Source organism: Streptomyces sp. NPDC004732 (assembly GCF_040609235.1).
GTDB lineage: Bacteria > Actinomycetota > Actinomycetes > Streptomycetales > Streptomycetaceae > Streptomyces.
In genome coordinates this window covers 56,623-111,762 of the sequence record NZ_JBEXJR010000015.1, presented here as the reverse complement: position 1 = coordinate 111,762, position 55,140 = coordinate 56,623, and the positions used below count along the sequence as shown (strand labels likewise).

At 70.8% G+C, this 55,140-nt stretch carries 60 protein-coding genes (1 of these 60 only partly in view); 39 read left to right on the top strand and 21 right to left on the bottom strand.

Annotation, left to right across the window (positions count from 1 at the left end; genetic code table 11):
• From ABZV77_RS35490 to ABZV77_RS35480, 3 genes are all read left to right on the top strand, one after another.
• A protein-coding gene (locus ABZV77_RS35490; RefSeq protein ID WP_356266257.1) for a DUF2786 domain-containing protein crosses the window boundary here: on the top strand, positions 1-214 show its final stretch. The gene continues 962 nt to the left of window position 1, outside the view; the window shows 214 of its 1,176 coding nt (coding positions 963-1,176); its start codon lies beyond the left edge, outside the window; it ends in the stop codon at positions 212-214.
• 99 nt (positions 215-313) lie between these two features.
• The gene (locus ABZV77_RS35485; protein WP_356266256.1) at positions 314-733 is read left to right on the top strand and encodes a hypothetical protein; all 420 of its coding nucleotides are present in this window, start codon (positions 314-316) and stop codon (positions 731-733) included.
• Positions 730-1,851 carry a hypothetical protein gene (locus tag ABZV77_RS35480; RefSeq protein WP_356266254.1) on the top strand — a complete coding sequence of 374 codons (1,122 nt, stop codon included), beginning with the start codon at positions 730-732 and terminating at the stop codon, positions 1,849-1,851. The genes ABZV77_RS35485 and ABZV77_RS35480 overlap by 4 nt, the downstream gene beginning before the upstream one ends.
• Before the next feature lie 28 nt (positions 1,852-1,879).
• Here the strand turns inward: ABZV77_RS35480 and ABZV77_RS35475 are convergent, their stop codons facing one another.
• From ABZV77_RS35475 to ABZV77_RS35465, 3 genes are read right to left on the bottom strand one after another with little or no spacing between them, the layout of a single operon-like run.
• Entirely contained in the window at positions 1,880-2,404 is a 525-nt protein-coding gene (locus tag ABZV77_RS35475; protein ID WP_356266252.1) for a hypothetical protein, read from the bottom strand.
• Positions 2,401-3,930: a HAMP domain-containing sensor histidine kinase gene (locus ABZV77_RS35470; RefSeq protein ID WP_356266250.1), complete on the bottom strand. Its 1,530-nt coding sequence runs from the start codon at positions 3,928-3,930 to the stop codon at positions 2,401-2,403. Before ABZV77_RS35470 ends, ABZV77_RS35475 begins: the two co-directional genes overlap by 4 nt.
• Positions 3,927-4,628: a response regulator transcription factor gene (locus ABZV77_RS35465; protein WP_356266248.1), complete on the bottom strand. Its 702-nt coding sequence runs from the start codon at positions 4,626-4,628 to the stop codon at positions 3,927-3,929. Before ABZV77_RS35465 ends, ABZV77_RS35470 begins: the two co-directional genes overlap by 4 nt.
• A gap of 154 nt (positions 4,629-4,782) precedes the next feature.
• Between ABZV77_RS35465 and ABZV77_RS35460 the strand changes: the two genes are divergently transcribed.
• The 5 genes from ABZV77_RS35460 to ABZV77_RS35440 are packed head-to-tail and all read left to right on the top strand — an operon-like array spanning position 4,783 to position 10,921.
• Entirely contained in the window at positions 4,783-5,490 is a 708-nt protein-coding gene (locus tag ABZV77_RS35460) for a hypothetical protein (RefSeq protein ID WP_356266246.1), read from the top strand.
• Positions 5,490-6,566 carry a peptidoglycan-binding domain-containing protein gene (locus tag ABZV77_RS35455; RefSeq protein ID WP_356266244.1) on the top strand — a complete coding sequence of 359 codons (1,077 nt, stop codon included), beginning with the start codon at positions 5,490-5,492 and terminating at the stop codon, positions 6,564-6,566. Before ABZV77_RS35460 ends, ABZV77_RS35455 begins: the two co-directional genes overlap by 1 nt.
• Complete coding sequence (locus tag ABZV77_RS35450) at positions 6,563-7,303, top strand: ABC transporter ATP-binding protein (protein ID WP_356266242.1); 741 nt, start codon at positions 6,563-6,565, stop codon at positions 7,301-7,303. The genes ABZV77_RS35455 and ABZV77_RS35450 overlap by 4 nt, the downstream gene beginning before the upstream one ends.
• Positions 7,300-8,535, top strand: a complete 1,236-nt coding sequence (locus ABZV77_RS35445; RefSeq protein WP_356266240.1) for an ABC transporter permease — start codon at positions 7,300-7,302, stop codon at positions 8,533-8,535. The genes ABZV77_RS35450 and ABZV77_RS35445 overlap by 4 nt, the downstream gene beginning before the upstream one ends.
• Before the next feature lie 55 nt (positions 8,536-8,590).
• Positions 8,591-10,921, top strand: a complete 2,331-nt coding sequence (locus tag ABZV77_RS35440; protein WP_356266238.1) for an FUSC family protein — start codon at positions 8,591-8,593, stop codon at positions 10,919-10,921.
• Positions 10,922-11,009: 88 nt separating this feature from the next.
• On the opposite strand, the gene ABZV77_RS35435 is transcribed toward ABZV77_RS35440, so the two are convergent.
• The 3 genes from ABZV77_RS35435 to rpmB form a co-directional block, all read right to left on the bottom strand.
• Entirely contained in the window at positions 11,010-11,513 is a 504-nt protein-coding gene (locus ABZV77_RS35435) for a hypothetical protein (RefSeq protein WP_356266237.1), read from the bottom strand.
• 139 nt (positions 11,514-11,652) lie between these two features.
• Positions 11,653-11,958 carry a 30S ribosomal protein S14 gene (gene rpsN / locus ABZV77_RS35430; protein ID WP_356266235.1) on the bottom strand — a complete coding sequence of 102 codons (306 nt, stop codon included), beginning with the start codon at positions 11,956-11,958 and terminating at the stop codon, positions 11,653-11,655.
• Entirely contained in the window at positions 11,958-12,194 is a 237-nt protein-coding gene (rpmB, locus tag ABZV77_RS35425) for a 50S ribosomal protein L28 (protein ID WP_055568530.1), read from the bottom strand. Before rpmB ends, rpsN begins: the two co-directional genes overlap by 1 nt.
• Before the next feature lie 71 nt (positions 12,195-12,265).
• Here rpmB and rpmG point away from each other — a divergent pair, with 71 nt between their 5' ends.
• The 6 genes from rpmG (at position 12,266) to ABZV77_RS35395 (ending at position 14,857) form a co-directional block, all read left to right on the top strand.
• Positions 12,266-12,430, top strand: a complete 165-nt coding sequence (rpmG, locus tag ABZV77_RS35420; protein WP_150170539.1) for a 50S ribosomal protein L33 — start codon at positions 12,266-12,268, stop codon at positions 12,428-12,430.
• Between the two features lie 5 nt (positions 12,431-12,435).
• Entirely contained in the window at positions 12,436-12,693 is a 258-nt protein-coding gene (locus ABZV77_RS35415) for a type B 50S ribosomal protein L31 (RefSeq protein WP_356266232.1), read from the top strand.
• Complete coding sequence (locus ABZV77_RS35410) at positions 12,693-13,862, top strand: GTP-binding protein (RefSeq protein ID WP_356266231.1); 1,170 nt, start codon at positions 12,693-12,695, stop codon at positions 13,860-13,862. Before ABZV77_RS35415 ends, ABZV77_RS35410 begins: the two co-directional genes overlap by 1 nt.
• 39 nt (positions 13,863-13,901) lie before the next feature.
• On the top strand, positions 13,902-14,123 hold the full coding sequence (gene rpsR, locus ABZV77_RS35405; protein ID WP_356266362.1) for a 30S ribosomal protein S18: 222 nt from the start codon (positions 13,902-13,904) through the stop codon (positions 14,121-14,123).
• 166 nt (positions 14,124-14,289) lie between these two features.
• Complete coding sequence (locus ABZV77_RS35400) at positions 14,290-14,490, top strand: hypothetical protein (protein WP_356266227.1); 201 nt, start codon at positions 14,290-14,292, stop codon at positions 14,488-14,490.
• A gap of 127 nt (positions 14,491-14,617) precedes the next feature.
• Positions 14,618-14,857 (top strand): DUF397 domain-containing protein, encoded by a 240-nt coding sequence (locus ABZV77_RS35395; protein WP_208609624.1) that lies wholly within the window; start codon positions 14,618-14,620, stop codon positions 14,855-14,857.
• 55 nt (positions 14,858-14,912) lie between these two features.
• On the opposite strand, the gene ABZV77_RS35390 is transcribed toward ABZV77_RS35395, so the two are convergent.
• Entirely contained in the window at positions 14,913-15,401 is a 489-nt protein-coding gene (locus ABZV77_RS35390) for an ATP-binding protein (RefSeq protein WP_356266225.1), read from the bottom strand.
• A gap of 303 nt (positions 15,402-15,704) precedes the next feature.
• Between ABZV77_RS35390 and ABZV77_RS35385 the strand changes: the two genes are divergently transcribed.
• The 9 genes from ABZV77_RS35385 (at position 15,705) to ABZV77_RS35345 (ending at position 23,197) form a co-directional block, all read left to right on the top strand.
• Positions 15,705-16,568 carry a helix-turn-helix transcriptional regulator gene (locus ABZV77_RS35385; RefSeq protein WP_356266223.1) on the top strand — a complete coding sequence of 288 codons (864 nt, stop codon included), beginning with the start codon at positions 15,705-15,707 and terminating at the stop codon, positions 16,566-16,568.
• Between the two features lie 74 nt (positions 16,569-16,642).
• Positions 16,643-18,100 carry an aldehyde dehydrogenase family protein gene (locus ABZV77_RS35380; protein WP_356266221.1) on the top strand — a complete coding sequence of 486 codons (1,458 nt, stop codon included), beginning with the start codon at positions 16,643-16,645 and terminating at the stop codon, positions 18,098-18,100.
• A gap of 105 nt (positions 18,101-18,205) precedes the next feature.
• Positions 18,206-18,757, top strand: coding sequence for a DinB family protein (locus ABZV77_RS35375; protein ID WP_356266219.1), 552 nt, complete (start codon positions 18,206-18,208; stop codon positions 18,755-18,757).
• Positions 18,758-18,788: 31 nt separating this feature from the next.
• Positions 18,789-19,430: a PadR family transcriptional regulator gene (locus ABZV77_RS35370; RefSeq protein ID WP_356266217.1), complete on the top strand. Its 642-nt coding sequence runs from the start codon at positions 18,789-18,791 to the stop codon at positions 19,428-19,430.
• Positions 19,431-19,509: 79 nt separating this feature from the next.
• Positions 19,510-20,457 carry an ATP-binding cassette domain-containing protein gene (locus ABZV77_RS35365; protein ID WP_356266215.1) on the top strand — a complete coding sequence of 316 codons (948 nt, stop codon included), beginning with the start codon at positions 19,510-19,512 and terminating at the stop codon, positions 20,455-20,457.
• Positions 20,458-20,465: 8 nt separating this feature from the next.
• Entirely contained in the window at positions 20,466-21,245 is a 780-nt protein-coding gene (locus tag ABZV77_RS35360; protein WP_356266360.1) for an ABC transporter permease, read from the top strand.
• 85 nt (positions 21,246-21,330) lie between these two features.
• A complete protein-coding gene (locus ABZV77_RS35355) occupies positions 21,331-22,107 on the top strand; it encodes a MerR family transcriptional regulator (protein WP_356266213.1) in 777 nt (258 codons plus the stop codon).
• 66 nt (positions 22,108-22,173) lie between these two features.
• On the top strand, positions 22,174-22,332 hold the full coding sequence (locus tag ABZV77_RS35350; protein ID WP_356266211.1) for a hypothetical protein: 159 nt from the start codon (positions 22,174-22,176) through the stop codon (positions 22,330-22,332).
• A 169-nt stretch (positions 22,333-22,501) separates the two neighbouring features.
• Positions 22,502-23,197: a VTT domain-containing protein gene (locus ABZV77_RS35345; RefSeq protein ID WP_356266209.1), complete on the top strand. Its 696-nt coding sequence runs from the start codon at positions 22,502-22,504 to the stop codon at positions 23,195-23,197.
• A gap of 17 nt (positions 23,198-23,214) precedes the next feature.
• Here ABZV77_RS35345 and ABZV77_RS35340 read toward each other — a convergent pair whose 3' ends face one another.
• Entirely contained in the window at positions 23,215-24,888 is a 1,674-nt protein-coding gene (locus ABZV77_RS35340) for a threonine/serine exporter family protein (protein ID WP_356266358.1), read from the bottom strand.
• Between the two features lie 118 nt (positions 24,889-25,006).
• Positions 25,007-25,498, bottom strand: a complete 492-nt coding sequence (locus ABZV77_RS35335) for an inorganic diphosphatase (RefSeq protein WP_055568469.1) — start codon at positions 25,496-25,498, stop codon at positions 25,007-25,009.
• 133 nt (positions 25,499-25,631) lie between these two features.
• On the opposite strand from ABZV77_RS35335, the gene dacB reads away from it, so the two are divergent.
• The 7 genes from dacB (at position 25,632) to ABZV77_RS35300 (ending at position 34,539) form a co-directional block, all read left to right on the top strand.
• Complete coding sequence (gene dacB / locus ABZV77_RS35330) at positions 25,632-27,122, top strand: D-alanyl-D-alanine carboxypeptidase/D-alanyl-D-alanine-endopeptidase (RefSeq protein WP_356266356.1); 1,491 nt, start codon at positions 25,632-25,634, stop codon at positions 27,120-27,122.
• 377 nt (positions 27,123-27,499) lie between these two features.
• Positions 27,500-28,624 carry a zinc-dependent metalloprotease gene (locus ABZV77_RS35325; RefSeq protein ID WP_356266207.1) on the top strand — a complete coding sequence of 375 codons (1,125 nt, stop codon included), beginning with the start codon at positions 27,500-27,502 and terminating at the stop codon, positions 28,622-28,624.
• A gap of 234 nt (positions 28,625-28,858) precedes the next feature.
• Positions 28,859-29,896 (top strand): tRNA lysidine(34) synthetase TilS, encoded by a 1,038-nt coding sequence (gene tilS / locus ABZV77_RS35320; RefSeq protein ID WP_356266205.1) that lies wholly within the window; start codon positions 28,859-28,861, stop codon positions 29,894-29,896.
• A 54-nt stretch (positions 29,897-29,950) separates the two neighbouring features.
• Positions 29,951-30,511, top strand: a complete 561-nt coding sequence (gene hpt / locus ABZV77_RS35315; protein ID WP_055549829.1) for a hypoxanthine phosphoribosyltransferase — start codon at positions 29,951-29,953, stop codon at positions 30,509-30,511.
• Between the two features lie 185 nt (positions 30,512-30,696).
• On the top strand, positions 30,697-32,721 hold the full coding sequence (gene ftsH, locus ABZV77_RS35310; RefSeq protein ID WP_356266203.1) for an ATP-dependent zinc metalloprotease FtsH: 2,025 nt from the start codon (positions 30,697-30,699) through the stop codon (positions 32,719-32,721).
• 111 nt (positions 32,722-32,832) lie between these two features.
• Positions 32,833-33,438: a GTP cyclohydrolase I FolE gene (gene folE / locus ABZV77_RS35305; protein WP_356266201.1), complete on the top strand. Its 606-nt coding sequence runs from the start codon at positions 32,833-32,835 to the stop codon at positions 33,436-33,438.
• Between the two features lie 96 nt (positions 33,439-33,534).
• On the top strand, positions 33,535-34,539 hold the full coding sequence (locus ABZV77_RS35300; protein WP_356266198.1) for an aldo/keto reductase: 1,005 nt from the start codon (positions 33,535-33,537) through the stop codon (positions 34,537-34,539).
• Positions 34,540-34,673: 134 nt separating this feature from the next.
• On the opposite strand, the gene ABZV77_RS35295 is transcribed toward ABZV77_RS35300, so the two are convergent.
• The 6 genes from ABZV77_RS35295 to ABZV77_RS35270 all read right to left on the bottom strand — a co-directional run bounded on the left by ABZV77_RS35295 (position 34,674) and on the right by ABZV77_RS35270 (position 39,586).
• Complete coding sequence (locus tag ABZV77_RS35295) at positions 34,674-35,159, bottom strand: DUF3180 domain-containing protein (protein ID WP_356266195.1); 486 nt, start codon at positions 35,157-35,159, stop codon at positions 34,674-34,676.
• A gap of 47 nt (positions 35,160-35,206) precedes the next feature.
• Complete coding sequence (gene folK / locus ABZV77_RS35290) at positions 35,207-35,818, bottom strand: 2-amino-4-hydroxy-6-hydroxymethyldihydropteridine diphosphokinase (RefSeq protein WP_356266192.1); 612 nt, start codon at positions 35,816-35,818, stop codon at positions 35,207-35,209.
• Positions 35,815-36,174 carry a dihydroneopterin aldolase gene (gene folB, locus ABZV77_RS35285; protein WP_356266189.1) on the bottom strand — a complete coding sequence of 120 codons (360 nt, stop codon included), beginning with the start codon at positions 36,172-36,174 and terminating at the stop codon, positions 35,815-35,817. The genes folK and folB overlap by 4 nt, the downstream gene beginning before the upstream one ends.
• Positions 36,175-36,329: 155 nt before the next feature.
• Entirely contained in the window at positions 36,330-36,866 is a 537-nt protein-coding gene (locus tag ABZV77_RS35280; protein WP_356266186.1) for a nuclear transport factor 2 family protein, read from the bottom strand.
• Positions 36,863-37,735, bottom strand: a complete 873-nt coding sequence (gene folP, locus ABZV77_RS35275; RefSeq protein WP_356266184.1) for a dihydropteroate synthase — start codon at positions 37,733-37,735, stop codon at positions 36,863-36,865. The genes ABZV77_RS35280 and folP overlap by 4 nt, the downstream gene beginning before the upstream one ends.
• A gap of 30 nt (positions 37,736-37,765) precedes the next feature.
• Positions 37,766-39,586 (bottom strand): phosphatidylglycerol lysyltransferase domain-containing protein, encoded by a 1,821-nt coding sequence (locus tag ABZV77_RS35270; protein ID WP_356266181.1) that lies wholly within the window; start codon positions 39,584-39,586, stop codon positions 37,766-37,768.
• A 248-nt stretch (positions 39,587-39,834) separates the two neighbouring features.
• On the opposite strand from ABZV77_RS35270, the gene ABZV77_RS35265 reads away from it, so the two are divergent.
• Positions 39,835-40,953 (top strand): alpha/beta hydrolase-fold protein, encoded by a 1,119-nt coding sequence (locus ABZV77_RS35265; protein WP_356266178.1) that lies wholly within the window; start codon positions 39,835-39,837, stop codon positions 40,951-40,953.
• 28 nt (positions 40,954-40,981) lie between these two features.
• Here the strand turns inward: ABZV77_RS35265 and ABZV77_RS35260 are convergent, their stop codons facing one another.
• Complete coding sequence (locus tag ABZV77_RS35260) at positions 40,982-42,139, bottom strand: betaine/proline/choline family ABC transporter ATP-binding protein (RefSeq protein WP_356266176.1); 1,158 nt, start codon at positions 42,137-42,139, stop codon at positions 40,982-40,984.
• Positions 42,140-42,297: 158 nt separating this feature from the next.
• On the opposite strand from ABZV77_RS35260, the gene ABZV77_RS35255 reads away from it, so the two are divergent.
• The 4 genes from ABZV77_RS35255 (at position 42,298) to ABZV77_RS35240 (ending at position 46,160) form a co-directional block, all read left to right on the top strand.
• Complete coding sequence (locus ABZV77_RS35255) at positions 42,298-43,026, top strand: ABC transporter permease (protein ID WP_356266174.1); 729 nt, start codon at positions 42,298-42,300, stop codon at positions 43,024-43,026.
• Complete coding sequence (locus ABZV77_RS35250; protein ID WP_356266171.1) at positions 43,023-43,685, top strand: ABC transporter permease; 663 nt, start codon at positions 43,023-43,025, stop codon at positions 43,683-43,685. The genes ABZV77_RS35255 and ABZV77_RS35250 overlap by 4 nt, the downstream gene beginning before the upstream one ends.
• A 103-nt stretch (positions 43,686-43,788) precedes the next feature.
• Positions 43,789-44,760: an ABC transporter substrate-binding protein gene (locus ABZV77_RS35245; protein ID WP_356266169.1), complete on the top strand. Its 972-nt coding sequence runs from the start codon at positions 43,789-43,791 to the stop codon at positions 44,758-44,760.
• Between the two features lie 179 nt (positions 44,761-44,939).
• Positions 44,940-46,160, top strand: a complete 1,221-nt coding sequence (locus ABZV77_RS35240; protein ID WP_356266166.1) for a hypothetical protein — start codon at positions 44,940-44,942, stop codon at positions 46,158-46,160.
• Between the two features lie 96 nt (positions 46,161-46,256).
• Here the strand turns inward: ABZV77_RS35240 and ABZV77_RS35235 are convergent, their stop codons facing one another.
• Both ABZV77_RS35235 and ABZV77_RS35230 read right to left on the bottom strand, forming a co-directional pair.
• On the bottom strand, positions 46,257-47,594 hold the full coding sequence (locus ABZV77_RS35235; protein ID WP_356266163.1) for a PH domain-containing protein: 1,338 nt from the start codon (positions 47,592-47,594) through the stop codon (positions 46,257-46,259).
• Positions 47,591-48,100, bottom strand: coding sequence for a PH domain-containing protein (locus ABZV77_RS35230; RefSeq protein WP_356266160.1), 510 nt, complete (start codon positions 48,098-48,100; stop codon positions 47,591-47,593). The genes ABZV77_RS35235 and ABZV77_RS35230 overlap by 4 nt, the downstream gene beginning before the upstream one ends.
• Before the next feature lie 55 nt (positions 48,101-48,155).
• Between ABZV77_RS35230 and ABZV77_RS35225 the strand changes: the two genes are divergently transcribed.
• Entirely contained in the window at positions 48,156-49,319 is a 1,164-nt protein-coding gene (locus ABZV77_RS35225; RefSeq protein ID WP_356266157.1) for an NADH-quinone oxidoreductase subunit D, read from the top strand.
• A gap of 22 nt (positions 49,320-49,341) precedes the next feature.
• On the opposite strand, the gene ABZV77_RS35220 is transcribed toward ABZV77_RS35225, so the two are convergent.
• The gene (locus tag ABZV77_RS35220; RefSeq protein WP_356266354.1) at positions 49,342-50,361 is read right to left on the bottom strand and encodes an SAM-dependent methyltransferase; all 1,020 of its coding nucleotides are present in this window, start codon (positions 50,359-50,361) and stop codon (positions 49,342-49,344) included.
• A 97-nt stretch (positions 50,362-50,458) separates the two neighbouring features.
• Between ABZV77_RS35220 and ABZV77_RS35215 the strand changes: the two genes are divergently transcribed.
• Entirely contained in the window at positions 50,459-51,661 is a 1,203-nt protein-coding gene (locus ABZV77_RS35215; protein WP_356266154.1) for a sensor histidine kinase, read from the top strand.
• Between the two features lie 51 nt (positions 51,662-51,712).
• On the top strand, positions 51,713-52,387 hold the full coding sequence (locus ABZV77_RS35210; protein ID WP_356266151.1) for a response regulator transcription factor: 675 nt from the start codon (positions 51,713-51,715) through the stop codon (positions 52,385-52,387).
• 10 nt (positions 52,388-52,397) lie between these two features.
• On the opposite strand, the gene ABZV77_RS35205 is transcribed toward ABZV77_RS35210, so the two are convergent.
• Positions 52,398-53,504, bottom strand: a complete 1,107-nt coding sequence (locus ABZV77_RS35205; protein WP_356266148.1) for a DUF5937 family protein — start codon at positions 53,502-53,504, stop codon at positions 52,398-52,400.
• 234 nt (positions 53,505-53,738) lie between these two features.
• On the opposite strand from ABZV77_RS35205, the gene ABZV77_RS35200 reads away from it, so the two are divergent.
• A complete protein-coding gene (locus ABZV77_RS35200) occupies positions 53,739-53,966 on the top strand; it encodes a hypothetical protein (protein WP_356266146.1) in 228 nt (75 codons plus the stop codon).
• Here ABZV77_RS35200 and ABZV77_RS35195 read toward each other — a convergent pair.
• Positions 53,923-55,104 (bottom strand): beta-eliminating lyase-related protein, encoded by a 1,182-nt coding sequence (locus ABZV77_RS35195; protein ID WP_356266143.1) that lies wholly within the window; start codon positions 55,102-55,104, stop codon positions 53,923-53,925. The genes ABZV77_RS35200 and ABZV77_RS35195 overlap by 44 nt on opposite strands.
• Positions 55,105-55,140: the final 36 nt, after the last annotated feature.

The following is a 55,140-nucleotide window of genomic DNA, read 5'->3' as shown; positions in this document are numbered from 1 at the left end:
GGATGCGGCGGGGGAGGCGCGGGACACGGCCGCGCTGCTCCCCGCGCTGGCCGCGCGCGACGTCGCCGTCACCGACCGCGCCGAGCAGATGTTCCCCGAGACGACCACGACGCGGGTGCGGGGCGTGACGGACGCCGAGGGCTGGCACCACGGCACGGCCGCCGCCGACCGCGCCCACGTGACCCCGCGCGGCCGGGGCCCCGCACTGCCCTGAAGGAACACGAGCACCGGCCAACACGCTTCTGCGGAAGGGCAGTTCAACTACCCTGGTACGCACGCCCTGTTGCTGGGCCGGGACCTCGGGGGCCACCGTATGGATCCGTATCTGCTCACTCTGGCGGGCACCGCCGGTACGTCCGTCGTCACCCTTCTGGTGACCGACGGCTGGCAGCAGGCCAAGGACGGCGTGGTGGCGCTCTGGCGCCGCTTCCAGCCGGAGGCGGCCGACGACGTGGACCGCGAGCTGGAGGCTTCGCGCCGCACGGCGTTGGAGGCGGCGGAGGGCGACGGCGGCGGAGTGACCGCCCGCCTGGAGGGCCACTGGTGCGCCAGGGCGATGACGCTTCTTAGCGAACACCCGCAGGCCGCGCAGGAGTTGGAGTCCCTCCTGGCTCGCCTGGCCAGGGAGAACGCCACCCAGCAGGTCGAGGGAGGCATCCACATGCAGGCCCGCGCCACGGGCAACGGCCGCATCTATCAGGCGGCGCGCGACCAGCACATCACCGAGCGGTGACGGAGCGCGAGGAACGACCGGACGATGCCAAGGACGCTGCGCCCGCGCCCCGGGGCAGCGCGTCGGGCCATGGCCAGGTGTACCAGTCCGGCCGGGACCAGCACGTGACCCACGTCCACCTGACGCTGCAGTCCCAGGGCCGGGCCGCGCACGTGGCCAGGGAGCGGGCCGACGTGGTGGTGCAGGTGCTCACCCGTGCCGTGGGCGAGCTGACGGCCCAGTGCGAGGAGTGGAAGCAGCAGGCGCGGCGGGCGAAGGCCGAGGGTAGGGCCGAGGTGCAGGCCGAGTTCGCGCAGCGCGTGCGGGAGGCCGAACTGCGCGTCGTGCAGGCCCAGCGGATGACGCGCGAGGCGGAGGAGGAGCGGATGCGGGCCGAGTCCCTCCTGCGCAAGGCGCAGCAGGAGTTGGCCCAGCAGAAGTTGGCGCGACAGGAGAAGCATGGGGGTGCGGCGGCTGGTGACGATGTTGTGGACGACGTCGCCGGTGTCGCGGGCCGCGGGCGGCAGGAATCGGCGCAGTACGCGCGCCTCTTCGAGCAGGCGGAACACGAGCTGGGAGCGGTACGCAGCGAACTGCGGCAACTGAGCGACCAGATGGGCCACGGAGCCGGGGACCCGGAACCGTTCGTGCTGCCGGGTGATGTGGTGCGGGGGGCCACACCTCGACGGCCTGACTACCCAAGGCCTACGCCCACGCCTCCCCCTATGCCTACCCCTACGCCCCCGCCTCGACGATCCGTGCCCCCGAAGGTCAAGAAGACGCACGGCAGGACGAGCGTCACCATCGGCACGGTGGTGTATCTGGGGGCCGCTCTTCCGCTGGCGGTCGCGGGGTCGGCGCTCAACACGATGTACGCCTCGCGCCCGAAGCCCGCCATCGTATGGATGGCCGCTTTCACGCCGACGGCGGTCGCGCTTGCGGCGATCCTGACGATCCTCATCGTGTTCGCGCTGGCGTTGGTGTTCGACTGGGACAGCGACAGCTACGGGGACGGCCTGGTCGGGCAGGTCCTCCTGGGCACCGCACTGCTGGTGGTGGGGATGGCGCTGGAGCCGGATACCTTCCCCGTCCTCACCCACATCGGCCGCGCCGCCGCGGAGCATCTGGGACCTCTCTGAGTCTCCGGGCGTCCGGCGTCTCCGGGCTCTACTTCAAGAAGTCCGAGCAGACGTAGGGTCCCAACTCCCCGCCCCCCTCCGGGATCACCGTCACCCGCACGTCGTCCGGCCGCGTCCGCCCCCGTTCGTCGAGGACGGCCTGCGCTCGTGCCAGGCTGCACACCAGCTGGCCGGTGCGGTTGCGGTCGTCGAGGGCGGCGGGGTCGAGGGCGAGGTCGGGGGTCCGGACCGTGATCCGGTTGCCCTTTCCCGTGACGTCGAACCGGCCGCTGTCGATCAGCGTGGTGAGTCCCGCCTGTTGTTCCGCCTTCGAGGGGCCCGACATCAACAGCTTGATGACAGCGGCTGGTTCGCGGATCGGCAAGGCGCGGGTCACTCCTTCGAGTCGCCCTGTCTCGGAGACGAAGTAGATCCGCAGGCCCTTGGTGAGCCCGCCCGCCGCCTCGCCCGCGTCCACCACACCGGTGGGCTGCACCCCGCACCCCGCGAGGCCCAGCGCGACGACAGCCAGAGCAAACCCCGTACTTCTTCTACGTAGACGTACGAGAGTCATCGCTCTGCTCCTTCGCCCCGCCGCCACGGCAGCCGCAGCGTGAACACCGCGCCGCCGTCCGGCCTGTTGGCCACTTCGATCGTGCCCCCGTGCAGCCGCGCGTTCTCCAGCGCGATGGCCGTGCCGAGGCCGCTGCCCTCCGACCGCGTCCGCGCGCTGTCCGCCTTGTAGAAGCGGTCGAAGACGTGGGGGAGGACGTCCGGGGCGAGGCCGGGCCCACGGTCGGCGACCTCGACGGTCACCCAGTCGCGATCACCAACGTCACCCGGGCCAACGTCACCCGGGCCAACGTCCGCCGAACCCGCGCCCCCTGAACCCACGCCCCCCGAACCCACGCCCCCCGCCCCCGCAGCCAGCGTCAGCGTCACCGGCTCGCCACCGTGCCGCAGCGCGTTCCCCACGAGGTTGGCGACGGCCACGTCCACGCGGCGCGGGTCGACCACCGCCCGTACGCCGTCCGGGAGCTCGGCCCGTACTCGCCCCGTCCAGCCGCGCAGCGCCAGCGTGTTCCGCACCGTCTCGGCGAGGTCGACCTCGCCGAGGTTGAGGCGTGCCGCGCCGGAGTCGAAGCGGGACATCTCCATCAGGTCGTCGACGAGCCGCGCGAGCCGCGCCGTCTCCGCGCTGACCGTGCGGGCGGCGTGCGCCGCGTCGGGCGGCAGTTGTCCGGCGTCCTCGTCGAGGACCGTGGCGACCATCGTCATCGCGGCGAGCGGCGTGCGCAGCTCGTGCGAGACGTCGGCGACGAACCGCCGCGCCTTCGCTTCCTGCTCCCGCAGCTCGGCGACGGACGTTTCGAGGGCCTCGGCGGTGCGGTTGAAGTCCCTTGCCAGGTCGGCGAGTTCGTCCCGGCCCCGCGGGACCACGACGCGTGAGGCGAGGTCGCCTGCCGCGTGCCGACGCGTCGCGCGTCCCAGTTCCCGCACGGGCCGCAGCACCGTACGGGCGGCGAGCAGCGCGAGCGCGACGGTGAGCAGCAGGACCGGCAGCAGGCCGTCCCGCACGGCGTCGAGGATCCCCGCGGTGTCGTCCTGTTCGGCGCGCAGCGAGCTGATGGCGTAGATGTCGAGCCCGGACGGCGAACCGGAGTCGAAGGTGACGGGCGTGCCGACCACCAGGTAGGGGCTGTCGTGCCGGTCGACCCGCTGGAGGCTCATCCGGTTCCGGGTGCGTACGGCGTCGCGCAGCGAGCCCGAGATCCGCGTCCGGTCGGCCGACGCGTCGGAGGACGCCGTCAGCGTGCGGTACTCGGCGACGACCACCGTGTCCGCGAGCCCCTCGGCGACCCCGACCGCGAAGCGGGTGAGGGAGACCTCGTCGGGCGGCATGGCGAGGTCGGCGGAGGCCTGGTCGACACGGTTCTTGAAGTCGGTGCGCACCGCGTCCTGCTTGCGTTCCAGGACGGCGTTGCGGGACTCGCGGTAGGCGAGCCCGGTGGCGGTGACCGCACTGACCACCGCGACCAGCACGAACGCGACGACGAGCCGCCCCCGCAGCCCGCCCCACGCCTTCCACTTCGCCCTCATACCGGCCCGAACCGATACCCGAAGCCCCGTACCGTCTGTACGAACACCGGCTTGGCCGGCAGGTCCTCGATCTTGGCCCGCAGCCGCCCGACCGCCGCGTCCACGAGCCGCGAGTCCCCGAGGAAGTCGTGCTCCCAGACCGAACGCAGCAGCTGCTCGCGGCTGAACACCTGCCCCGGTGAGGCGGAGAGCTCCAGCAGGACCCGCAGTTCGGTCGGCGGCAGGGCGATGGGCGCGCCGCGCTTGGTGACGGTGAGCCCGGCGCGGTCGATGACGAGCCCGGCGTACGTGTCCTCGCCGGGCCGCACCCGCACCGGCTCCGCCCGCCGCAGCGCCGCCCGGATCCGCGCCTCCAGGACGGGTGCGGTCACGGGTTTGACCACGTAGTCGTCGGCGCCCGCCTCCAGCCCCTGCACGATGTCGCTGTCGTCGCCGCGCGCGGTGAGCATGACGACGGGGATCGTCGACCCGGTGGCGCGGATCCGGCGGCACACCTCGAAGCCGTCCATGCCGGGCAGCATCAGGTCGAGCACGGCGAGTTCGACGTCGTGGCCCGCGGGCCTGGCGAGCAGCGCGAGGGCGTCCTCACCGGTGGCGGCGGTGTCGACGGCGTACCCGTGACGGCGCAGCACGAGCTCCATTCCGTCGCGTACGGACGCGTCGTCCTCGATCAGCAACACATGGGGGACTCGGGGCATGCCGACGATTATGGGCGAGGGTTTGCCCAGTTCAGGACGGGTTGGGGCGGAGATCTCGGCGCCGCGGGGCATTGTTACGTGCTCATCATGTGGCGTTACGCGTCCATCATGCGCCCGTGGAACGACCACCATGTGGCGGCGGCACATTGCCGCCATGACCATGCGCACACACATCCACATCCCGGCCGACGCGCCCGCCGGCCGCCGCCTCCACCGCCTCCGCATCGCGGGCCTCGTCGCCCTCCCCGTCCTGGTGTTCTCGGCGGCCTGCGGGGGAGGCGACGGCGGCGGGGCGAAGGACGCCGGTGTCGCCTCGGTCCCGGACGGGTCCAAGGGGGCGGACAAGAGCAACGGGGGAGAAGAAGGGGGAGACGAAGGGGGAGACGAAGGGGGAGAAGGCGACGGCAGCAAGACCGAGGGCAAGAGCGCCTTCTACGACGCCCAGCTGAAGTACGTCCAGTGCATGCGCGCCAAGGCAGGCGTGAAGGACTTCCCTGACCCGAAACTGAGCGGCTACCTCGACTGGCCCGAGGTCGACAAGGTCGTCGACCCGGAGGGGAACGGCGAGGAGTACAAGGGCGGCAAGAACGGCGTCTGCGTCCCGGAGCTGAGGGCCGCCATGAACCTGGAGCCCGAGCGCGACGCCCAGAAGGACTACGAGTCGATGCTCGCGCACGCCAAGTGCATGCGGGAGAACGGCATGTCGAAGTTCGCCAACCCCACGATGTCCGGCGGCAACGTCATGCCCGGCGGCGAGGCGAACCCCACGGACCCGTCGATGGACCGTGACTCGCCCGCGTACAAGGCGGCTCGGGAGGCCTGCAAGGGCAAGCTCCTTGAGGGCCTGGACGGCATGCAGTGATGCGACGCCGTACGGGATTCCTGGCCGGTGCGGCCGTGCTGGCCGCCGCCGCGGTCGGGGCGGGCGTTCTTGTCGTCTCGGGGGAGGGGGCGGGCACCGGGAGCGGGCGGGCCGGACTGCCGTCCGCCACCGCCACGGTGACCCGCACCGACCTCGTGAAGTCCGAGACCGTCGACGGGAAGATCGACTTCGCGGGGCGGCGTGCCGTGAAGTCGCCCGTCGAGGGGACGGTCACGGTCGCCGCGCGGGAGGGCGCGACGGTCGCGCGCGGCCAGGCCCTCTACGAACGGGACGACGAACCGGTGACCCTTCTGTACGGGCCCGTCCCGGCGTTCCGCGAGATGAAGGCGGGGGACCGCGGCAGCGACGTGCTCCAGCTGGAGCGCAATCTGGCCGCCCTCGGTTTCGGGGCGGGCCTCTACGTAGACCCGCGTTTCGACGCGGCGACCGAGGCCGCCGTCAAGCGGTGGCAGAAGTCCCTCAACCGCACGCCGACGGGCCGGGTCGGCAAGGGAGACGTGGTCTTCCAGCCCGATCAGGTGAAGGTGGTCTCGGCGGACGCGGCGCTCGCGGACCCGGTCGGCCCGGACGGCCCTGTCCTCACCGTCGCATCGACGAAGCCCGTCGTCCGGGCCGTGCTCGACGAGTCCGACGCGTCGCTGACCGCGCGGGGCACGAAGGTCGAGGTCACGCTGCCCAGCGGCAGGACGGAGCCGGGCCGGGTCACGGGCACGGCGAGACCGGAGGAGCAGGAGGGGGCCGAGGGCGGCGGGTCCGCCGAGGGCATCACGGTCGAGGTGACGCTGGACGGCGGCCGGTCGGTGGCGGCGGGCGAGGACGCCAGGGCCACGGCGAACGTGAGGTTCGTGAGCGAGTCCCGCAAGAACGTGCTCACGGTCCCGGTCGAGGCGGTGGTGGCCCTGCGCGGCGCGGACGGCGGCTACGGCCTCCAGACGGTCCGCGACGGCACGTCGCGCATGGTGCGGGTGACGACGGGCATGACCGCCGACGGCAGGATCGAGGTCAGCGGCTCCGGTATCGCGGAGGGCACGAAGGTCGGGGTGGCGAAGCCATGACCGGGAACCCGATCTCCAGTACCCCCCTCGTCGAACTCCGGGACGTCACCAAGTCGTACGCCGGTGGTGTGCACGCCCTGCGCGGTGTGAGCCTCACCGTCCGCCCGGGCGAGCTCCTCGCGATCGTCGGTCCTTCGGGCTCCGGCAAGTCGACGATGCTGAACGTCATCGGCACGCTCGACAAGCCCACGTCCGGCACCGTCCGCGTCGCGGGCCATGACGTGAGCGCGCTCACCGACGCCCGGCTCTCGGCCCTGCGCGCCCGCCACATCGGCTTCGTCTTCCAGCACTTCCACCTCGCGGCAGGGCGCGACGCGGTCGACAACGTCGCGGACGGACTCCTGTATGCGGGAGTGCCCCTCAAGGAGAGGCGCACCCGCGCCCGCGCGGCGCTCGAACGCGTCCGCCTGGGGCACCGCCTCGGCCACCGGCCCGGCGAACTGTCCGGCGGCGAGAAGCAGCGCGTGGCGATCGCCCGCGCGCTCGTGGGCGAGCCGTCCCTCCTCCTTGCGGATGAGCCGACGGGCGCCCTGGACACCGTGTCCGGCGCGATCGTGCTGGAGCTGCTCCACGAGCTCAACGCGACCGGCACGACGATCTGCGTGATCACGCACGACCACGACATCGCCGACGCCCTCCCACGCCGCGTCCGCTTCAGGGACGGCGAGATCATCCCGGGGCCGGATTCCGCTCCTAACCCGAACCCGGCCGCACAAGTGAGGGGGACGGGCCGATGACAAAGATGGCAAGGAAGGCGAAGAAGGCAAAGAAGGACGCTCCCCACTCCTTGAAGCCCGCCCGCCTCTCGCCCGGAGACGTCCTGCGCGTCGGCGCGGCAGGCCTGCGCGCCCGCCGCACCCGGGTCGTCCTCTCCGCGCTCGGCATCGCCATCGGTATCGCCACGATGGTCGCGGTCGTCGGCCTCTCCCAGTCCAGCAAGTCGGACCTGATGGCGAAGCTCGACCGGCTCGGCACGAACCTCCTCACCGCGGAGGCGGGCAAGGACGCGACGGGCAACGACGTACCGCTCCCCAAGTCCGCCGTGGCGATGGTGGAGCGCATCGGCCCGGTCCGGCACGCCACGGCGACGGGGAACGTCGACGCCCGCATCCGCCGCAGCGACGTGGTCCCCGAGGAACGGACCGCGGGCGTGACGACGCAGGCGGCCCGCACCGACCTCCTGTCGGCGCTCAACGCACGAGTGGGAACGGGCAGATGGCTGGACGGCGTCTCCGAAAGGCTTCCCGTCACCGTTCTCGGCTCGGTGGCGGCGGACCGCCTGGGCGTCACGGCTCCCGGCGAGAAGATCATGATGGGCGACGAGTACGTGGTCGTCATCGGCATCCTGGAGCCCGTCGAGCTGGTCCCGACCCTGGACCGCGTCGCGATGGTCGGCTTCCCCGCGGCCGAGAAGTACTTCGGCTTCGACGGGCATCCGTCCATGATCTTCGAGCGGTCGCCCGACCACACGGTCGAGGACGTACGGGAGGTGCTGGCCCGCACGGTCAGCCCCGGCGACGAGGGCTCGGTGAAGGTCTCCCGTCCCTCGGACGCGCTGGCCGCGAAGGCGGCGACGGACGAGGGCCTGACGGCCCTGATGCTGGGTCTCGGCGCGGTGGCGCTCCTGGTCGGCGGGGTCGGGGTCGCCAACACGATGGTGATCTCGGTCCTGGAGCGCCGCGCGGAGATCGGCCTGCGCCGCGCGCTGGGCGCCACGAAGGGAGCGATCCGGCTGCAGTTCCTGACGGAGTCCCTGCTGCTGTCGGCGCTGGGCGGCGCGACGGGCGCACTGCTGGGCGCGGCGGCGACGTACGCCTTCGCCCTGGCCCGGCACTGGACCCCGGTGGTTCCGCCCTGGTCCCTGACGGCGGGCTTCGCGGCGACGCTGGTCATCGGCATGGTGGCGGGGCTCTACCCCGCCGTCAGGGCGGCGCGTCTCCATCCGACGGTGGCACTGAACGTGACGTGACCCCGACGCCCGCCCCACGCCCCGTGTTGCCCTATATGCCCCGTATCATCACAGAGTGACCTGGCTCCGCGCGCTGAAAGAGACAGCTCGCTCGGGCCTGACCGTCGAGCGCAAACGTCTGGAACCCCTGGTGGCCCTGCGCGGCGCCGCCGGCCTCGCCGTCATCATCGGCGTCAGCCTCACGCTGTTCGGTCCCGCGGTGGCGGCGAGCTCCGCGTTCGGCGCGTTCCAGGCGGCCATCGCCACGTTCCAGCGCAGCTGGCGGCCCCGCCCGGAGCTGGCCCTGGCCTCCGGCACCAGCCTCGCCGTCTCCACCTTCCTCGGCTACCTCACCGGCTCCCACCTGCTCCTCTTCCTCGCACTGCTCTGTCTGTGGACCTTCCTGGCGGGGCTGAGCTGGGCGGCGGGCCCCACGGTCGGCATCATCGCGTCGTCCAACGTCGCGATCATGCTGGTGACGGTCACGATCCCCACGTCGGTCGCGGCGGCGGCGGGCCACGCGGCGATGATGATCGTCGGCGGCTGTGTGCAGGCGGCGCTGGTGATCCTCTTTCCGGTACGCAGATGGGGCGCCCACCGGGATGCCCTGGCCGACGCGTTGGCGGCCGAGGCGGACTACGCGCGGCGGCTCCGCCACGACCCGGTGGCCGCCTTCGACCCCGAACCCCTGATGGCGGCGCGCGACGCGGCGACGATCACCGCGCGCCAGGCCCGCACCCGCCCCGCGGAGCTGCACGGGGCGCGGGGCGTCGCCGAACGGATCCGCCCGGTCCTGGCCTCGCTTGCGGACCCGGCGGTCGGCGTACCGGAGGAGGGCAGGGAGCGGGACAGGGCCCGGGAACTCCTGGGCGCGGCGGGCGCGGTCCTGGACGCGGCGGCGCGGGCGATCCGGCACGGCGAACCGGTCAAGATCCCCCCGGCGGCGCTGGGCGCGCTGAAGACCCCGGACACGGGGGCGATCCTCACGGGCCCGGCGTACCGGGCGGCGACCCGCCTGGTCGCACTCCTGAAGGACGTCCTGGAGACAGCAGGCAACACCAGCACCAGCAGCAACCCAGGCGCCAGCACCGGCACCAACCCAGGCACCAGCACCAACTCCGGCACCAACTCCGGCACCAACTCCGGCGCCAGCACCGGCACCAGCACCAACCTCGGCACCAGCACCAACCCGGGCACCAGCACCACCCCCGGCACCAACCTCAACCCCGGCACCAGCCCCCACCCCGCCCAGCCCAACACCCAGTCCGACACCCAGCCCGTCCCCCTCCTCCGGCCCACCCTCTTCGCGCTGGCTCCTGCCGCTCTCCGGGCCGTTCGGGCCGACTTCCGGCATGACTCGCCGGTCACCCGGCACGCGATCCGCGTCACCGCGGTGGCCGCCGCGGGGTACCTGCTCGGGCACTGGCTGCCCCTGGGGCACGGCTACTGGGCCCCCATGGCCTCGGTCATGGTGATGCGCCCGGACTTCTCCCAGACGTACTCCCGCGCGGTCGCCCGTTTCGGCGGCACCCTCGTCGGCGTCGCACTCGCCACGGGCCTCGTCCAGCTGGCCCACCCCGGCACGGGGCTGTCCGCCGCGCTCGCCGTGCTCTGCGCCGGGATGATGTACCTGCTGATGCGCACGGGCCAGGTGGCGGCCCAGGCCTGCGTGGCCGCGTACGTCGTGTTCCTGCTCGGCATGGGCGGCCAGCAGTGGACGCAGACCGTCCCGGAGCGCGTGGTCCTGACCCTGCTCGGCGGCGTCCTCGCGATGATCGCGTACGCGCTCTACCCCGCCTGGGAGACCCCGCGCCTGCGCACCCGCCTGGCCGACTGGCTGGTCGCCGACGGCCGTTACGCCGCCGCGGTCGTCGACCGCTACGCCCACCCCGCGGGCAAGGCCTGCCCCGACGTGCGCGAGGCCCTGCTCGCCGCTCGCGACGCCCGCGTCGCCTGGCAGGACGCCCTGAACCGGGCCAAGGACGAGCCGGTACGCCACCGCGGCCTCTCCCGCGCCGCGGCCGCCGACGCGGAGGAGGTGCTCGCCCAACTGGGCCGCGTCGCCATGCTGATGGAGGCGCATCTGCCCGAGCGCGGCGACACCCCCGTGCCCGCGGCGGCCCGTCTTGCCGAGGCGCTGCGCAAGTCGACGGAGCAGGGCGCGAAGGCGCTGCGCGAACGCCGGGTGCCCAAGTGGGAGGCGGTCCGCACGGCTCTGGACGAGTGGGACGGCGAGGGTGTCCCCGACCGGGTGGTCCGCAGGGGGGCGGGCCTGCTCCTGGAGACCCTCGACGAACTGTCCGACGCCCTGGACACCGCGCCTCCGCCGATGCTGGTGGACGGCTCGGCCACGAAGCGGCAGGACGCCGACGGGCCGCGGAACCCGGAGGGTCCCACGGCCCGTTGAAGCCCGGCCGGGCAAGTGGCGCGCGGCGTCAGAACCCCCGCAGTCGTGTCAGAGCCGCCGCAGTCGGGTCAGAACCGCCGCGGCCGCGTCAGGACTGCGGAGCCGCCGTCGGCAGCCCCTCGGGCAGCTTGGTGCCCTCCGTCTTCAGGAACTCGTCCTTGTCCCCGCCTTCCCAGGCGACCTTCATCGACTTGCCGTTCACGGACTCGACCCGGCCCGTCGTGCGGTCCGAAGTGCCCTTCGGGCACTTGAGGGTGATCACCTGCGAGCCCGTCGCGTCACCCGCGGTGCCGTTGCACAGCACGTCCTCGCCCAGCAGCGTCGCCGTCTTCCCGGTGACGGCGAGGGCCAGCGGCTTCCCGTCGGCCGTGGTGACCCACGTACCTTCCAGGCTGCCGCCCTTGGCACCCGAACCACCGTCCGAGCCGTCCGAGCCGTCCGAACCGTCCGAACCACCGGACGAGCTCGACCCGGAGGAGTCGGCGGAGTCGGAGGTGCCAGAGGAGCCGCGGTCCTTCTTGCCGCCGCCCCCGCCCCCGTCCCCGTCGCTCCCGCAACCGCTCAGAACGAGCGCGGCGGCAAGACCCGCCACCGCGGTACCGACACGGACACTACGGACGTACGTACGCACGTGCACTCCCCCTAGCCAAAGCGATATCAGCGACATCAGCGGCATGAGCGATGTCAGCGACGCTGCCGGTGGTCACGACCCGGCCAAATCGCGCGCCAAGCTACCAGGAGGACTTGCGCACTCCGGGGAGATGTCCGGCGTGCGCTTGCTCACGCAGCTTCACCCTCGACAGCCCGAACGCCCCCACGTATCCGCGCGGGCGCCCGTCGACGCTGTCCCGGTTCCGCACCCGCGTCGCGCTTGCGTCACGCGGCTGACGCGCCAACTCCCGTTGCGCGGCGAGCCGTTCGGCGTCCCCCGTACCGGGCTTGCGGATGAGCTCCTTGAGCTCGGCACGCCTCGCGGCATACCGCGCGACGATTACGCGCCGCCGCTCGTTCATGGCGATCTTGCTCTTCTTGGCCATCAGATCCTCACCCCACGCGCACGGATCCTGGCGACGGCCGCCTCGATCCCGATGCTGTCGACGGTCTTGATCCCCTTCGTGCTGAGCCGCAGCCGCACGTACCGGCCCTCGCTCGGCAGCCAGTACCGCTTGCGCTGGACGTTGGGGTCGAAGCGGCGGGACGTCCGCCGGTGGGAGTGGGAGATGTTGTTGCCGAAGCGGGGTTCCGCGCCGGTCAGCTGGCAGTGGGCGGACAAGGTGACGCACCTCTCGGTCGATCGGTGATGGACTCTATTGAAAACGAGAGTCATTTTCATATACTAGCCCCATGGCCCGCAACGAACTCCGCCCCGTCATCAAGCTCCGCTCGACGGCGGGAACCGGCTACACCTACGTCACCCGCAAGAACCGCCGTAACAACCCCGACCGCCTCACCATCCGCAAGTACGACCCGATGGCCCGACGCCACGTCGACTTCCGAGAGGAGCGCTGACCGCCATGCGCAAGGACACCCACCCCCCGTACGGCCCCGTCGTCTTCCGCGACAAGGCCGCCGGATTCGCCTTCCTCACCCGCTCGACGGCGGTGGCGAACGCGACCGGCGGCAGGACGATCGAGTGGGAGGACGGCCGTACCTACCCCGTCGTCGACGTCGAGGTCTCGTCCGCGAGCCACCCCTTCTACACGGGCACGTCCCGCGTGATGGACACGGCGGGCCGCGTCGAGCGCTTCGAGCGCCGGTTCGGCAAGCGCTGATGGCGCGCCCGGACGGCGAACAGCCCGCGCGGCACCGCATGGACGTCGTGATCGTCGGCGGCCTCCATGCGGTCGCCCGCAGGGCGGCCGTCGACGACCTCCTCGCCACCGTCCCCGACAGCGTGGCCCTCCACCACGACCTGTCGACCGCCGTGCGCGGCACCGTGGTCCGCACCGTCCGCGACACCACCGGCGTGCTCTCCGCCGGCGACGCGCTCCTGGTCAACGACTGTGCGTGCTGCGCACTCCGCGAGGACCTGGTGCCCGAGCTCGCCCGCCTCGCGGACGCGGGCCTCACCCGGCTCGCGGTCGTCGAGCTGTGGGACTCGGTCGAGCCCAAGGCGATGGCCGAGGTGGTCGCCGCGCACGCCGGTGACGCCCTCGTGCTCAGCGGCGTCGTCACGGCGGTCGACCCGGCCCTCCTCCTGCCCTGCCTCGGCAACGGCGACGACCTCATGGACGCCGGACTCGCCGCCGCCCCCAGCGATCAGCGCACCGTCGCGGACACCTGGGCGCGCCAGCTGGAGTACGCGCCGGTGCTCGCCGTCGCCGACTCCGCGGAGGCCGACGACGAGGACCGGGCCCTCCTTGCCCAACTCCACCCGACGGCCCGCCAGGTGCCGGTCGGGAGCGGGGAGCTCGCGGCGGCCGCGCTCGCCGGGTTCGACGTCGAGGCCGCCGCCGCGGCGCAGCATCCCGCCTGCGCGCTGTTGCCCGCCGAGGCCGACGCGTGCGGGGTCGCGACCTTCGTATGGCGTCGGGAGCGGCCGTTCCACCCGGAGCGTCTCTACGACGCCCTGGAGGACCTGACCTGCGCGGCCGCCCGCAGCCGGGGCCGGTTCTGGCTGGCCGACCACCCGGACACGCTGCTCGGGTGGGACGCGGCGGGCGGCGCGCTCTGTGTCGAGAGCGCCGGGCCGTGGCTGGCCTCGCTGCCGGACGCCGCGTGGGAGATGGTCCCCGCGATGCGCCGCGCGGCCGCCGCCCTGGACTGGCATCCGGAACACGGCGACCGCTGCAACCACCTGGTCTTCACCTCGCCGGGGCTGGACCGCGACGGGCTCGAACAGGTCCTGGAGTCCTGCTTGCTGACGGACGAGGAGTACGCCGCCGGGCGCGACGCCTGGAAACACCTGCCCCCTGCCTTCGACACCCTCCTGGAGGTCTGACCCTTGTCCCCGCGCAACTCCCCGCGCCCGCAGAAGCTGATGCTGAAATCGAGGCCGAACCCCCTGGACCGGGACGGCATCACGTACATCGACTACAAGGACACGGACCTGCTCCGGAAGTTCCTCTCGGACCGGGGCAAGATCCGCAGCCGTCGCGTCACGCGCGTGACGGCGCGGCAGCAGCGGCGGATGGCGGCGGCGATCAAGAACGCCCGCGAGATGGCGCTCCTGCCGTACGGGTCGTCGGGGCCGTCCCGCTGACCCGGCCGTCCCGCTGACCAGCGCAGGCCCAGCCTCCCGGAGTACCTCAAGGTGCTCCGGGAGGTTTGTCTCGTGGCCCCGACGCGAACTTTTCCGGCACCGTTCACGTGCAGGTTCGCGCCGACGAGACCGAACGGACGCTCGGCGTCCGCCATATGGATGCCGGATGGATCAGGATCAGGCCAACTTCGCCGACCGGACCAATATGCGGACCCTGGAACACGAAGGGCGCGGAACGCGTCTCTTCCTAGTGCACGAGGGATTCGATCCGGACGACCCGGCGCGGCTGATGGCGCGGAAGATCATGGACGGGGGCTGGCGTTCGCACGTCATGCGCGCCCTGGAGCAGGTGCTGACAATCCTGTAACCAAGGGAACACCGCGCGTGCACGTGCATCTGCCCATGCATCTGCATGTGAACACAGCTATGATCCGGGACAGTTGACCACTGCATCTAGAGCCACTCACGGCACCGCACCACCCGGGGAGCGATCTGTGCACCACGCGATGAACGGCATGGCGGCCACGGAGCTTCACGGGGTCGTCTGGCAGAAGAGCAGGCACAGCAACTCGCAGGGCTCGTGCGTGGAGTTCGCGAAGCTGCCGGGCGGCGATGTCGCCGTGCGCAACTCGCGGTTCCCGGACGGCCCGGCGCTCGTCTATACGCGCGCCGAGATCGAGGCGATGCTGCTGGGGATGAAGGACGGGGAGTTCGACCACCTGATAGGCGGCTGACCCGGCACGGGCGGCCGACCCGGCATCGGCGGCCGACCCGGCCCGGACGACCCGCTCAGGTCAGCCGGAACAGCGCCCAGACCACCTTGCCGCGCAGCGCGCCCGCGAGTGGGTGCCAGCCCCAGCTGTCGCTGAACGAGTCCACGAGGAACAGGCCCCGTCCCGACTCCGCGGAGAAGTCGTCGTCCGTGTCGCGCGCGACCGGGCTCTCGTCGCTGGGGTCGCGCACCGCGCACACCAGGCGTGTCGCCCAGTGCATCAGGTGCAGCCGCACGGGCGGCTCCTGCTGATCGCGCGGGGTGTCGGCGGGCAGTGCATGGCGCAGTGCGTTGGTGACGAGTTCGGAGACCACCAGCGCGATGTCGTCGAACTTCTCCTCGAGGTCCCACTGGCCCAGCGTCTTGCGGGTGAACTGCCGGGCGCTGCCCACGGCTTCGTAGCGGGCGGGGAGGGCGACGGAGGCCGCGTCCGAGACGGCGGAGGGGTCGATCGGGGGTAGCCCCTGCCTTAACGGCTCGAGCATGGTCGATCCATTCGTCCCCATGCGAGGCACTCCCCGGTTTCGCGGTACGTAGCGATGGAGCGGTGGCGCGGTCGGTCGCCGATGGTGCGGTCGGTACAGCAGTGGCGCGCGGACCATGGTTCCGAATGCGTACAGCAGATGCAAGGGCAGATGCACGTGCACGCGCCGGACTTGGTCGATACCGTGCCACTTCTTGCCCATTTCTTCCCACGACTTCTTGAGGGGAGCTTTCGGACCCTTTCTGTTTCTGTAACCGGACGTGTACGGCCCGGAGCGTTTAATGGCAGACTGCTGGCTTCCAGTCGATCGGGAGGATTGAGCGAAGTGACCGCAGGCGAGTCGAGCGGCTCGGTGGTACGGCGCATCCTGCTGGGCTCGCAGCTGAGGCGGCTCAGGGAGTCCCGCGGCATCACCCGCGAAGCTGCCGGGTACTCGATCCGCGCTTCCGAATCGAAGATCAGCCGCATGGAGTTGGGACGGGTGAGCTTCAAGTCCAGGGATGTCGAAGACCTCCTGACGCTCTACGGCGTCACCGACGAGGCCGAGCGCGGCGCGCTCCTCTCACTCGCCAAGGAAGCCAACCTCACCGGCTGGTGGCACAGTTACTCGGACGTTCTGCCCGGCTGGTTCCAGACGTACATCGGCCTCGAAGGCGCCGCGTCGCTCATCCGCGTCTACGAAGTCCAGTTCGTCAACGGCCTGTTGCAGACCGAGGCGTACGCGCACGCGGTCGTCGCCCGCGGCATGAAGGGCGCGAGCAAGGCCGAGATCGACCGCCGTGTCGCCCTGCGCCTCGAACGCCAGAAGCTCCTCACCTCCGAGCACGCGCCCCGCTTCCACTGTGTGCTGGACGAGGCCGCGCTCCGACGTCCTTACGGCGACCGGGATGTGATGAGGGGTCAGATCCAGCACCTCATCGAGATCTCCGAGCGTCCGAACGTCACCCTCCAGGTGATGCCGTTCAGCTTCGGCGGGCACGCGGGGGAGAGCGGCGCCTTCACGATGCTGAGCTTCCCGGAGTCCGATCTCTCCGACGTCGTGTACGTGGAGCAGCTCACCGGCGCCCTCTATCTCGACAAGGCGGAGGAAGTCGCCCAGTACGAGCGTGTGGTGGCGCAGTTGCAGAAGGACAGCCCCGATCCGGTCGGCAGCCGGGATCTTCTGCGTGGTCTCCTTCAACTCACCTGAAACATAAGTACTATGACGTGAGATCAGGTGTCTGCTTCCGTTTGCGGCCGTCTGCCGCGGCAAGGGGTCCGCTCATGTCCTTCTTCACCGACCTGGCTCATCAGTACATCGACGGGGAGTGGAAGGCCGGGTCGGGCTCCTGGGACATCATCGACTTCAATCCGTACAACGGGGAGAAGCTGGCGTCCATCACCGTCGCCACCGCGGACGAGGTCGACCAGGCCTATCGCGCCGCCGAGCGTGCGCAGAAGGAATGGGCGGAGACCAATCCGTACGCGCGCCGTGCCGTCTTCGAGCGCGCCCTGCGGATCATCGAGGACCGTGAGGAAGAGATCACCGAGGCGATCATCGCCGAGCTGGGCGGCACCCGGCTCAAGGCGGCCTTCGAGATCCACCTCACCAAGGAGTTCCTGCGCGAGTCCGTCCACTTCGCGCTGCGCCCCGAGGGCCGCGTCCTGCCCTCGCCGGAGGACGGCAAGGAGAACCGCCTCTACCGCAACCCGGTCGGCGTCGTGGGCGTCATCAGCCCCTTCAACTTCCCGCTGTTCCTCTCCACCAAGACCGTCGCCCCCGCGCTCGCCCTCGGCAACGCCGTGGTGCTCAAGCCGCACCAGAACGCCCCCGTGATGGGCGGCAGCCTGCTCGCGAAGGTCTTCGAGGACGCGGGCCTCCCGCCCGGCCTGCTCAACGTCGTGATCACGGACATAGCCGAGATAGGCGACGCCCTCATCGAGCACCCCGTGCCGAGCGTCATCTCCTTCACCGGCTCGGACCGCGTGGGCCGCCATGTCGCCACGGTCTGCGCCTCGCACTTCAAGCGCTCGATCCTGGAGATGGGCGGCAACAGCGCGCTGATCGTCCTGGACGACGCCGACATCGACTACGCGGTGGACGCGGCGGTCTTCAGCCGATTCGTGCACCAGGGCCAGGTCTGCATGGCCGCCAACCGCATCCTGGTCGACCGCTCCGTGCTGGCGGAGTTCACCGAGAAGTTCGTCGCCAAGGTCGCGGGCCTGAAGGTCGGCGACCCGGCCGACCCCACCACCCACATCGGCCCGCTCATCAACTCCTCGCAGGCGGACGCCGTCACGGCCGTCATCGAGCAGGCCGTGGCGTCCGGCGCGACGGCCCTGCTGCACGGGGAGACCCAGGGCAACGTGGTCACCCCCACGATCCTCACCGACTTCCCGCACGACTCCCCGATCCTGGGCCAGGAGATCTTCGGCCCCGTCGCGCTGCTGCTGCCCTTCGACGGCGAGGACGACGCGGTCCGCATCGCCAACGACACTCCGTACGGCCTGAGCGGCGCGGTGCACACCGCCGACACGGAGCGCGGTGTGCGGGTCGCCAAGCGCGTCAGGACCGGCATGATCCACGTGAACGACGGCACCGTGCACGACGAGGCGATCGTGCCGTTCGGCGGCGAGAAGAACTCCGGTGTGGGACGGCTGAACGGCGAGTCGACGGTGGACGCCTTCACCACGCAGAAGTGGATCTCGGTGCAGCACGGCAGGTCGCGCTTCCCGTTCTAGGGCTGTTTCCCGTGTCGTGAGCCTTGCGGACAGAACCTGACCGCAAGGCTCCGTAGCGTCTGTGGTGTCGGAAAGCCCGGCGGAACCGGAGTAGAGGCGGACACCATGGTCACCCACGTCAGCGCGGAAGCCCACGGAGACGAGCGCGGCGCCCTGATCGCCTTTGTGGAGGCTCAGCGGGGCGGTATCCGCCGTTCGGTCATCGGCCTGACCGAGGAGCAGGCGAAGGCCCGCCCGAGCGCCAGCGAGCTGACCCTCGGCGGCCTCGTGAAGCACGTCGCCGAGACGGAGCTCAACTGGCTGCGCATGGCCGAGCAGAAGCCCAACGAGAAGGCCCGTACACAGGAGACCTGGGGCGACAGCTTCCGGCTCGTGGAGGACGAGACGCTCGCCGAAATGCTGGCCTTCTGGGACGAGGTCGCCCGCGAGACCGAGGAGTTCATCCGCACGGTGCCGAGCCTCGACGACACGTTCCCGCTGCCCGACGCGCCCTGGTTCCCGAAGGACGGCGCCGTGTCGATGCGCTGGCTGATGCTGCACCTGGTCGAGGAGATCGGGCGGCATGCGGGCCATGCCGACATCGTCCGCGAGTCCCTGGACGGGAAGACCGCCTTCGAGCTGGTGGCGCTGGAGCAGGGCTACCCTAGTCAAAATTGATGACAGGGGGCTGAGGGAAAGGGCGCGGTACATGTCGGCGATCCGGTTGCTGGTTATGGGGGCCGTGCGTCAGCACGGCCGCGCTCACGGCTATCAGGTCCGCAACGACCTGGAGTACTGGGGCGCCCACGAGTGGTCCAACGCCAAGCCCGGGTCGATCTACCACGCCCTGAAGCAACTGGCGAAGCAAGGGCTGCTGCGCGCGCACGAGATCGCGCCCTCCACGGCCGGTGGCCCGCCGCGCACGGAGTACGAGATGACGGAGCAGGGCACGGAGGAGTACCTCTCCCTCCTCCGTGAGTCCCTGACGATGTACGACCAGCGGCCCGACATCCTCACGGCGGCGCTCGGCCTCATGGTGGACCTGCCGCGCGAGGAGGTCGTGGGCCTCCTCAAGGAGCGGGTGCGGCGCATCGAGGAGTGGCGGACCTCCGTCACCGAGTACTACACGCCCGAGGACGGGCCCGAACAGCTGGGCCACATCGGCGAGATCATGAACTACTGGGTGCACTCGGCCGACACGGGCGCGGACTGGACCCGGAGCCTCATCGCGCGCGTGGAGGGCGGCTCGTACACCTTCTCGGGCGAGGGCGACCCGTTCGTGGGCGTGCTCGCCGACGGCGAGGAGAACCCGTACGCGACGGGGGCCCGGCATGCGGAGGACGACCGCTAATCAAGTTTGACGAATGAGGTCGCCTCGGTTACCTTCCTCAACCTAGTCAAGTTTGACTACGGGCGGAGAAGGGAGCCGGATGACGGACGTGATCGTCGTCGAGGGCGCGCACAAGGCGTACGGGCAGAAGAAGGCACCCAAGAAGGCACTGAACGGCCTCGACCTCCGGGTGGAGCGCGGCACGGTGCACGGAGTGCTCGGGCCGAACGGCGCGGGCAAGACCACGGCGGTGCGGATGCTCGCCACCCTCCTGCGGCCCGACGAGGGGCGCGTGGAGGTCGCGGGGCACGACGTGCGGCGCAGGCCCGACGAGGTGCGCAGGCGCATCGGGCTGCTCGGCCAGCACGCGGCGGTGGACGAGGAGCTGAGCGGTCGGCAGAACCTGGACATGTTCGGGAGGCTCCACCACCTGGGCGCCCGCCACGCGCGCGTGCGGGCCGACGAGCTCCTGGAGAGGTTCGGCCTCGCGGACACCGGGCGCAAGGCGGTCAAGCACTACAGCGGCGGCATGCGGCGCCGTCTGGACCTCGCGGCCTCCCTGGTCACCGACCCCGAGGTGCTCTTCCTGGACGAGCCCACCACGGGCCTGGACCCGCGCGGCCGCTCCGAGGTGTGGGACTCGGTGCGCTCACTGGTCGGCGGCGGCACCACCGTGCTCCTGACCACGCAGTACCTGGAGGAGGCCGACCAGCTGGCCGACCGCATGTCGGTGATCGACGGGGGGCGCGTCATCGCGGAGGGCACGGCGGACGACCTCAAGGCGAAGCTGGGCGGCGACCGGATCGACGTGGTGGTGCGGGACGCGGCCGAACTGACGAGGGCGGCCGCGCTGCTCCCCGAAGGCGCCACGGTGGACGCGGACCGCCGGATGGCCTCCGCGCCCGTCACGGACCGCATGAAGGCCCTCACGGGCGTCGTGCGGGCCCTGCGGGATGCCGGTATCGACGCCGAGGACGTGGCGCTGCGCAGGCCCACGCTGGACGAGGTCTTCCTCAGCCTGACGGAACGTACGAAGGACACCGTGTGAGTACGCCGATGGGCTGGGCCGTGACCGACTCCTGGACCATGACGCGGCGCGAACTCGCCCACTGGGCACGGCAGCCGGTGCAGGTCCTCGTGGGCCTCGTCTTCCCGGTGATGCTGCTGCTGATGTTCACCTACCTGATGGGCGGCGGAAAGGGCATCGCGGGGGAGTACGCCGAGTTCCTCGTGCCCGGCATGTTCGCGCTGACCATGGTCTTCGGGCTCGACGCGACGATGGTCGCGGTCACCCAGGACCTGAACAAGGGCGTGATCGACCGGTTCCGTTCCATGCCGATGGCCAACGGGGCGGTCCTGGTGGGGCGTTCGGTCGCCGACATGCTCCAGTCGTTCGTCTCGCTGCTCGTCATGATGGGTGTCGGGCTAGCGATCGGGTGGCGCTGGCACGGCTCGTTCGGGGCGGTCGTCGGGGCCTTCGGGCTGTTGATGATGCTGCGGTTCGCGATGCTGTGGCTCGGCATCTACCTGGCGATGATCGCGGGCAGGCCGGAGCTGGTGGCGGCCGTGCAGGTCCTGGTCTGGCCGGTCGGCTTCCTCTCCAACGCCTTCACGGTCCCGGAGAACATGCCGGGCTGGCTGGGCGCCCTGGTCGAGTGGAACCCGCTCTCGGCGACGGCCACGGCCGTCCGTGACCTGTTCGGCAACGAACCGGGAGTGGTCGGCACGTCCTGGGCCGCCGAACACGCGGAGCTCCTGGCGGTGCTGTGGCCCGTGGTGCTGGTGGGGGTATTCCTGCCGTTGGCGGTCCGCAGGTTCACGGCGCTGCGTACCTAGGGCCCTTCCGACCCGGTGGGCTTGCACCTCACGCGACGTGAGGACAGAGGCTGGTCCGCGTACCGAGAGAAGAAGGGCGGAAGCCATGAGCCACTCCGTGGGACAGGTCGCCGGTTTCGCCGGAGTGACGGTGCGCACGCTGCACCACTACGACGAGATCGGCCTGCTCGTGCCCGGCGGGCGCAGCCACGCGGGGCACCGGCGCTACAGCGACGACGACCTCGACCGGCTGCAGCAGATCCTGTTCTACCGAGAGCTCGGCTTCCCCCTCGACGAGGTGGCGGCCCTCCTGGACGACCCGGAGACGGACCCGTGGGACCACCTGCGCCGCCAGCACGAACTGCTGACCGCGCGGATCCACAGGCTCCAGGAGATGGCCGCCGCCGTCGAGACCGCCATGGAGGCGAAGAAGATGGGCATCAACCTCACGCCCGAGGAGAAGTTCGAGGTCTTCGGGGACCACGACCCCGACCAGTACGCGGAGGAGGTCGAGCAGCGCTGGGGCGACACGGAGGCCTACCGGGAGTCGCAGCGCAAGTCCGCCTCGTATACCAAGGACGACTGGAAGCGGATCAACGACGAGTTCACCGCGATCCACGCGCGCGTGGGCGATCTGCTCGCCCGGGGCGTCCCCGCCGACGCCGAGGAGGCCATGGACGCCGCGGAGGACCACCGCCGCTTCATCACGGCGAACCACTACGCGTGCGCGTACGAGATGCACACCTGCCTCGGCGAGATGTACGTCTCCGACGAACGGTTCACGGCCTTCTACGAAGCCATCAGGCCGGGCCTGGCGGTCTATCTGCGGGACGCCATCCTCGCGAACGCGGCACGCAACGGTCAGGAGGGTGCGACCCCGTGACAGCACGGGGCGGCGGGTCGACACTGCGGGTACGCATCGGTTCCAGTCCATTCCAGGAGGCGCGTCATGTCCGGACTGCTCTCCCGCGTCGCGAAGTTCGCCCGCAGCCCCGAAGGCCGGCGGGCCGTCCGTGAGGCCCGCCGCGCGTCCGCGGACCCCAAGCGCCGGGCCGAGGCCAAGCGGCTCGTCGGGCGGCTGCGGAGCGGCAAGGGCGGCAAGAAGTAGCGGCCCGATGGGCACGGCTGCCGCTGGACCGGCACTCAGCTTTGTCCCAGTTGTCGCACAGTGTGTCCTGAGAGGGACAGTGGAACCTGGCCGGGCCGCCCCACGTTGATAAATTTGGGCGGCTGCACCTGCCCTGCCCCGCCCCCTCACCCCTCAGGAGCCCGGAACCGTGACGACGCTTGCGCTCGGACCAAGCTGGCTGGATCCGGATTACCTGCTCAACCAGTTCGGTCTCTGGGGCCTGCTGCTGATCGTCTTTGCCGAGTCGGGCCTGCTCATCGGCTTCTTCCTGCCGGGCGATTCGCTCCTGTTCACCACCGGCCTGCTGATCACCACGAACAAGCTGGACACCCCGCTGTGGCTGGCCTGCGTGCTGATCTGCCTCGCCGCGATCCTCGGTGACCAGGCGGGCTATCTCTTCGGCAAGAAGGTCGGGCCCTCGCTCTTCAACCGCCCGGACTCCAAGCTCTTCAAGCAGGAGAACGTGGTCAAGGCCCACGAATTCTTCGAGAAGTACGGGCCGAAGTCCCTGGTCCTGGCCCGCTTCGTGCCGATCGTGCGCACCTTCACGCCGATCATCGCGGGCGTCTCCGGCATGCGGTACCGCTCGTTCCTCACGTTCAACATCATCGGCGGCATCATGTGGGGCGCGGGCGTCACCCTGCTCGGCGCCTGGCTCGGCAACATCGAGTTCGTGCACAAGAACATCGAGGCGATCCTCATCCTGATCGTCCTCATCTCGGTGGTGCCGATCGCCATCGAGTTCCTGCGGGCGCGCAGCAAGTCCAAGAAGGCCGCGGCAGCGGAAGGCGCCACGGGCGGCACGCCCCCGGCGCAGCCCCGCGGCCGCCACGCCAAGCGCTGACACCCGCCGCAAGGCCTCTAGAAGCCGCGCGTCCGCTTGGCCGCGCGGCGGTTCACCGCAGAGGTCGCGCCCGGCACCTTCAGGATCAGCCGGGAGATCTCGCTCCCCAGGTTCACGCCGATCGCGATGGCCAGGGCCGTCGCGACGGCCTTGGTGAGCGAGTTGATGCCCGTGTTCAGGTCGTTCTGCGCCAGGGCGAGCAGCCCGAAGTACGTCGCGCTACCGGGCAGCAGTGGGCCGATCGCCGCTGTCACGTAGGGCAGTGAGGACGCGAACCGGTACCGCGAGAAGAGCTGCCCGAAGAGACCCACCAGACCGGCCGCGATGGCCGTCGCGGCGACGGGCGAGAGCTCCAGCGGCGTCTGCGCCAGCGCACCGAACATCACCCAGGCGATTCCGCCGTTGAGGGTCACCATCAGCACGGTGTGACGTTCCTGCTGGAGCAGGATCGCGAAGGCCAGGCTCAGCGCCATCGACGCCAGGATCTGGATGATCGGCCGCGACGACGTCACGCCGAACTTCGTCTCCGGGGTCAGGTTCGTCGCGTCGAGCATGACGCCGAGCGACAGCACGAGCAGCACTCCGCAGACGATGCCCACGATGAGGTACATGACCTCCAGGAGACGTGCGGCCGCGGTGATGTAGTAGCCGGTGAGGCCGTCCTGCACGCCTGCCACCAGGGCCCGCCCGGGGATCAGCGCGAAGAGCCCACCGGTGATCACGGCCGAGGCCATGGACGCCTCGGTGTGCACGAAGCTGAGCGCCACACCCATCAGGGCGGGCGGCATCGCGGCGCCCACGAACTGGTAGAACTCCGGCAGCCCGCGTCCCGCGCAGAGCCAGGCGAGCCGGTCGCCGAGCATCGCGCCGACCGCGGCCACCACGAAGACCAGGGCGCCACCGCCCACCAGCACGGACGCGGAGCCCGCGAGCAGCCCGCTGGCCGCCGTGAGAGCCCAGCCGGGGTAGGGGTGACGGTTACGCCGAATGCCCGCCAGACGGCGGTAGGCCTCCTCCAGGGAGATCTCGAGCTCCGGGTCGCTGATGTCGTCCACCAGGTGGAAGACCGCCGCGAGACGCGTGTAGTCGGTGCCGCGCCTGCGCACCGTCCTGGAGGCCGTGACGGGGTCGTCCACCAGGGAGGGCTGGTGCGAGATCGACAGGAGCGTGAACGTCACGTTCGGCTCGCAGCGGTCGAGGCCGTACGAGCGGCAGACGGCGAACATCGCCGCCTCCACGTCCTCGGCGCCCTCGCCGCCCGCGAGCAGCAGCTCGCCGATGCGCAGCGTCAGGTCGAGCACGCGCGGCACGGCGGGCCCGGTCTCGTCCTCCTGCTTCTGCGCGGCCTCCGGAGCGGGCCGCTCGGCGACCGGCATGCGCAGCATCGTGCGCATCTGGTCCTGCCAGGGCACCTCCTTGGTGAGCCTCACCAGAGGTATGCCCTGCGCGGGCGTGAAGCCTTGCGCGGCGTCGCGGGAGTTGTAGGTGTGCGGCGTGGTGAACGCCGATTTCTCGGTCTCCTGGGTCGTCGACGACGGCGTCGCGAAGCCCGTGGGAAGGGCGAACTCGGATGTCGTCTGCGACTCGTCCTCAGGAACCGGTTGCTGCGCCACCACGCCGCTGGGCTGCACGAACGCGCTGCGGGCCTCGTCCGACTGAGGCTTTCGGTCCTCGGCCTCCTGCTCGGCCACTGATGCCCTCACTTTTCATACGACACGTACGCACCCTCCGTATGGCCAGTATGGGCACAGATACACGAACGGGCCGTGTGACCCCCTTGGGTCACACGGCCCGTCCGGGGCGAGTGGCTCAGTGGCCGCCCTCGTCCTTGAAGCGCTTGTAGGAACGCTCGATCTCGGCCTCGGCGTCCGTGCGGCCGACCCAGTCGGCACCCTCGACGGACTTGCCGGGCTCCAGGTCCTTGTAGACCTCGAAGAAGTGCTGGATCTCCAGGCGGTCGAACTCGGAGACGTGGTGGATGTCCCGAAGGTGCTCCACGCGCGGGTCGGAGGCCGGGACGCAGAGCAGCTTGTCGTCGCCGCCCGCCTCGTCGGTCATGCGGAACATGCCGATCGCGCGGCACTTGATGAGGCAGCCCGGGAAGGTCGGCTCGTCCAGGATGACCAGGGCGTCCAGCGGGTCACCGTCCTCACCGAGGGTGTTCTCGACGAATCCGTAGTCCGCGGGGTAGCTGGTCGACGTGAAGAGGCGACGGTCCAGACGGATCCGGCCGGTCTCGTGGTCCACCTCGTACTTGTTCCGCGAACCCTTCGGAATCTCGATGGTGACGTCGAACTCCACGGGTGGCTCCTCCATGATCAGCACATACTTCGGGTGATTAAGTGTCCCTCACGCAGATGTGTGATCGCGAAAGGGGCTGGTCGTCGTGCCGGAGCTCAAGCCTTGGCAGCGGCCTCGACAGCTTTTGAGACAGCTGCCAAAGCCTTCCGCCAGCAAACTTTCCGGGTTCTCCGGGAAGCTCACGACCTGGCAGCTCACAGCAGGTTCCGCCGCCTTCGGCCTGGTCATCGCGGCCGGGGCGGTGGCCGCGGCCGGCCCTTGGGACTCCTCCGGTCAGCGTACGGCGGAGCGGGACCGGGCCGCTTCCCAGGAGGCCTGGGGTGGCGCAGATCACGCTGGTCGTACGCCGGGGAGCGCGCCCGATGCCGCCCCCAGCGCCCCTTCCGTGCTCGCCGGTCTCGGCGCGCCCGCGGGTGTGGCGCCCGCGCCGACGGACAGTGCCCTCGCGGAGGTGCTCGATCCGCTTCTCAAGGATCCGGCGCTCGGCCCGGAGCGCTCGGCCGTCGTGCTCGACGCGGTCTCCGGGAAGCAGCTCTACGGCAAGGGCGGCGGCGAGGGCCTGACGCCCGCGTCGACGATCAAGATCGCCACGGCCGTCGCTGCGCTGTCCTCGGTGGGGCCCGACCACCGCATCGCCACGAAGACGCTGATCGAACCCGACTCCTCCGATGTCGTCCTCGTCGGCGGCGGCGACCCCACCCTCACCGCCCGCAAGGACGGCCGCTACACCGACACCGCGGCGAGCCTGCGCACGCTCGCCGAGGACACGGCGCACGCCCTGAAGAGCCGCGACATCGACGAGGTCAAGCTCTCGTACGACACGTCGCTGTACTCCGGACCCGCGCAGCACCCGATCGGCCCCAACGAGAACATCACGCCGGTCAGCGCCCTGATGGCCGACGAGGGCCGCCTGGACGACTCCTCCAGCGGACCCGCCCCGCGCGCGGCGGACCCGGCGGCCGAGGCGACGAAGAAATTCGCCGCCTTCTTGTCGGACGAGGGCATCAAGACCAACCCCAGCTCGAAGTCCGCGCCCACCCCGTCCAAGGCATCGGGACGGGCCGAGTCCCTCGCGAAGGTCGAGTCGCCGCCCCTGTCGGCCCTGGTCGAGCGGATGCTGACGCACAGCGACAACGACATCGCCGAGGCGCTCGCCCGGCAGGCGGCCGTCGCCGCGAAGGAGCCGGTGAGCTTCGACGGCGCGGGCAAGGCGGTACGCGACGCGCTGGACAAGCAGAAGCTGCCGCTCTCCGGGGCGAAGTTCGCCGACGGCAGCGGACTGGACCGGGCCGACCGCGTCTCCGCGGAGCTGCTCGCCGCGCTCCTGGACCACGCGGCGGACCCGGGCCGCCCCGAACTGCGCTCCGTCGTGACGGGCCTGCCCGTGGCGGGCTTCACCGGCACGCTCGTCGACCGCTACCCCAAGGACTCGCCGGGCACGGGCCTGGTCCGCGCCAAGACGGGCACGCTGACGGGCGTGAACAGCCTCGCGGGAACGGTGGTGGACGCGGACGGCCGCCTCCTGCTCTTCGCCTTCATGACGACAGGAACAACGGACCCCCAGTCGGCCCAGAAGGCCCTGGACCACATGGCCTCAACAGTGGCGAACTGCGGCTGCCGCTAAGCGACCCACGACACGGCCGACGCCGGGTAAGCACCGCCCTCCCGCCGGGCACAACAGGGTCGACGCCCAGGACTCGCCGCCAGGGGCGCGAGGAACTGCGCACCAAGCCCCCACCGACCGCCAGCCGAACGAACCGGCCCGCCGCCCCCGGAGTCGCCGAGCCCGACACGTCCGACCCCGGGGACTCGCCGCCAGGGGCGCGGGGAACTGCGCACCAAGCCCCCACCGACCCGCGGCCGAACGGGAAGCCACCCACCCACCCGCACCCGAACGGGAGGAGTCCCACCCACCCCACGGGGTCCCTAGGGGCGAGCTCCGGGGCAATGTCAGGGGTGCAAGCCCCTCCACGGGAGGGAGCCAGCACGTACCGTTGACGCATGACGAGCATCGGTGGTGCGGAGATGGTCGACTGGAATCTCGCGGTGGCGACCGCGACCCGGCTCGTGAGGCCGGGCCCAGAGGTGAGCCGGGACGAGGCGCGAGCAGTCGTCGCGGAGCTCCGCAGGCACGCCAAGTCCTCGGAGGAACACGTCCGTTCCTTCACGAGGATGGGCACGGAGGACACCCACGACACCCCGATCCTCGTGGTGGACCGCGCAGGCTGGGTCCGGGCGAACGTCGCGGGCTTCCGGGAGATCCTCAAGCCCCTCCTCGACAAGATGCAGGACCGCCGCACCGGCCCCGGCGGCGCCGTCCTCGGCGCGGTCGGCGGCAAGGTGACGGGCGTGGAGCTCGGCATGCTCCTGTCGTTCCTCGCCTCCCGCGTCCTCGGGCAGTACGAGACGTTCGCCCCGCCCACCCGCGACCTCCCCGCAGGGGCGAACGGCGGCGGCAGGCTCCTCCTGGTCGCACCGAACATCGTGCACGTCGAGCGCGAGCTGGACGTGGACCCCCACGACTTCCGCCTCTGGGTCTGCCTCCACGAGGAGACGCACCGCACCCAGTTCACCGCCGTGCCCTGGCTGCGCGATCACCTGGAGGCCGAGATCCAGTCGTTCCTCGGCGAGACCGAGGTCGATCCGATGACGGTCCTGGAGCGCGTCAGGGAGGCCGCCCAGTCGCTCTCGGGCGGCCGCACCGACGCGGAGGGCGCGGAGGCCGAGGAGAGCCGCTCCCTCGTCGAGATCGTGCAGACCCCCGCCCAGCGCGAGATCCTCGCCCGTCTGACGGCCGTGATGTCCCTGCTGGAGGGCCACGCGGACTTCGTGATGGACGGCGTGGGCCCGGACGTGGTGCCGTCCGTGGGCGAGATCCGCGAGAAGTTCCAGCAGCGGCGGGCACGCGGCGCGAGCCGCCTCGACCAGGCCCTGCGCAAGCTCCTCGGGCTCGACGCGAAATTGCGCCAATATCGCGACGGCGAGCGCTTCGTGCGCGCGGTCGTGGACGAGGTCGGCATGGACGGCTTCAACCGCGTGTGGACCTCGCCGAACACCCTGCCCACGAAGGCGGAGATCGCCAAACCGGCGGACTGGGTCGCGCGGGTGCACCGTAAGGGAGACTGAGGGACCGGATGCGGCCGACGGCAGGAGAACGCCCCCGCAATCACCCGTCCGAGGGACCGTAGGCAATGGGTAGGCGTGCAATGCTCGGGGAACGGCTCGGCTCTGTCACCATCGACACACTCTGAGTGACCGAACGCGAGGGAAGCAAGGCCCCCTGAGGGTCCGGACATCCCGAGTGGGTCCTGAGTGACTGGTCCGAGCTCACCCCCCGAACTTTCACGAAGGGAACCGGACATGGGTCCCCATCCTGCGGTCGCGGCGATACGCCTGGCGGTCCGCCGCGTACTCCACGACGTACTGACCGACGTACAGCGCAGCTCCGAGAACGACCCCCCACACCCCCCGCACGAGCAGGCCCCTTCGCCGCTCGTGCTCGTCGCGTGCTCGGGCGGTGCCGACTCCATGGCGCTGGCCTCCGCGCTCGCCTTCGAAGCCCCCAAGCTCGGCATGCGCGCGGGCGGCATCACCGTCGACCACGGCCTGCAGCCCGGCTCCGACCTGCGCGCCGCCGAGGTCCTCGTGCGTCTCACCGCGCTCGGCCTGGCCCCGGTCGAGGCCGTGGCCGTCGCCGTGGGCCGGGACGGAGGCCCCGAGGCCGCCGCCCGCGACGCCCGATACGCAGCCCTGGATGCCGCCGCCGAACGGCATTCAGCAGCCGCCGTCCTGCTCGGCCACACCCGGGACGACCAAGCCGAGACCGTCCTGCTGGGCCTGGCCCGCGGCTCCGGGATCCGCTCGCTGTCCGGAATGGCGGCGACCTCGGGGGTCGCCGGCCGTTACCGCCGCCCCTTCCTGCACCTCGACCGGCAGACCGCACGCAAGGCCTGCATGGTCCAGTCGCTGCCCGTCTGGGACGACCCGCACAACGCCGACCCGGCCTACACCCGCTCCCGGCTGCGCCACGAGGGCCTGCCCGCGCTGGAGAAGGCGCTCGGCAAGGGCGTCGTCGAGGCGCTCGCCCGCACGGCCCAACTGTCCCGGGACGATGCCGACGCCCTCGACACCTGGGCCGCCCAGGCCGAGACGGCCGTGCGCGACGCCACCGGCCTCCTGGAGTGCGCGAAGCTCTACGCGCTGCCGCCCGCGGTGCGCCGCCGCATCGTGCGCAGGGCGGCCATCGACGCGGGGGCTCCCGCCGGTTCGCTGTTCGCCCGGCACATCGAAGAGGTCGACCGCCTGATCACCGGCTGGCGCGGCCAAGGAGCCATCAACCTCCCGGGCAAAGTCGTGGCTCAGCGCCAGGGTGGCAGACTGGTGATCCGGCAAGGCTGACGAGGGGCCCGTGTGACTGACGGGCCGAGTCGGCCGGTGGGACGACCGAAAGTGATGCGGGTGGACGCGAAAGACATGGGCACCGACCTACAGTCGGTGCTCATCACCAAGGAAGAGATCGACGCGAAGCTGGCCGAGCTGGCAGCGAAGGTCGACGCGGAGTACGCGGGCAAGGACCTGCTCATCGTCGGTGTCCTCAAGGGCGCCGTGATGGTCATGGCGGACCTGGCGCGTGCGCTGTCCACCCCCGTCACGATGGACTGGATGGCCGTGTCGTCGTACGGCGCGGGGACCCAGTCCTCCGGCGTCGTGCGGATCCTCAAGGACCTGGACACCGACATCAAGGGCAAGCACGTCCTGATCGTCGAGGACATCATCGACTCCGGTCTGACGCTGTCCTGGCTGCTGTCCAACCTCGGCTCGCGCGAGCCCGCCTCCCTCGAGGTGTGCACGCTGCTGCGCAAGCCGGAGGCGGCCAAGGTCGCGATCGACGTGAAGTGGATCGGCTTCGACATCCCGAACGAGTTCGTCGTGGGGTACGGCCTCGACTTCGCCGAGAAGTACCGCAACCTCCCGTTCGTCGGAACGCTCGCCCCGCACGTCTACGGCGGCTGACGTCTCGTAGCACCGCTTACGACGCTTGGGGAACCCTCACCCGTTTCCCGCCGTTGGAGCATGCGAAGGCCGGATTGCCAGCAGTCCCGGGCAGCTTCGGGTCACAATGCTGGGGTACCGTCCGAAGAACAGTCTTTATCAAACTCACTATGGCAGGAGGGACGGGGCGTCATCGCTCCGTATGGATGGACGTGAAGCGATACTTCCGTGGGCCAGTCATGTGGATCGTGCTGGCCGTCCTTGCCGTGGTCGTGTTGATGCAGGTCGTCGGCTCGTCCGGTGGCTACAAGACGGTGGACACCGGCCAGGTCGTCCAGGCGATCAATGACAACAAGGTCGAATCCGCCAAGATCACCACCGGTGACGAGCAGATCATCAAGGTCGAGCTCAAGGATGGCCAGAAGGTCAAGGACAGCAGCAAGATCCAGGCGAGCTACATCGGCGACCAGGGCGTCGACCTCGCCAAGTCCCTGCAGTCCAAGTACCAGACCAAGGACATCCCGGACGGTTATACCGTCTCGCCGTCGAAGCAGAACCCCTTCGTCGGCATCCTGCTCTCCCTGCTCCCCTTCGTTCTCATCGTCGTCGTCTTCCTGTTCCTGATGAATCAGATGCAGGGCGGCGGCTCCCGGGTCATGCAGTTCGGGAAGTCCAAGGCGAAGCTCATCACCAAGGACACCCCGAAGACGACGTTCGCCGATGTGGCGGGGTCCGACGAGGCGGTCGAGGAGCTCCACGAGATCAAGGAGTTCCTCCAGGAGCCGGCGAAGTTCCAGGCCGTCGGCGCCAAGATCCCCAAGGGCGTCCTGCTCTACGGCCCGCCCGGTACGGGCAAGACGCTCCTCGCGCGTGCCGTCGCCGGTGAGGCCGGAGTTCCGTTCTACTCGATCTCCGGTTCCGACTTCGTCGAGATGTTCGTCGGTGTCGGTGCCTCCCGAGTGCGCGACCTCTTCGAGCAGGCCAAGGCGAACGCTCCGGCGATCGTCTTCGTCGACGAGATCGACGCGGTCGGCCGTCACCGCGGCGCCGGTCTCGGCGGTGGCCACGACGAGCGCGAGCAGACGCTGAACCAGCTGCTCGTCGAGATGGACGGCTTCGACGTGAAGGGCGGCGTCATCCTGATCGCCGCCACGAACCGGCCCGACATCCTCGACCCGGCGCTGCTGCGCCCCGGCCGTTTCGACCGGCAGATCGCCGTCGACCGCCCGGACATGCAGGGCCGTCTGGAGATCCTCAAGGTTCACCAGAAGGGCAAGCCGGTCGCTCCGGACGTCGACCTCTCCGCGGTCGCCCGTCGCACGCCGGGCTTCACCGGCGCGGACCTGAGCAACGTCCTCAACGAGGCCGCCCTGCTCACCGCCCGCAGCGACCTGAAGCTGATCGACAACAGCATGCTCGACGAGGCGATCGACCGCGTCGTGGCGGGCCCGCAGAAGCGGACCCGGATCATGTCCGACAAGGAAAAGAAGATCACCGCGTATCACGAGGGCGGACACGCCCTGGTCGCGGCGGCCTCGCCGAACTCGGACCCGGTCCACAAGATCACGATTCTGTCCCGCGGCCGGGCCCTGGGTTACACCATGGTCCTGCCCGAAGAGGACAAGTACTCGACCACGCGCAACGAAATGCTCGACCAGCTGGCGTACATGCTGGGCGGGCGCGCGGCCGAGGAGCTCGTCTTCCACGACCCGACGACGGGCGCGGCGAACGACATCGAGAAGGCCACGGGCACGGCCCGCGCGATGGTCACGCAGTACGGCATGACCGAGCGGCTCGGCGCGATCAAGTTCGGTGGTGACAACTCCGAGCCCTTCCTGGGCCGCGAGATGGGCCACCAGCGCGATTACTCCGAAGAGGTCGCGGCGCTGGTCGACGAAGAGGTCAAGAAGCTCATCGAGACCGCGCACAACGAAGCGTGGGAGATCCTCGTCGAGAACCGCGACGTTCTCGACAACCTGGTTCTCCAGCTCCTCGAGAAGGAGACCCTCGGCAAGGAGCAGATCGCCGAGGTCTTCGCGACGATCGTGAAGCGCCCGGCCCGCCCGGCGTGGACCGGTTCCTCGCGGCGCACGCCCTCGACCCGCCCGCCGGTGCTCTCCCCCAAGGAGCTGTCGCTGACGAACGGTGCGAACGGCGCGACCCCCGCGGTCACGTCGGGCAGCACGGACCAGCCCATCGAGGTGGTCCCGGAGGACCGCCCCGAGAGCTGACCCCGCGCGCCTCAACAGGCCCGGAATGGAAGCCGCGCCCCCCTGGTTCTAGCCTGGGGGGCGCGGCTTATTTCGTACGCCCGCGTGAGACGCACAGGAACGAGGCACAACATGACCGACCCGGTGACGCTGGACGGCGACGGCTTGATCGGCGAGTTCGACGAGAAGCGGGCCGAGAACGCCGTGCGCGAACTGTTGATCGCCGTGGGGGAGGACCCCGACCGCGAGGGCCTCCTGGAGACTCCGGCGCGGGTGGCGCGTGCGTACCGGGAGATATTCGCCGGTCTGTGGCAGAAGCCCGAGGACGTCCTGACGACGACGTTCGACCTGGGGCACGACGAGATGGTCCTCGTGAAGGACATCGAGGTCACTTCATGCTGTGAGCACCATTTGGTCCCCTTCCGCGGCGTGGCGCACGTGGGGTACATCCCGGCCGCCAGCGGCAAGATCACCGGCCTTTCGAAGCTGGCCCGGCTCGTCGACGTCTATGCGCGCCGCCCGCAGGTGCAGGAGCGCATGACGACCCAGATCGCGGACTCGCTCATGGAGATCCTGGAACCGCGCGGCGTCATCGTCGTCGTGGAGTGCGAGCACATGTGCATGTCGATGCGCGGCATCCGCAAGCCCGGCGCCAAGACGATCACTTCCGCGGTGCGCGGCCAGCTGCGCGATCCCGCGACGCGCAATGAGGCGATGAGCCTGATCATGGCTCGCTGAGACGGATTATCTCGTTCCGCTCAACTCGCTTTCTGCGGGCGGGTGTTGTGGCCCAAAGTGGTGGACGGTGCGAGTGGTGGCCGAAAGACTGCGTGGGTGACGAATACACATACGCAGCCCCTGCCCGTCCGCAAGCTCGGCGGCCTGGAGGTCTCCGCCCTCGGCTACGGCGCGATGGTGCTCTCCCCGGGGGTCTACGGCGAGGTCGACGACGAGCGCGGTGAGCGGGCCGTTCTCGCGGCGGTCGACGCGGGCGCAACGATCATCGACACCTCCGACGGGTACGGGGCCGACGGCCACAACGAACAGCTCATCGGCAGGGCCCTGAAGGGGCGCCGCGAGCAGGTCGCGATAGCCACCAAGTTCGGCTTCCGGCTGCCGGAGGGCGTGGAGCCGCACCCCTTCCCCATCGGATACGCCTTCGGGGAACTGGCGGTCAACGGCGACCCCAAGCACGTACGCGGCTATGCCGAGGCGAGCCTGCGGGCCCTGGGGACGGACTACATCGACCTGTACTACCCGCACTTCCCCGACCCGCAGATCCCCCTGGAGGAGACCGTCGGGGCGGTCGCCGAGCTGATCAGTGCGGGGCTCGTGCGGCACCTGGGTCTCTCGAACGTGACGGCGGACCAGCTGCGGGCCGCGCACGCCGTGCACCCGGTGGCGGCGGTGCAGATCGAGTGGTCGATGTGGCGGCCCGCCGAGCCGGAGATGCTGGCGGCGGCGCGTGAGCTGGGCGTCGGGCTCGTGCCGTGGTCGCCGCTGGGCGCCGGGTTCCTGACCGGCACGGTCGGCCAGGTCAAGGACGGCGACTTCCGGCAGAACGCGCCGCGCTTCGACGCGGCGAACCTGAAGGCCAACAACGACCGCTTCGCGCCCGTGCGGGGCATCGCGGAGGAGCTGGGCATCACCCCGGCGCAGCTTGCGCTCGCCTGGCTGCTGCACCAGGACCCGAACGTGGTGCCGATCCCCGGCAGCCGTACGCCGAAGCACATCGAGGAGAACCTCGCGGCGGCGCACGTGAAGCTGGACGCGGACGTCCTCGGGCGGCTGGAGCGGATCCTGGGGGAGACGGAGGTCGAGGGCGGCACGCTGCTGTAAGGCACGCTGCTGTAAGGGCCGCAGGGCCCACCAGGGGCCTTTCGGAAGGCTTCCCTGACCCCGCGGGGTGTGGGGGCGGGGAAGCCAGCCACGGCGGTCTCATGCCGCCTTACGCCGCCGCGTTCCCGTGCCGCTTACGCCGCCGCGGTCGTCTCGCCGTTCTCGTCGTCGTCCTCGGGGAGCTTGCAGACCCGCTCCATGAAGAAGGCGGCCGCTATCACCGCGATGCCCATCAGGACCGAGAGCCCGGCATAGACCGCCTGGTCACGGCGGGGCGGGATGTCGAGGAACTCCAGCATGAACGCTCCCGTCCCGCCGTACATCCCCGCGACGAGCGCCGCGACCAGGGCGCTGGCCTGGCCGAAGACGACGGCACGGGCCGCCATCATCGGCTCGACGCCCTTCGCGCCGGGGCGCCGCTCGCGCTGGGCCCGCAGGCGCGAGCGCAGGGAGAGCGCCGTCGCCAGCAGGGTGACGGCGATGACCGCGAGCACGATGGGCGCGGCCAGCGGCACGCGAGGCAGCGTGCCGACGGAGTCCCAGAGACGGGCGCCCGACCAGGACAGCACCCCGGCCGCGAGGAAGAGGCCGACCAGCGTCCTGATGCGCAGTTCCTTCACGGGTGACCCTTCATCGGCTTGCTTACCTCGACCGCCTCTTCCAACGACTACTCCGGCAGCCGGAGTTCCAGGTCGGCGCGGGGAGCCACGCCGTCACGGGTGACCGCGGCCAGCAGCTCCGCCACCGGGCCCCGGCCGGTGAGCTGGGCCTCCGGCTCCACGTCGTGCCAGGGGGCGAGGACGAAGGCGCGCTCGTGGGCGCGCGGGTGGGGCAGCGTGAGCGTCGGGTCGTCGGAGACCACGTCCGCGTACGCCACGATGTCCACGTCGATCGTGCGCGGGCCCCAGCGCTCGTCCCGCACGCGGTGGAAGGCCTCCTCGACCGCCTGCGCGCGCTCCAGGAGCGAGGCGGGCGGCAGGGTCGTCTTCACCACGACGACCGCGTTGAAGTACGACGGCTGGCTGCCGGGGTCGACGCCCCACGGCTCGGTCTCGTACACCGGAGAGACCGCCTTGACCCGCAGGCCAGGGGTGTCCTCCAAGGCGTCGATGGCGCCCTGCAGCGTCTCCAGGCGGTTGCCGAGATTGCTGCCGAGGGAGATCACGGCGCGTTTGGGGTTGGACAGGGTCGTGTCCGCGGCGTCCACCTGCTCGACCACGGAGGTGGGCACCGGCTGGACGGTGGGGTCGCTCTGACCCGCCTTGAAGGGCGCACTCATACTCGGCTCCGGGTGATGGTGACGGTCACGTCGTCGAACGGGACGGTGATCGGGGCGTCCGGCTTGTGCACGCAGACCTCGACCTCCAGAACTCCGTCGTGCTTCAGACACGCCTGGGCGATGCGCTCCGCGAGCGTCTCGATGAGGTCGACGGGCTCGCCCTCCACGACGGCGACGACCTCCTCGGCCACGATGCCGTAGTGCACGGTCTTCGACAGGTCGTCGTCGGCCGCGGCCGCTCGCGTGTCCAGACCAAGCACCAGGTCCACGATGAAGGTCTGGCCCTCTTCGCGCTCCCGCGGATAGACACCGTGGTGCCCGCGGGCCTTGAGGCCGCGCAGCGCGACACGATCCACGCGAATCACTCCTGCAATCGTCGGTATCGGCAGGCCTGCACCGAGTGCGGTCGGCACACCAGCCTCGATCGAATCTACCTGCGAGCACTGACAGCACTCGCCCGCGGGGCCCGTCGGGCCCCACGGCACACACTGGTCGAAGCGCGTCTACCCACTCAGGTGGGTGTCTCCTCGCCCTCTTCGTCATCGGTTTCCGCGAGGACGGGTGACGCGTGATGCGACCAGAGCTTCCAGCCGTCCGGTGTGCGGCGAAACACATTGGTGGCGACCACGAGCTGCCCCACGAGCGGGCCGAGCTCACCGCCGCCCTCCGGGGGCGGTCCGCCGCTCAGGATGTTCTCCGTGCACGTCACCAGGGCGGTGTCACCGGCCACGCCGACCTTCAGGTCGGTGAGGAAGAACTGGATGTACTCGGTGTTCGCCATGATCAGCGCGTACGACCTGAGGACCTCGCCGCGGCCCGTGAGGACCGGCCAGCCTGGGTGGACGCAGGAGACGGCGTCACCGGCCGCGTCGCCGTCCTCCGTGCCCTCGGCGCCGTCCCCGGCGCCCGAGCCCTCCACGGCGTCCACAGCGTTCTCGGAGTCCATCCATAGGTCGGACACCTCGTCGAAGTCGCCGCGTTCCAGTGCTTCGTAGAACGCGGTGTTGGCGAGCTGTACCTGCTCGATGTCGGTCCTGGCCGCGGTCACTGAGGGCCGCCTGCCGCGCCGGTCACGGCACGGGCGACACGGACCGCGTCGGCGGTGGCCCGCACCTCGTGCACGCGGACCGCCCAGGCGCCCTGGTGGGCGGCGATGGCGGAGACGGCGGCGGTGGCGGCGTCCCGCTCGCGGGCGGGCGGCGGGGCGCCCTCCGGGCCCGCGAGGACCCGCCCGAGGAAGCGCTTGCGGGAGGCGGCGACGAGGATCGGATGGCCGAGCTCGCGCAGCCGGTCCAGGCGGGCGAGGAGCGACAGGTCGTGCTCGGCGTCCTTGGAGAAGCCGAGGCCGGGGTCGACGACGATGCGCTCGGGGGCGATACCGCCCTCGATGGCGGCCGCTACGCGCGCGTGCAGCTCGGCGACGACTTCGGAGACCACGTCTTCGTACACCGGTTCGGCGTGGATGTCGGTGAGGAAGCCGCGCCAGTGCATGACCACGAAGGGGGCCTGCGCGGCGGCGACCGCCGGGACCATGCGCGGGTCGGCGAGGCCGCCGCTGACGTCGTTGACGAGGACGGCGCCCGCGGCGAGCGCCTGCTCGGCGACGGTGGCGCGCATCGTGTCCACGGAGACCGTGACGCCCTCCGCGGCCAGACCCCGCACGACGGGCACGACGCGCCTGAGCTCCTCGGCCTCGTCCACGCGGGGGGCGCCGGGACGGGTGGACTCGCCGCCGACGTCGACCAGGTCGGCACCCTGCGCGACCAGGTCGATGCCGTGCTTGACGGCGGTCGTCGTGTCGAACCAGCGGCCGCCGTCGGAGAAGGAGTCCGGCGTCACGTTCACCACGCCCATGACCGCACAGCGGTCCCACTCCGGCAGCCCCTGGACCGATCCCCGCCCGCGCAACGTACTCATACCTCCAGCCTAGGCCCGGAACCGGCGCGATTACGCCGCCTGGACCTCCCGCTCCGCGGCCCCGTGCGGGCAGGGGCGGCGCTGGGCGGTGCCCCTGCGAAGGAAGCGGGGCAGGGCGAGCGTGACGAAGCCCTCGGCCTGCATGGCGGCGAAGCCGATGCGGGGGAGGTCCTTGCTGGAGCGGTAGACGACGAAGCGGGGCTCCCAGCGGGGGCGGAACTTCGCGTTGAACTTGTACAGGGACTCGATCTGGAACCAGCGGGACAGGAAGACCAGCAGGCCCCGCCAGGCGCGCAGGACCGGGCCCGCGCCGATCTTCTCGCCGCGGGCGAGGGCCGCGCGGAACATCGCGAAGTTGAGGGACACGCGCGCGATGCCGAGCTTCGGCGCGGCCTGCAGGGAGGCCACGATGAGGAGCTCGTTCATGCCGGGGTCGGCCGAGCGGTCGCGGCGCATGAGGTCGAGGGAGACGCCGTCCTTGCCCCACGGGACGAAGTGGAGGACAGCCTTCAGGTCGCCGTAGGGGCCCGGCTCCTCGTCCGCCTTGTGGGCGGTGGCGATCAGACAGTCGCCGTCGTCCGGGTCGCCGATGCGGCCGAGCGCCATGGAGAAGCCGCGCTCGGTGTCGGTGCCGCGCCAGTCGTCGGCGGCGCGCTGGATCCTGGCGAGCTCGTTCTCGCCGAGGTCACGGATGCGCCGTACGCGCGTCTCGTAGCCATTGCGCTCGATCCGCTTGACCATCTGGCGTACGTTGCGCATCGCACGCCCGGACAGGGAGAAATCCGCGACGTCCACCACCGCCTCGTCGCCCAGCTCCAGGGCGTCCAGGCCGGTCTCGCGGGTCCAGACCTCGCCGCCCGTCTCGGAGCAGCCCATGACGGCGGGCGTCCAGGAGTGGGCCTTCGCCTCGTCCATGAAGCGCTCGATCGCGCCGGGCCAGGCCTCGACGTCGCCGATCGGGTCGCCGCTGGCGAGCATCACTCCGGAGACGACGCGGTAGGTGACGGCGGCCTTGCCGCTGGGGGAGAAGACGACGCCCTTGTCGCGGCGGAGCGCGAAGTGGCCGAGGGAGTCGCGGCTGCCGTGCTTGTCGAGCAGCGCGCGCAGCTTCGTCTCGTCGTCCTCGGTGAGGCGCGCGGCCGGGTGCTCGGGGCGGAAGGCCAGGTAGATGGTGGTGAGGGCGGTGAGCATACCGAGGGCGCCGAGACTGAAACCGACGGTCCAGGATGTGCGTCCGTAGTAGTCGACGGGGCCTTCGAAGCCGAAGAGTCCGTAGAGGACGTGCTCCAGGCGCTCCGTGATGCTCGGGTCTCCGATGACCTTCCCGGGATGGACGCTGACGATCACCAGGCCCAGCAGAATCGATCCGGCACCGAGGAGGACGAAGTTGGCAAGCGCCCGCCAGCGACTGCGTGGGTCGGGCAGGGCGGTGAACTCACTCCGATGGCGCAACAGCAGTGCGAGCAGCGCGAGCGAGATCACGACGCCGATGATCGAGTGCCGGTACGCGAACTGCGCCACGGCGCCCGCGGGCAGCAGCACCACGGCGGCCCGCCAGGCCCGGCGCTTGTGGCGCCGCAGGCCGTGCGCGAGCAGGAGCAGCAGGATGCCGGAGCTGAGCGCGAGGGCGGCGGCGAAGGGGCCGAGCGCGCCGGGCAGCACCTCCGCGATGGCATGCATGCGGCTGTGCCGGAACCGGGGGAACACGCCTGCCGCGACGTTCAGAACTCCGACGAGGGCGCAGGCTCTGGCGACCAGGGTCGGCACCACCTCGGGGCGTGGACCGCGCAGCATCTTGTGGAGCCGGCCGTCGCGGTGGCGCACCTCACTGTCCGGAACCTCGCCCGACATTTCCCCATCTATCCTGACAGACATCGCATCCCGTAGTTCTGCGAGAGAGCTTTAATCCGGTGCCAAAAGCGCATCCGGCTACATTGCGACCTCTAGGACGGTCCTTCAGGGAGACGGGTTCATTCCCGACCGGAAACCGCTGGAAAAGCTCAGGCAGGCCCCCCGGCAGACGTCGGCACGGCCGTCCCGGGTCCGGTCAAGCCGAGGCACGTGCCCGGCACAGGTAGAAAGCGCAGGCAGAACACCCCATGGGTCTCACGAGCAACAACGTCCTCGCCCTTGCGGTCTTGCTGGCGGTACTGCTCTTCGTCGGCACGATCTGGCTCTGGCCGCGGCTCGCCCGCCGCAGCTGGAAGGCGATCACCGGCCGCGTCGGGCTGCTCCTCGCCACCCAGGTCGCGGTCTTCGCCTCGGTGGGCCTGTCGGCCAACCAGGCCTTCGGCTTCTACGCCACATGGGCCGACCTCTTCGGCCAGGAGACCGCTCCCGGAGTGGTGGTCGATCACGATCCGGCCAAAGGAGCAGGGCCCGTCAAGGTCGTCGACACCCAGCCCGTGAACGTACCCGGCGGCGGCCGGCCCGCCACCGGGGGCCAGATCCAGAAGATCGAGGTGGGCGGGAAGGTGTCGGACATAGCCAGCCCCGCCTACGTCTACCTGCCGCCCGAGTACTTCCAGCCGCAGTACAAGAACCGCAAGTTCCCCGCAGCCGTGGTGCTCACCGGTTACCCGGGCACCGCCGAGGCGCTCACCAAGGGGCTCCACTACCCGCAGACCGCCCACAAGCAGGCCGCCGACGGCACGATGCAGCCGATGATCCTCATCATGATGCGGCCGACCGTGGCGCCGCCGCGCGACACCGAGTGCGTGGACGTGCCGGGCGGGCCGCAGACCGAGACGTTCTTCGCCAAGGACCTGCCCGGAGCGATATCGGACCACTACAGGGTGGGCCGCAAGGCGCAGAACTGGGGCGTCATCGGCGACTCCACCGGTGGCTACTGTGCGCTGAAGCTCGCCATGCACCACCCCGGCGTGTACGGCGCGGGAGCGGGTCTTTCCGCGTACTACAAGGCGCCCATCGACGTCACCACCGGAGACCTCTTCCACGGTGACAAGGAGCTGCAGCAGCGCGCCGACCTGGACTGGTACCTCGACCACATGCCGCCGCCCAAGACGTCCCTCCTCGTGACCACCAGCAAGAAGGGCGAGGACAACTACGACGCCACCAAGAAGTTCATCGACAAGGTGAAGGCGCCCACGCGCGTCTCGTCGATCACGCTCGAAAGCGGCGGGCACAACTTCAACACCTGGCGCCGGGAGATCCCCGCGACGCTGAAGTGGATCAGCGGGCGCCTGAGCGACGACTAGGGCTCAGGCCCTCCTGGCGACCGGGGGCTCAGGCCCCCTTGATCGCCGTCACCGTCTCCAACTCGACCTCCGCGCGCGCGATGTCGCGCGCGTCCGCCGCCGTCGAGCGCCGCAGTGCCTCGTGCAGCCGGGCCGGTGTGAGCACCCCGAGGAACCGGCCCTCGCTGTCCTTGTCGATGACCGCGATCCAGCCCGCGTCGTGCTGCAGCATCGTCGCGAACGCCTGCTTCAGGCTCGCGCCGACCGGCAGCCACGCCTCCATGCGGCGCGCGTGCTCGCGGACCGTGCCGCTCCCCCCGCGCGCGTGCTCGGCCGAGAGCCAGCCGTGCAGGTTGTTCTCGCCGTCCAGGACGACGGCCCAGCGGGCGCCGAGCTCCTTGGGCAGCGGGTCGTCGAGGTGCACGACGGGCGGCTGTTCCAGATCCCCCTCCTCGATCGGCGTCACGGAGAGCCGCTTCAGGCCGCGGTCCGCGCCGACGAAGTCGGCCACGTAGTCGTTCGCGGGGGCGCCGAGGACCGTCGAAGGGGTGTCGAACTGCTCGATGCTGCCCTGGCCGTAGACCGCGATGCGGTCGCCGAGGCGGACCGCCTCCTCGATGTCGTGCGTGACGAAGAGCACGGTCTTGCGCACGGCCTGCTGGAGGCGGAGGAACTCGTTCTGCAGATGCTCCCGGACGACGGGGTCGACCGCGCCGAAGGGCTCGTCCATCAGGAGCACCGGCGGGTCGGCGGCCAGGGCGCGGGCCACGCCGACGCGTTGGCGCTGGCCGCCCGAGAGCTGTTCGGGATAGCGGTCGCCGAAGACGGCGGGGTCGAGGCCGACCAGATCCAGGAGTTCGGCGGCGCGCTCGCGGGCCTTGCCGCGCTTGACGCCGAGGAGATGCGGGACGGTCGCCGTGTTGTCCAGCACCGTCTTGTGCGGGAAGAGGCCGACCTGCTGGATCACATAGCCGATACGGCGCCGCAGTTGGACGGGATCAATTCCGGATATGTCGTCGCCGTCGACGAATATCCGGCCCTCGCTCGGCTCTATGAGCCGGTTCACCATTTTCATCGTCGTCGTCTTGCCGCAGCCCGAAGGGCCCACGAGCGTGACCAGTTCACCCTCGGCGACCTCGAAGGACAGATCGTCGACGGCCTTGGTGCCGTCCGCGTAGCGCTTGGTGACGTGCTCGAACCGGATCATGGTTCCCCATTGTGGAGGGCGGCGAGGGGCTTTGCGTAAAGGCAGTGTTGCGGCCGTACAACGACTCACTGCGATTGTCAGTGCCTCACGTTAGGGTCGCCAGACACGGGGGGACGTGTGTACGGCATACGTCCAGGATTTCGGGGGAGGTGGGGCGCGTGGCCGAGCAGAACTGTCTGGTGACGAACGACTGGATCTGCGGGGAATATCTCCGCACTCGCAGCCAGGAGTTGATCGACGCGACCCTTGAGCACGTCGGGATCACGCTCGTGTCCGTGGCGATCGGAGTCGCCGTGGCCCTGCCGCTCGCGCTGCTCGCACGGCGCGTGCGCTTCCTCGCGGGACCGATCCTCGGCGTCACGACCGTGCTCTACTCGGTCCCTTCGCTGGCGATGTTCTCGCTGCTCCTGCCCCTCTTCGGGCTCTCCGTCTCGCTGGTCGTCACGGGCCTGGTGCTGTACTCCCTGACGGTCCTCGTGCGGAACATCCTGGCCGGTCTCCAGGCCGTCCCCGAGGAGGCGCGGGACGCCGCCAAGGGCATGGGGTACGGCCCGTTGAGGCTGCTGTGGGAGGTGGAGCTGCCGCTCGCGCTGCCCGCGCTGCTGGCCGGTGTGCGCATCACCACGGTCTCCACGGTCGCGCTGACCACCGTCGGCGCCATCGTGGACTACGGAGGCCTGGGCACGCTCATCCTCGACGGCCTCGACACGACCTTCAAGGCCCAGGTCCTGACGGCCTCGGTGCTCTGCGTGCTCCTCGCCGTCACCGCCGACCTGCTGCTGCTCGGACTCCAGCGGTGGCTGACACCGTGGACGAGGGCCCATCGCATCCGTCCGAACCGGGCGTCGCGCAAGGCGGCCGTGGCCAAGGTGGCTGAGTCCGCATGAACGCGATCACCGGTGCGTACGACTGGCTGACCACGGGAGCCAACTGGCAGGGCGAGAAGGGCGTGTGGCACCGCCTCGCCGAGCACCTGTACTTCAGCGGGGTCTGCCTCGTCGTCGCCTGCCTCATCGCGCTGCCCCTCGCGCTGTACCTCGGCCACATAGGCAAGGGCGGCGCCCTCGCGGTCAACATCTCGAACGTCGGCCGCGCGGTGCCCACGCTGGCCCTGCTGATCCTGCTGACGCTCACCCCGCTCGGCGAGCACGGTGACGCGCCGACGCTGATCGCGCTGGTGCTCTTCGCCGTGCCGCCCCTGCTGACCAACGCCTATCTGGGGATGCGCGAGGTGGACCGCGCGGTGGTGGAGGCCGCCCGCGGGATGGGGATGAGCGGCGGCCAGCTGTTCGCGCGGGTCGAGCTGCCGCTCGCGTACCCCTTGATCATGACGGGCATCCGCTCCGCCGGAGTGCAGGTCGTCGCGACGGCCACGCTCGCCGCGATGGCGGGCGAGGGCGGTCTCGGCCGGATCATCACGGCCGGGTTCAACCTGCAGAACACCCCGCAAGTGGTCGCGGGAGCCATCCTCGTGGCGCTGCTCGCGCTCCTCGTGGAGGGGGTCCTGGTGGCCGCCGGGCGGCTCTTCGACCCGATGCGGCGGTAGGGCGGCGGGGAAGTCCCGGTGTGTGTGCGGTCCGGCGGCCGGTGGTTCGGCGGTCCGTTCCAGTGAGTTCTGAATTCCTTCCTTTCGAAATGGTGGTTCACCGATGAACAGCACAACGCGTCGCGCGCGACGGATGGCAGGGGCGGCCGCGGTCGTCGTGGCGCTGACCGCGGGTCTCGCCGCGTGCGGCGGGGACAGCCTGGAGGACGACGGCAAGGGGGCGGACACGGCGGGCGGTGACAAGAAGGGCTCGCTCGTGGTGGGTTCCGCACGGTTCACCGAACAGAAGGTGCTCGCCGAGCTCTACGTGGGCGTCCTGGAGAAGGCCGGTTATGACGCCGAGGTCAAGACCGTGCAGAACCGCGAGATCTACAAGCCGGAACTGAAGAAGGGCTCCATCGACGTCGCGCCCGAATACGCGGCGACGCTCGCGGAATTCCTCAACCTGGAGAAGAACGGCCCGAAGGCGAAGACCGTCGCCTCCAGCGATCTGGACGCCACGGTGAGCGCGCTGGAGAAGCTCGCGAAGCCGCAGGGCCTGAAGGTGCTCCCGGCCGGTGCGGCGGTCGACCAGAACGCGTTCGCGGTCTCCAAGGAATACGCGGCGAAGCACAAGCTCAAGACCTTGTCGGATCTCGGCAAGTCGGGTGAGAAGGTCAAGATCGCGGCGGGCGACGAATGCGAGTCCCGGCCGTTCTGCGCGCCCGGTCTGAAGAAGAAGTACGGCATCGACGTCGCCGGAATCGACCCCAAGGGCGTCGGCACCACGCAGTCCAAGCAGGCCGTCAAGAACGGCACGGACCAGTTGGTGCTGACGACGACGACCGACGCGACGCTGAAGAACTACGACCTCGTGATCCTCGAGGACGACAAGAAGCTGCAGAACGCGGACAACATCCTTCCCGTGGTGAACGCGAAGGAGGCCGGCAGCAAGGAGATAGCCGCCGCGCTCGGCAAGCTGACGAAGACGCTCACGACGGACGACCTCATCGAACTCAACCGGAAGGTCGACGAGGAGCGTCAGAAGGAAGCGGACGTCGCGCAGGAGTATCTGAAGTCGAAGGGCCTCATCTGAAGTCGCTCAGGATCGAAGTTGATCAAGAAAGGCGCGGGAAGTTCCGGGACCGAAGCGGAAGTTGAGCGCTGAAACAAAGTGGAAGAGGGGGAGGGGAGTTGCGGCGAGTTACGGCCGTGGTGCCTGCTTTTTGCCGGGTGGGGCACCAGACTTCGCCTACGCGCGGTAAGTTTCTGGCCATGCCACGTGGACGTCACCGCCATTCCCCACCCCTGCACAGGCTGCTTCCCCCCTCGACGGTCGCAGGCGTTTCGATTCTCAGCGCCGGCGGCGCCTGGATGTTCGCGGAACCAATCGTGCTCCGCGGGCTCGTCGCGGCCGCGGCGGCCGCCGCCGTCGTCGGCTCCGTCGTCATGCGCCGCTGGGACCAGGCGGCGGGCAAGCGCGTCGCCGAGCTCGGCCGGGCCCGCGCGAGCGACGAGTGGCGCTACGAGGAACGGATAGCCGAGGCCGAGTCGGACCTCGAGGAGTCCCGCGAGCTGCGGGGCAGGCTGGAGACGAGGCTGCGCGCCAAGCGCGCCGAGCTCGCGGCCCTGCGCAACGAACACGCCGCGCTCCTGAGGCGGTACGCCACCGCCGAGACGGAGCGGGCCAGCGCCCTCGAGGGGCGGCGGCTGCTCGCCATAGAGGCGACGTCACCGGCCCCCGCGCTGCCCGCGGCCGGTGCGGCGGCCACGTCCGGTTCCGGCGCCGAGGACCTCGTACCCGCGGTGCGGGCGGGGGCGCCGGTGCCGTCCGCGCGTACGGAGCCTGCTCCGCGTACGGAGCCTGCTCCGCGTACGGAGCCTGCTCCGCGTACGGAGCCTGCTCCGCGTACGGAGGCTGCTCCGCGTACGGAGGCTTCAGCTCGTACGGAGGCTTCAGCCCGTACCGAAGCTTCCGCTCGTACGGAGAACTCCGCGGCGCCTTCGAAGGCCGCTGCCAGGCCGGGCACGAGCCCCACCCCTTCGCTGTTCCTGCGGGCCAACGCGGCGCTCGACCGCATGGTCCCGGCCCCGTCGTCCCCCGCACCACCGGAAGCGGCGCCAGGAGCCGCGCCGGAAGCGGAGGACGAGTCGCGGGGGAAGCCCGGGGCGGCCGATGGATACGCCGGGCACGAGCGCGCGGTCGCCGTCGCGCCGCCCGCGCAGGCACGACGCCAGGCCCCCCAGGGCGGATTCGACTTCTTCGGCACGAAGAACGTGACGCCGGCCGCGCTGGAGTCCGTGCAGAACGAGGACCTCGCCGACGTGGTGGGCGAGGAGGCCCTCGCGGTCCACAAGGCGGAGACCGAGGGAGAGTTCAAGGACGCTCCCGAGGGCGACGCGGCGCGTGGCGTCGGCCAGGTCATCGACCTGACGGCCCATGACGAGACGGAACAGATCGACGTGGCGGAGCTGCGGACGGCCCTTCGGGCGTAACGCTCCGCTGTGGTGGGGCGGTGTCGAAGGGCGGCCGCGGGACGGTTGTGGTTGGTCGCGCGGTTCCCCGCGCCCCTGACAGTCCACCGGAGCCGTTCAGGACATCCAGCGGTCAGGGAGGGCCTCCCGGCGGCCCGTTCGGGAGCGGTCCGCCTGGGAGGACAGCAGCGCTGACGCCTCCTCGGCGGGGCGCAGGCGGGCCGTCACCGTCTTGTTGGCGCCGGTGTCGAGGCGTACGTCGGCGACGCCCTTGTACCGCTCCCACGGCCCCTGGGAGAGCCGCACGCTCTGCACCTTGGCGTGCGGCACCAGGGAGAGGCGGCGCTTGAACAGGCCGTGGCGGGCCGCGAAGACCTCGTCGGTGACCGCCAGGCCGTACCCCTTCCACCAGAACGGCACACACCACGCCGCACGCGCGGGCGGCCGCACGAGGTCCGCCGCCTCCGGCACCCGGACTCCCGGCAGGACCCGCCCGATCACCTCCCCGGCGAGCTCGCGCGGCGCGACCGGCACCAGCACGCTGTTGGCCGAGCCCGCCACGTCCAGCTCGACCCGCACCCAGCCGCGCCGCCGCCACAGCAGAGGCTGCACCACGTGCACGGTCTGCACCCGGCCCGGCGGCACGGTCTCGTGGGCCTTGTCGAGCAGCCCGTAGTCGATGCGGAGGCCGTCGGGGGACTCGCCCACCGTCCAGTCGTACTCCTTCATGAAGCGGCCCCCGCTGCTCGCGAACGCGCCGCCCAGCATGGGGAGGGCGGTCGCGACGACCGTCCACACGTTGTGCGTGGCGAACCAGAGGAAGGCGGGCACCACCGTCGCGGCGATGAGCATCGCCCAGGGCGCGCCGGTCAGCAGCAAGGAGAAGGCGAGCGTGCGCGGCTGGACGTGCAGCAGGCCCCGCACGGGCGCCTCGCCGACCCCGCGCGCCTCCTCGGGGGCGAAACCGGCCGCCCGCGCGAGCAGTTCGGCCCGCAGCTCGGCGGCCTCGCGCTCGCCGAGGTAGGCCAGCTCGTCCTTCTTCTCCGCCCCGACGACGTCCAGTTTGAGCTTGGCGACCCCCGCGATGCGGGCGAGCAGCGGCCGCGTCACGTCGACGGCCTGGAGCCGGTCGAGCCGGATGTGGGCGGTGCGCCGGAAGAACAGCCCGGTGCGGATGCGCAGCTCGGTGTCGGTGACCGAGAAGTGGGTGAACCACCAGCTCAGGAAGCCGTACAGGGAGCCGCCGATGACCACTGCCGCGCTGCCGAGGAGCAGGGTGGTGGCGGTCAGCGCGGAGAGGCGCTGCTGTGCGCCGTTCGGGTCGTGGACCGCCCAGCCCACCAGGACCGCGAAGGGCGCCCACGCGCGGCGCAGCGGTGTGACGGGGTGCAGCCGCCGCTCGGGCACGGTGGCTGCCGAGATCGTGCCGTCCGCCGATTCCCGTACGTCCTTCACAGCCCCGCCGATCGGGACTCGCCCAGCTCGGTCAGGCGGTCGCGCAGCCGCTCGGCCTCCTCGGGGAGCAGCCCCGGGATGCACGCGTCGGTGGCCGCCGCGGCGGTGTGCAGCTGGACGCTCGCGAGCCCGAAGCGCCGCTCCACGGGGCCCGACGTCACCTCGACGAGCTGCATCCTGCCGTACGGCACGACGGTCTCCTCGCGCCAGAGCACGCCCCGGCTGATGAGGAGGTCGTCGGCCCGCTCCGCGTACCGCCAGGAGCGCCAGTTCCGGCCGAGGACCGGCCAGCCCCAGGCCACGAAGGCGAGCGGCAGCAGTGCGAAGGCGGCCCAGGCGGGGCCGACGAACAGGCCGAGCAGAATGCCGACGGCCGCCGCGAGCGGCACCAGCCAGACCACCAGGAGGAGCCGCCGCAGCGACAGCAGCCCTCTCGGCAGTCCGGTCCACACCGGCTCGGTCTGCTCCCGTGCCGGTCCTGCGGGCCCCGCTGTCCCCGTGTCCATGCCTCAAGCGTACGTAGGACCTCTGACACGGCGACGCGTGCGAGAGACTGTCGCCATGAGTCCCACGACGGAGACCACCACGGAGACCACGCTCGGCATCGGCGGAGCGGCCGAGAGCACCGACATGGTGCTCAACATCGGCCCCCAGCACCCGTCCACGCACGGCGTGCTCCGCCTCCGCCTGGTCTTGGACGGCGAGCGCATCCAGCACGCGGAGCCGGTCATCGGCTATATGCACCGCGGTGCGGAGAAGCTCTTCGAGGCCCGGGACTACCGGCAGATCGTGATGCTGGCCAACCGCCACGACTGGCTGTCGGCGTTCTCGAACGAGCTGGGCGTCGTGCTGGCCGTGGAGCGGATGCTCGGCATGGAGGTCCCCGAGCGCGCCGTCTGGCTGCGCACGCTGCTCGCCGAGCTGAACCGCGTACTGAACCACCTGATGTTCCTCGGGTCCTACCCCCTGGAACTGGGCGGGATCACTCCGGTGTTCCACGCGTTCCGCGAGCGCGAGGAGCTCCAGAACGTGATGGAGGAGATCTCCGGCGGCCGCATGCACTACATGTTCAACCGCGTGGGCGGCCTCAAGGAGGACCTGCCCGCCGGATGGACCTCCCGCGCGCGGGAGGCGGTCGCTTCGGTGCGGTCGCGCATGGACGTGTACGACCGTCTCGTGCTCGGCAACGAGATCTTCCGGGGTCGTACGCGCGGTGTCGGCGTCCTCACGCCCGAGGCGGTGCACGGCTTCGGAGTGAGCGGTCCCATCGCCCGTGCCTCCGGAGTCGACTTCGACCTGCGCCGCGACGAGCCGTATCTGGCGTACGGCGAGCTCCAGGACACCCTGAAGGTCGTCACGCGCGAGGAGGGCGACTGCCTGGCCCGCTTCGAGTGCCTCCTGGAGCAGACCCACGTCGCCCTGGACCTCGCCGACGCCTGCCTGGACCGGATCGCCGAGCTCCCGCAGGGGCCGGTCAACCAGCGTCTGCCGAAGGTCCTCAAGGCCCCCGAGGGCCACACGTACGCGTGGACCGAGAACCCCCTCGGCATCAACGGCTACTACCTCGTCAGCAAGGGCGAGAAGACGCCGTACCGCCTCAAGCTGCGCTCGGCCTCGTACAACAACATCCAGGCGCTGACCGAGCTGCTTCCGGGGCAGCTGGTCGCGGACATGGTGGCGATCCTCGGGTCACTGTTCTTCGTGGTCGGGGACATCGACAAGTAGGCGTCGATCGGCAAGTAGGGCGTCAATCGGCAAGTAGCGCGTCCAGCGCGACGCCGACGGGCTGCAGCAGCCAACCGAAGTCGCCGAGGCCGCCGGGCGCGGTCAGCTCGGCGGCCTCTCCCGCGCGTGAGAGGGCGCGTACGTACGCCGTCGGGTCGCTGGAGGCGAGCGCCAGTGGCGGGCGGCCGCCGTGCACGCCCAGTGCGCCGAGCGCGGCCCGCTGGGTGAGCAGCGCGGCGCCGTCCCGCGCGCAGGCGTCCAGCGCCACATGAGCGGTGATGTCGCAGCCGCCGTCGGGCACGGGTGCCGTCTCGCGGCCCTCCCTGAAGCCCGTGAGCGTCCCGAACGGCGGGCGGGTGTCCCGGGTGTGGGCGTAGTCGACGGCGACCGCGAGGCCGCGCGTCAGCGTCGCCACGGCGGCCGCCCACGCCTCGTCCCTGGGGTGCCCGATCTCCGCGCGCAGGCCGGGATCGGGGTCCAGCGGCCACCAGCGGGCCAGCCAGTCGGCGTCAGGGCCCTCGACGGGGCCGCCCGGCGACTCGGTGCCGTCGGTGCGTACGAGCATCCGGTACGGCATTCCGTCGGCGGCCACCTCGGCGACGTCCACGGGGACGTTGTCCAGCCACTCGTTGGCGAACAGCAGGCCCCTCACGCCGGACGGCGGCGCGGCACACCACTCGATGCGCGGGTCGAGGCCCGCGGGGCGCTCCGCGAGCTCCACGGCGTACGCACGCACGCGTGCCGCCACATCGGCGGGGAGCGCGGCAAGGACAGCCGTGGTGAGTTCGCCGCGGCCCGCCCCCATGTCCACGAACGCCACCTCGTGCGGGTGACCGAGCTCCGCGTCCAGGCGGCACAGCAGGCGCGCCACGGCGCCCGCGTAGAGGGGCGAGGCGTGCACGGAAGTGCGGAAGTGGGCGGCGGGTCCTTCAGGGCGGCGATAGAAGCCCTGCGGGCCGTACAGGGCGGCCTCCGTGGCCTCGCGCCAGCCGCGCGGGGCGGCCGTTCGCGGCGCGTCCTTGTCGTTCGTCACAGCCCGCAGGTTAAGCGGGCCTCCACCTTGGGGAGTACATGTACCTGCTGCGGATCGGACCTTCGGTTGACCCAAGGGCGCCAATGGGCTGCCTACGCTGGGTTACGTGCAGCGCCTCTATGACTTCCTCCGCAGACACCCGACATGGGTCGACGGCTTCTGGGCCTTCGTCCTGCTCGGGATCTCCGGGATCGGTCTGCTGTCCATGTCCGAGGGGGGAGGACGTGGTCCGCGGATCCTTTCGATCCCCATCGCGATCGGCCTCTCCCTGGTGGTGGCGCTGCGCCGACGCGTCCCCGAGAAGATGCTGGTGCTCGCCGCGGTCCTCGGTTTCCTGCAGCTCGTCTTCGACGTGCAGACGCTGCCCGCGAACTTCGCGATGCTGGTGATCGTCTACACCGCGGCGGCCGACGGACCGCGCTGGGCCTCGCGCTTCGCGCTGGTCGGCGGCTTGTGCGCGGCTCCGCTCGCGATGATGCGCTGGCCCACGAACGACACCAGCGTCTTCGGGCTCGTCTTCTTCACGATGTTCCAGATCGTGCCCTTCGCGCTCGCCTGGGTCCTCGGCGACTCCATCCGCACCCGCCGCGCCTACCTCGCACAGCTGGAGGAGCGCGCCGACCGCCTGGAGAGGGAGCGCGAGGCGCAGTCGAAGGTCGCGGTGGCGGCCGAGCGGGCCCGGATCGCCCGCGAGCTGCACGACGTCGTGGCGCACAACGTCTCGGTGATGGTGGTCCAGGCCGACGGCGCCGCGTACGTCATGGACGCCGCGCCCGACCAGGCCAGGAAGGCCCTGGAGACCATCTCGGGCACCGGCCGCCAGGCCCTGGCCGAGATGCGCCGACTGCTCGGCGTGCTGCGCACCGGTGAGCCCGAGGAGAGCGGGGAGTACGTCCCGCAGCCCGACGTCGAGCAGCTCGACGAACTCATCGAGCAGGTGCGCACGGCCGGTCTGCCCGTCGACTACAAGGTGGAGGGCACCCCGCGCCCCCTGCCCAGCGGCGTGGAGCTCACCGCGTACCGCATCGTGCAGGAGGCCCTCACCAACACCCGCAAGCACGGCGGGGAGAACGCGGGGGCGAGCGTGCGCCTGGTCTACTTCGACGACGGCCTGGGGCTGCTGGTCGAGGACGACGGCAAGGGCGCCCCGCACGAGCTGTACGAGGACGGCGGGGCCGACGGCAGCGGGCACGGCCTGATCGGCATGCGCGAGCGGGTCGGCATGGTCGGCGGCACGCTGGACGCGGGGCCGCGTCCGGGCGGCGGCTTCCGGATCAGTGCACTGCTGCCGCTGAAACCCGCACACTGAACCCGACCCACCGAACCCGACTCACCGAACCTCCCCGAAGGGATCTCCTTGATGTCGATCCGCGTGATGCTCGTCGACGACCAGGTGCTGCTGCGCACCGGGTTCCGGATGGTGCTCGCCGCCCAGCCGGACATGGAGGTCGTCGCGGAGGCGGGTGACGGCGTGGAGGCCCTGGAGGTGCTGCGCGGGGCCGAGGTCGACGTGGTGCTGATGGACGTCCGCATGCCGAAGCTGGACGGCGTGGAGACGACCCGGCGCATCTGCCAGGACGAGAACCCGCCGAAGGTGCTGATCCTGACGACGTTCGACCTCGACGAGTACGCCTTCTCGGGGCTCAAGGCCGGGGCGTCCGGCTTCATGCTCAAGGACGTGCCTCCGGGGGAGCTGCTCGCCGCGATCCGCTCCGTGCACAGCGGTGACGCGGTGGTCGCGCCGTCCACCACGCGACGGCTCCTGGACCGCTTCGCCCCGATGCTGCCGAGCACCGGCGGCCAGCCGCAGCACAAGCACCTGGAGCGCCTCACCGACCGGGAGCGCGAGGTCATGGTGCTGGTCGCCCAGGGCCTGTCGAACGGTGAGATCGCGGCCCGGCTCGTCCTTTCGGAGGCGACCGTGAAGACGCACGTCGGGCGCATCCTGACCAAGCTGGACCTGCGGGACCGGGTGCAGGTGGTCGTCCTTGCGTATGAGGTGGGGCTCGTGCGGGCCGGGGGAGCCTCCTCCTAGCCGGACGGCTCTAGCGCAGCACGCCCTCGATGAAGTCGCTGCCCAGGCGGGACACGACGCCGATGTCCAGCTGGTGCTGGACATAGCGCCCGCGGCGGCGCGTGGTGATCATGTCGGCCTTCTTCAGGACGCTCAGGTGCCGGGATATCTCCGGCGCCGTCATGCCGTGCGCGTCGGCCAGCTCGCTCGTCGTGTACGCCCCGCGCGCGAGGTGCCTGCACAGGCGCATCCGCACCGGGTGCGCGAGTGCGGACATGCGGCGGGTCAGCTGCTCCACGGTGGGCGGGGAGGTGAGGCCGGGGGCGCTGATCGGGTACGTGATCGACGCCTGCCAGCCCCTGCGGTGCAGCACCCAGAGGTGCGGCCAGCCGAGGCTGGTCGGGACGATCACCAGGCCGCCCGAGCCGGTGGCGCTCCGGCCCACGGAGATCTTGTCCACGGTGATGAGCTGTCCGCTCTCGTCCAGGGACACCGCTCCGGAGATGGCCTTCAGGGCCTCCGAAAGCCCCTTGCGCCGCAGCAGCTCGGTCTTGTGCCGGGCGTCCGCCGCCAGTTGATGGTTCACCCGGGCCCAGGTGTCGGCGAAGAAGGCCTCGTCGCAGTCCTCAAGGAGCGTGCGGAACCAGGCGCGGACGACCGGCGGGTCGTCGAGGAGCCGCCGGGTGAAGCGCACCTGGTGCGGGCCGCGCGCGGCGGCCAGGTCCAGCGCACGGCGTTGGACGACGGGGTCGCCCAGGAGGTTGCGGTCCGGCTCCTCGTACGTCGACTGGCAGGTGAACTCCAGGGCCGCGTCCACGAACTGTTCGTCGGTCAGCTTGTCCAGCTGGTCTAGCTCCTCGGCGAGCGTGGCGCCCGGCAGCGACCTGCGTCCGGGCAGTCCCGCGAAGGGCGCGAAGACGTCCGAGAACGTCGTGCGCCACAGGAAGTCGGCCTCGCAGAGGCGGTCCGCGAGGCACGGGTCGAGGCGGGTGGACACGGCCGTCGCCCAGCCCTGCAGCCCGGGGTGGTGGCCCGGCTCGGACAGCGCGTGCAGCGACATGCCGAGTTCGGACAGGGGCGACGGCGCGATGTGGATCCGCTCCTGGGGCAGCCCGCTGATGTCGATGCTCACGCTCATGACCCCATGGTGCACCTCGCCACCGACAGCGCGGCCGTCGATTGACGAGCGCCGTCAATCGACGCGACGGGGGCGGGACGGCGGGAGCAGGCTTGTGGTCATCGGGAGCACGGCAGAGGCGCCGTGACCGACACCCACCCCCCGACCCCACCCGTCACTGTCGACGGCCGAGCCGAGGCACGACCGGCCCACCGATGTCCGTTAAGTACTATTTATACCGAGAGGGTATCCGTCATGAGCGTCACCCAGCAGTTCCTCCTCGACTCCTACCGCGCCGCGCAGCACGGCGGACCGACGCCGCCCGCGCCCGGACAGCACGACTGGCAGGCGGTCCGCGAAGTCCGCGATTACGGCCGTTTCCAGGCGGTCCTGGCGGAACGCCCCGCGCACGGCAGGGTCCGCGCCGCCCTGGCCCGCCTCATGCGGGGATCCGTCGCACGAACTCCGCGACCGCTTCCCTGACGTCGTCGGCAGTCCACTTCAGGCCCTCCTCGGTCACGGTGACCTCCGTGACCGAGAGGCCGGGCGGGCCGTCCGGGAACCAGCGCCCGAAGAGCAGGGTGCCGGTCTCCTCCGCCTGCCCGACGCCCGCCTCGTCCAGTACGTCCGGTGCGTACGGCAGCCACACCTGGAACTGATGGGTGTGCGGGCGCTCGGGGTGCACGCGCGACCAGGGCACCCCCGCGGCCGCGAACCCCTCGTGCAGCGCCTCGGCGACCACGCGCGCGTGGGAGACGTACTCCGGGAGTCGGGGCAGCGTGTGCTTCAGACCGAGAAGGGCCGACACCGCGGTCGGGAACTGCTGGAACAGCTGCCCTCCATAGCGGTGGCGCCACACCCTCGCCTCCTCGACGAGCGTGCGCGGACCGGCCAGCGCGGCGCCGCTCAGCCCTTCGAGGGACTTGTAGAACGACACGTACACGGAGTCGGCCAGACCGGCGATCTCCGCGAGGCCGCGGTCGAAGTGCGGCGTGCACTCCCACAGGCGGGCGCCGTCGAAGTGCACGACCGCGTCCCGCTCGCGGGCCGCCGCCACGACCGCCTCCAGCTCCTCCCACTCCGGCAGGACGAAACCTGCGTCCCGGAGAGGCAGTTCGAGCATCAGAGCCCCGAAAGGCTCCTCGAAGTCCCGTACTTCGTCCGCCGTGGGCAGCCGCGGCTCATCCGTCGGATGCACCGTCCGCAACCCGCTGACCACGGAGAAGGCGCCCCCTTCGTGCATTTCTGGGTGCGCCTTCGGATGCAGTGCGACGGTCGCGTTCCCCGTCCGGCCCGCCCAGCAGCGCAACGCGACCTGCTGTGCCATGGTCCCGGTCGGGAAGAACGCCGCGTCCTCCTTGCCGAGCAGCCGCGCGACCTCTCCCTCCAGGGAGGCGACGACGGCATTGCCGTAGATGTCGGTGGGGTCCTCCGGGGCGGCCACCTCGGGAGCCGCGGCCGCCAAGGCCGAGAGACGCTCGGTCAGGGGGACGTGCAGGACGGAACGGTGCAGGGCCCGGGCCGCGCTCCGGGCGGCGGCGCGACGGCGGGCCGACTGGATCTCGTACGTATCCGCACCCTGTGGTTCCGGCTGGTCTTGTACTGCGCTTTCAGAGGGCATCCTCCGAGCATGGCCCGTTCACCGTCCACCGGTCAT

Coding starts and splice junctions, on each gene's coding strand:
- ABZV77_RS35265 (WP_356266178.1), top strand. CDS start 39,835: ATGGGTCTCACGAGCAACAACGTCCTCGCCCTTGCGGTCTTGCTGGCG.
- ABZV77_RS35475 (WP_356266252.1), bottom strand. CDS start 2,404: ATGACTCTCGTACGTCTACGTAGAAGAAGTACGGGGTTTGCTCTGGCT.
- ABZV77_RS35270 (WP_356266181.1), bottom strand. CDS start 39,586: ATGTCGGGCGAGGTTCCGGACAGTGAGGTGCGCCACCGCGACGGCCGG.
- ABZV77_RS35470 (WP_356266250.1), bottom strand. CDS start 3,930: ATGAGGGCGAAGTGGAAGGCGTGGGGCGGGCTGCGGGGGCGGCTCGTC.
- hpt (WP_055549829.1), top strand. CDS start 29,951: ATGCGGGTGGACGCGAAAGACATGGGCACCGACCTACAGTCGGTGCTC.
- ABZV77_RS35360 (WP_356266360.1), top strand. CDS start 20,466: ATGGGCTGGGCCGTGACCGACTCCTGGACCATGACGCGGCGCGAACTC.
- ABZV77_RS35415 (WP_356266232.1), top strand. CDS start 12,436: ATGCGCAAGGACACCCACCCCCCGTACGGCCCCGTCGTCTTCCGCGAC.
- ABZV77_RS35390 (WP_356266225.1), bottom strand. CDS start 15,401: ATGGGGACGAATGGATCGACCATGCTCGAGCCGTTAAGGCAGGGGCTA.
- folE (WP_356266201.1), top strand. CDS start 32,833: ATGACCGACCCGGTGACGCTGGACGGCGACGGCTTGATCGGCGAGTTC.
- ABZV77_RS35355 (WP_356266213.1), top strand. CDS start 21,331: ATGAGCCACTCCGTGGGACAGGTCGCCGGTTTCGCCGGAGTGACGGTG.
- folK (WP_356266192.1), bottom strand. CDS start 35,818: ATGAGTGCGCCCTTCAAGGCGGGTCAGAGCGACCCCACCGTCCAGCCG.
- ABZV77_RS35200 (WP_356266146.1), top strand. CDS start 53,739: ATGAGCGTCACCCAGCAGTTCCTCCTCGACTCCTACCGCGCCGCGCAG.
- ABZV77_RS35365 (WP_356266215.1), top strand. CDS start 19,510: ATGACGGACGTGATCGTCGTCGAGGGCGCGCACAAGGCGTACGGGCAG.
- ABZV77_RS35370 (WP_356266217.1), top strand. CDS start 18,789: ATGTCGGCGATCCGGTTGCTGGTTATGGGGGCCGTGCGTCAGCACGGC.
- ABZV77_RS35210 (WP_356266151.1), top strand. CDS start 51,713: ATGTCGATCCGCGTGATGCTCGTCGACGACCAGGTGCTGCTGCGCACC.
- ABZV77_RS35460 (WP_356266246.1), top strand. CDS start 4,783: ATGACCATGCGCACACACATCCACATCCCGGCCGACGCGCCCGCCGGC.
- ABZV77_RS35450 (WP_356266242.1), top strand. CDS start 6,563: ATGACCGGGAACCCGATCTCCAGTACCCCCCTCGTCGAACTCCGGGAC.
- ABZV77_RS35445 (WP_356266240.1), top strand. CDS start 7,300: ATGACAAAGATGGCAAGGAAGGCGAAGAAGGCAAAGAAGGACGCTCCC.
- ABZV77_RS35245 (WP_356266169.1), top strand. CDS start 43,789: ATGAACAGCACAACGCGTCGCGCGCGACGGATGGCAGGGGCGGCCGCG.
- rpsR (WP_356266362.1), top strand. CDS start 13,902: ATGCTGAAATCGAGGCCGAACCCCCTGGACCGGGACGGCATCACGTAC.
- tilS (WP_356266205.1), top strand. CDS start 28,859: ATGGGTCCCCATCCTGCGGTCGCGGCGATACGCCTGGCGGTCCGCCGC.
- ABZV77_RS35195 (WP_356266143.1), bottom strand. CDS start 55,104: ATGCCCTCTGAAAGCGCAGTACAAGACCAGCCGGAACCACAGGGTGCG.
- rpmG (WP_150170539.1), top strand. CDS start 12,266: ATGGCCCGCAACGAACTCCGCCCCGTCATCAAGCTCCGCTCGACGGCG.
- ABZV77_RS35225 (WP_356266157.1), top strand. CDS start 48,156: ATGAGTCCCACGACGGAGACCACCACGGAGACCACGCTCGGCATCGGC.
- ABZV77_RS35260 (WP_356266176.1), bottom strand. CDS start 42,139: ATGATCCGGTTCGAGCACGTCACCAAGCGCTACGCGGACGGCACCAAG.
- folP (WP_356266184.1), bottom strand. CDS start 37,735: ATGAGTACGTTGCGCGGGCGGGGATCGGTCCAGGGGCTGCCGGAGTGG.
- ABZV77_RS35375 (WP_356266219.1), top strand. CDS start 18,206: ATGGTCACCCACGTCAGCGCGGAAGCCCACGGAGACGAGCGCGGCGCC.
- ABZV77_RS35230 (WP_356266160.1), bottom strand. CDS start 48,100: ATGGACACGGGGACAGCGGGGCCCGCAGGACCGGCACGGGAGCAGACC.
- ABZV77_RS35380 (WP_356266221.1), top strand. CDS start 16,643: ATGTCCTTCTTCACCGACCTGGCTCATCAGTACATCGACGGGGAGTGG.
- ABZV77_RS35465 (WP_356266248.1), bottom strand. CDS start 4,628: ATGCCCCGAGTCCCCCATGTGTTGCTGATCGAGGACGACGCGTCCGTA.
- ABZV77_RS35350 (WP_356266211.1), top strand. CDS start 22,174: ATGTCCGGACTGCTCTCCCGCGTCGCGAAGTTCGCCCGCAGCCCCGAA.
- ABZV77_RS35410 (WP_356266231.1), top strand. CDS start 12,693: ATGGCGCGCCCGGACGGCGAACAGCCCGCGCGGCACCGCATGGACGTC.
- ABZV77_RS35455 (WP_356266244.1), top strand. CDS start 5,490: ATGCGACGCCGTACGGGATTCCTGGCCGGTGCGGCCGTGCTGGCCGCC.
- ABZV77_RS35205 (WP_356266148.1), bottom strand. CDS start 53,504: ATGAGCGTGAGCATCGACATCAGCGGGCTGCCCCAGGAGCGGATCCAC.
- ABZV77_RS35400 (WP_356266227.1), top strand. CDS start 14,290: ATGGATCAGGATCAGGCCAACTTCGCCGACCGGACCAATATGCGGACC.
- ABZV77_RS35485 (WP_356266256.1), top strand. CDS start 314: ATGGATCCGTATCTGCTCACTCTGGCGGGCACCGCCGGTACGTCCGTC.
- ABZV77_RS35325 (WP_356266207.1), top strand. CDS start 27,500: ATGACGAGCATCGGTGGTGCGGAGATGGTCGACTGGAATCTCGCGGTG.
- rpsN (WP_356266235.1), bottom strand. CDS start 11,958: ATGGCCAAGAAGAGCAAGATCGCCATGAACGAGCGGCGGCGCGTAATC.
- ftsH (WP_356266203.1), top strand. CDS start 30,697: ATGGACGTGAAGCGATACTTCCGTGGGCCAGTCATGTGGATCGTGCTG.
- ABZV77_RS35250 (WP_356266171.1), top strand. CDS start 43,023: ATGAACGCGATCACCGGTGCGTACGACTGGCTGACCACGGGAGCCAAC.
- ABZV77_RS35240 (WP_356266166.1), top strand. CDS start 44,940: ATGCCACGTGGACGTCACCGCCATTCCCCACCCCTGCACAGGCTGCTT.